57 protein-coding genes (2 of these 57 only partly in view) are annotated in these 54,535 nt (G+C 66.5%); 35 read left to right on the top strand and 22 right to left on the bottom strand.

Features of this window, described 5'->3' with window-relative positions:
- From ahpF to ACTG4X_RS22980, 6 genes are all read left to right on the top strand, one after another.
- Positions 1-943, top strand: partial view of an alkyl hydroperoxide reductase subunit F gene (ahpF, locus tag ACTG4X_RS23005; RefSeq protein WP_440531985.1) — the 3' portion only. Its footprint begins 614 nt before the window's first position; only the last 943 of its 1,557 coding nucleotides appear in the window; its start codon lies beyond the left edge, outside the window; it ends in the stop codon at positions 941-943.
- A 148-nt stretch (positions 944-1,091) separates the two neighbouring features.
- Entirely contained in the window at positions 1,092-3,305 is a 2,214-nt protein-coding gene (locus ACTG4X_RS23000) for a TonB-dependent hemoglobin/transferrin/lactoferrin family receptor (protein WP_440531984.1), read from the top strand.
- A 37-nt stretch (positions 3,306-3,342) separates the two neighbouring features.
- The gene (locus ACTG4X_RS22995) at positions 3,343-4,446 is read left to right on the top strand and encodes a hemin-degrading factor (protein ID WP_440531983.1); all 1,104 of its coding nucleotides are present in this window, start codon (positions 3,343-3,345) and stop codon (positions 4,444-4,446) included.
- 14 nt (positions 4,447-4,460) lie between these two features.
- The gene (locus ACTG4X_RS22990; RefSeq protein ID WP_440531982.1) at positions 4,461-5,345 is read left to right on the top strand and encodes a heme/hemin ABC transporter substrate-binding protein; all 885 of its coding nucleotides are present in this window, start codon (positions 4,461-4,463) and stop codon (positions 5,343-5,345) included.
- Positions 5,342-6,376 (top strand): FecCD family ABC transporter permease, encoded by a 1,035-nt coding sequence (locus ACTG4X_RS22985; protein WP_440531981.1) that lies wholly within the window; start codon positions 5,342-5,344, stop codon positions 6,374-6,376. The genes ACTG4X_RS22990 and ACTG4X_RS22985 overlap by 4 nt, the downstream gene beginning before the upstream one ends.
- Before the next feature lie 5 nt (positions 6,377-6,381).
- Positions 6,382-7,179 carry a heme ABC transporter ATP-binding protein gene (locus tag ACTG4X_RS22980; protein ID WP_440534418.1) on the top strand — a complete coding sequence of 266 codons (798 nt, stop codon included), beginning with the start codon at positions 6,382-6,384 and terminating at the stop codon, positions 7,177-7,179.
- A 46-nt stretch (positions 7,180-7,225) separates the two neighbouring features.
- On the opposite strand, the gene ppsR is transcribed toward ACTG4X_RS22980, so the two are convergent.
- Complete coding sequence (ppsR, locus tag ACTG4X_RS22975) at positions 7,226-8,053, bottom strand: posphoenolpyruvate synthetase regulatory kinase/phosphorylase PpsR (protein ID WP_093051109.1); 828 nt, start codon at positions 8,051-8,053, stop codon at positions 7,226-7,228.
- Between the two features lie 177 nt (positions 8,054-8,230).
- On the opposite strand from ppsR, the gene ppsA reads away from it, so the two are divergent.
- From ppsA to dnaB, 7 genes are all read left to right on the top strand, one after another.
- On the top strand, positions 8,231-10,624 hold the full coding sequence (gene ppsA, locus ACTG4X_RS22970; RefSeq protein WP_093077679.1) for a phosphoenolpyruvate synthase: 2,394 nt from the start codon (positions 8,231-8,233) through the stop codon (positions 10,622-10,624).
- A 123-nt stretch (positions 10,625-10,747) separates the two neighbouring features.
- Positions 10,748-11,245 (top strand): hypothetical protein, encoded by a 498-nt coding sequence (locus ACTG4X_RS22965; RefSeq protein WP_097198747.1) that lies wholly within the window; start codon positions 10,748-10,750, stop codon positions 11,243-11,245.
- Positions 11,246-11,361: 116 nt separating this feature from the next.
- Positions 11,362-11,736, top strand: a complete 375-nt coding sequence (gene rpsF / locus ACTG4X_RS22960; protein WP_093051100.1) for a 30S ribosomal protein S6 — start codon at positions 11,362-11,364, stop codon at positions 11,734-11,736.
- Positions 11,737-11,740: 4 nt separating this feature from the next.
- Complete coding sequence (gene priB / locus ACTG4X_RS22955) at positions 11,741-12,055, top strand: primosomal replication protein N (RefSeq protein WP_093051097.1); 315 nt, start codon at positions 11,741-11,743, stop codon at positions 12,053-12,055.
- Between the two features lie 21 nt (positions 12,056-12,076).
- Positions 12,077-12,358 (top strand): 30S ribosomal protein S18, encoded by a 282-nt coding sequence (gene rpsR / locus ACTG4X_RS22950; RefSeq protein WP_007830781.1) that lies wholly within the window; start codon positions 12,077-12,079, stop codon positions 12,356-12,358.
- 12 nt (positions 12,359-12,370) lie between these two features.
- Entirely contained in the window at positions 12,371-12,823 is a 453-nt protein-coding gene (gene rplI / locus ACTG4X_RS22945) for a 50S ribosomal protein L9 (protein WP_093051094.1), read from the top strand.
- Between the two features lie 169 nt (positions 12,824-12,992).
- The gene (dnaB, locus tag ACTG4X_RS22940) at positions 12,993-14,399 is read left to right on the top strand and encodes a replicative DNA helicase (protein ID WP_093051090.1); all 1,407 of its coding nucleotides are present in this window, start codon (positions 12,993-12,995) and stop codon (positions 14,397-14,399) included.
- A gap of 17 nt (positions 14,400-14,416) precedes the next feature.
- Here dnaB and ACTG4X_RS22935 read toward each other — a convergent pair whose 3' ends face one another.
- The 8 genes from ACTG4X_RS22935 to ACTG4X_RS22900 all read right to left on the bottom strand — a co-directional run bounded on the left by ACTG4X_RS22935 (position 14,417) and on the right by ACTG4X_RS22900 (position 20,084).
- Positions 14,417-15,166: a helix-turn-helix transcriptional regulator gene (locus tag ACTG4X_RS22935; protein ID WP_440531980.1), complete on the bottom strand. Its 750-nt coding sequence runs from the start codon at positions 15,164-15,166 to the stop codon at positions 14,417-14,419.
- Positions 15,166-15,633 (bottom strand): 6-O-methylguanine DNA methyltransferase, encoded by a 468-nt coding sequence (locus ACTG4X_RS22930; protein ID WP_440531979.1) that lies wholly within the window; start codon positions 15,631-15,633, stop codon positions 15,166-15,168. Before ACTG4X_RS22930 ends, ACTG4X_RS22935 begins: the two co-directional genes overlap by 1 nt.
- Complete coding sequence (locus ACTG4X_RS22925; RefSeq protein ID WP_440531978.1) at positions 15,630-16,079, bottom strand: GyrI-like domain-containing protein; 450 nt, start codon at positions 16,077-16,079, stop codon at positions 15,630-15,632. The genes ACTG4X_RS22930 and ACTG4X_RS22925 overlap by 4 nt, the downstream gene beginning before the upstream one ends.
- A 14-nt stretch (positions 16,080-16,093) precedes the next feature.
- Positions 16,094-16,543, bottom strand: coding sequence for an EVE domain-containing protein (locus ACTG4X_RS22920; protein ID WP_440531977.1), 450 nt, complete (start codon positions 16,541-16,543; stop codon positions 16,094-16,096).
- A gap of 7 nt (positions 16,544-16,550) precedes the next feature.
- Entirely contained in the window at positions 16,551-16,928 is a 378-nt protein-coding gene (locus ACTG4X_RS22915) for a VOC family protein (RefSeq protein ID WP_258353967.1), read from the bottom strand.
- 153 nt (positions 16,929-17,081) lie between these two features.
- Complete coding sequence (locus ACTG4X_RS22910) at positions 17,082-18,863, bottom strand: PhoH family protein (RefSeq protein ID WP_440531976.1); 1,782 nt, start codon at positions 18,861-18,863, stop codon at positions 17,082-17,084.
- A gap of 211 nt (positions 18,864-19,074) precedes the next feature.
- Positions 19,075-19,551 carry a peroxiredoxin gene (locus ACTG4X_RS22905; RefSeq protein WP_007830801.1) on the bottom strand — a complete coding sequence of 159 codons (477 nt, stop codon included), beginning with the start codon at positions 19,549-19,551 and terminating at the stop codon, positions 19,075-19,077.
- A gap of 149 nt (positions 19,552-19,700) precedes the next feature.
- On the bottom strand, positions 19,701-20,084 hold the full coding sequence (locus ACTG4X_RS22900) for an Mth938-like domain-containing protein (RefSeq protein WP_093203314.1): 384 nt from the start codon (positions 20,082-20,084) through the stop codon (positions 19,701-19,703).
- A gap of 133 nt (positions 20,085-20,217) precedes the next feature.
- On the opposite strand from ACTG4X_RS22900, the gene ACTG4X_RS22895 reads away from it, so the two are divergent.
- The 7 genes from ACTG4X_RS22895 to moaD are packed head-to-tail and all read left to right on the top strand — an operon-like array spanning position 20,218 to position 27,333.
- Complete coding sequence (locus ACTG4X_RS22895) at positions 20,218-21,450, top strand: pyridoxal phosphate-dependent aminotransferase (protein ID WP_093051067.1); 1,233 nt, start codon at positions 20,218-20,220, stop codon at positions 21,448-21,450.
- Positions 21,447-22,481, top strand: a complete 1,035-nt coding sequence (locus ACTG4X_RS22890; RefSeq protein ID WP_440531975.1) for a DUF1176 domain-containing protein — start codon at positions 21,447-21,449, stop codon at positions 22,479-22,481. Before ACTG4X_RS22895 ends, ACTG4X_RS22890 begins: the two co-directional genes overlap by 4 nt.
- A gap of 14 nt (positions 22,482-22,495) precedes the next feature.
- Positions 22,496-23,818 carry a homoserine dehydrogenase gene (locus tag ACTG4X_RS22885; RefSeq protein ID WP_440531974.1) on the top strand — a complete coding sequence of 441 codons (1,323 nt, stop codon included), beginning with the start codon at positions 22,496-22,498 and terminating at the stop codon, positions 23,816-23,818.
- Positions 23,815-25,230: a threonine synthase gene (gene thrC / locus ACTG4X_RS22880; protein ID WP_440531973.1), complete on the top strand. Its 1,416-nt coding sequence runs from the start codon at positions 23,815-23,817 to the stop codon at positions 25,228-25,230. Before ACTG4X_RS22885 ends, thrC begins: the two co-directional genes overlap by 4 nt.
- 18 nt (positions 25,231-25,248) lie before the next feature.
- On the top strand, positions 25,249-25,794 hold the full coding sequence (gene mobB, locus ACTG4X_RS22875) for a molybdopterin-guanine dinucleotide biosynthesis protein B (protein WP_093177088.1): 546 nt from the start codon (positions 25,249-25,251) through the stop codon (positions 25,792-25,794).
- Positions 25,787-27,073, top strand: a complete 1,287-nt coding sequence (locus ACTG4X_RS22870) for a molybdopterin molybdotransferase MoeA (RefSeq protein WP_097198755.1) — start codon at positions 25,787-25,789, stop codon at positions 27,071-27,073. The genes mobB and ACTG4X_RS22870 overlap by 8 nt, the downstream gene beginning before the upstream one ends.
- A gap of 8 nt (positions 27,074-27,081) precedes the next feature.
- Positions 27,082-27,333 carry a molybdopterin converting factor subunit 1 gene (gene moaD, locus ACTG4X_RS22865; protein ID WP_097198756.1) on the top strand — a complete coding sequence of 84 codons (252 nt, stop codon included), beginning with the start codon at positions 27,082-27,084 and terminating at the stop codon, positions 27,331-27,333.
- Here moaD and dapA read toward each other — a convergent pair.
- Positions 27,320-28,216, bottom strand: a complete 897-nt coding sequence (gene dapA / locus ACTG4X_RS22860; protein WP_440531972.1) for a 4-hydroxy-tetrahydrodipicolinate synthase — start codon at positions 28,214-28,216, stop codon at positions 27,320-27,322. The genes moaD and dapA overlap by 14 nt on opposite strands.
- A 258-nt stretch (positions 28,217-28,474) precedes the next feature.
- Between dapA and ACTG4X_RS22855 the strand changes: the two genes are divergently transcribed.
- A complete protein-coding gene (locus ACTG4X_RS22855; RefSeq protein WP_440531971.1) occupies positions 28,475-28,951 on the top strand; it encodes a molybdenum cofactor biosynthesis protein MoaE in 477 nt (158 codons plus the stop codon).
- Positions 28,952-28,957: 6 nt separating this feature from the next.
- Here ACTG4X_RS22855 and ACTG4X_RS22850 read toward each other — a convergent pair whose 3' ends face one another.
- Positions 28,958-29,953, bottom strand: coding sequence for a Bug family tripartite tricarboxylate transporter substrate binding protein (locus ACTG4X_RS22850; protein ID WP_093077650.1), 996 nt, complete (start codon positions 29,951-29,953; stop codon positions 28,958-28,960).
- Positions 29,954-30,093: 140 nt separating this feature from the next.
- Between ACTG4X_RS22850 and clpB the strand changes: the two genes are divergently transcribed.
- The 4 genes from clpB (at position 30,094) to arfB (ending at position 34,760) form a co-directional block, all read left to right on the top strand.
- A complete protein-coding gene (gene clpB / locus ACTG4X_RS22845) occupies positions 30,094-32,715 on the top strand; it encodes an ATP-dependent chaperone ClpB (protein ID WP_093051037.1) in 2,622 nt (873 codons plus the stop codon).
- 9 nt (positions 32,716-32,724) lie between these two features.
- A complete protein-coding gene (locus ACTG4X_RS22840) occupies positions 32,725-33,054 on the top strand; it encodes a hypothetical protein (protein ID WP_440531970.1) in 330 nt (109 codons plus the stop codon).
- A 108-nt stretch (positions 33,055-33,162) separates the two neighbouring features.
- Positions 33,163-34,347 (top strand): acetyl-CoA C-acyltransferase family protein, encoded by a 1,185-nt coding sequence (locus tag ACTG4X_RS22835; RefSeq protein ID WP_440531969.1) that lies wholly within the window; start codon positions 33,163-33,165, stop codon positions 34,345-34,347.
- Between the two features lie 5 nt (positions 34,348-34,352).
- On the top strand, positions 34,353-34,760 hold the full coding sequence (gene arfB, locus ACTG4X_RS22830) for an alternative ribosome rescue aminoacyl-tRNA hydrolase ArfB (protein ID WP_093177098.1): 408 nt from the start codon (positions 34,353-34,355) through the stop codon (positions 34,758-34,760).
- Here the strand turns inward: arfB and ACTG4X_RS22825 are convergent.
- On the bottom strand, positions 34,729-35,262 hold the full coding sequence (locus ACTG4X_RS22825; RefSeq protein WP_440531968.1) for a hypothetical protein: 534 nt from the start codon (positions 35,260-35,262) through the stop codon (positions 34,729-34,731). The two genes, arfB and ACTG4X_RS22825, sit on opposite strands and share 32 nt — an antisense overlap.
- A gap of 129 nt (positions 35,263-35,391) precedes the next feature.
- Between ACTG4X_RS22825 and ACTG4X_RS22820 the strand changes: the two genes are divergently transcribed.
- Positions 35,392-35,973 carry a DUF3299 domain-containing protein gene (locus tag ACTG4X_RS22820; protein ID WP_179830422.1) on the top strand — a complete coding sequence of 194 codons (582 nt, stop codon included), beginning with the start codon at positions 35,392-35,394 and terminating at the stop codon, positions 35,971-35,973.
- A gap of 26 nt (positions 35,974-35,999) precedes the next feature.
- On the opposite strand, the gene ACTG4X_RS22815 is transcribed toward ACTG4X_RS22820, so the two are convergent.
- The 4 genes from ACTG4X_RS22815 to ACTG4X_RS22800 form a co-directional block, all read right to left on the bottom strand.
- Entirely contained in the window at positions 36,000-36,884 is an 885-nt protein-coding gene (locus ACTG4X_RS22815; protein WP_093051019.1) for a LysR substrate-binding domain-containing protein, read from the bottom strand.
- Between the two features lie 13 nt (positions 36,885-36,897).
- On the bottom strand, positions 36,898-38,619 hold the full coding sequence (locus tag ACTG4X_RS22810) for a SulP family inorganic anion transporter (protein WP_093051015.1): 1,722 nt from the start codon (positions 38,617-38,619) through the stop codon (positions 36,898-36,900).
- A gap of 82 nt (positions 38,620-38,701) precedes the next feature.
- Positions 38,702-39,154 carry a DUF2501 domain-containing protein gene (locus ACTG4X_RS22805; protein WP_256216807.1) on the bottom strand — a complete coding sequence of 151 codons (453 nt, stop codon included), beginning with the start codon at positions 39,152-39,154 and terminating at the stop codon, positions 38,702-38,704.
- Between the two features lie 95 nt (positions 39,155-39,249).
- Positions 39,250-40,605: a M20/M25/M40 family metallo-hydrolase gene (locus ACTG4X_RS22800; RefSeq protein ID WP_097198762.1), complete on the bottom strand. Its 1,356-nt coding sequence runs from the start codon at positions 40,603-40,605 to the stop codon at positions 39,250-39,252.
- A gap of 124 nt (positions 40,606-40,729) precedes the next feature.
- On the opposite strand from ACTG4X_RS22800, the gene ACTG4X_RS22795 reads away from it, so the two are divergent.
- Positions 40,730-41,638 carry a LysR substrate-binding domain-containing protein gene (locus tag ACTG4X_RS22795; protein WP_093051005.1) on the top strand — a complete coding sequence of 303 codons (909 nt, stop codon included), beginning with the start codon at positions 40,730-40,732 and terminating at the stop codon, positions 41,636-41,638.
- Here ACTG4X_RS22795 and ACTG4X_RS22790 read toward each other — a convergent pair.
- From ACTG4X_RS22790 to ACTG4X_RS22775, 4 genes are all read right to left on the bottom strand, one after another.
- Entirely contained in the window at positions 41,635-42,843 is a 1,209-nt protein-coding gene (locus ACTG4X_RS22790; RefSeq protein WP_097198763.1) for a beta-ketoacyl-[acyl-carrier-protein] synthase family protein, read from the bottom strand. The two genes, ACTG4X_RS22795 and ACTG4X_RS22790, sit on opposite strands and share 4 nt — an antisense overlap.
- Positions 42,840-43,082: an acyl carrier protein gene (locus ACTG4X_RS22785; protein WP_093050999.1), complete on the bottom strand. Its 243-nt coding sequence runs from the start codon at positions 43,080-43,082 to the stop codon at positions 42,840-42,842. Before ACTG4X_RS22785 ends, ACTG4X_RS22790 begins: the two co-directional genes overlap by 4 nt.
- A gap of 145 nt (positions 43,083-43,227) precedes the next feature.
- Positions 43,228-43,914 (bottom strand): phosphatase PAP2 family protein, encoded by a 687-nt coding sequence (locus tag ACTG4X_RS22780; protein ID WP_440531967.1) that lies wholly within the window; start codon positions 43,912-43,914, stop codon positions 43,228-43,230.
- A 63-nt stretch (positions 43,915-43,977) separates the two neighbouring features.
- Positions 43,978-44,859 carry an AraC family transcriptional regulator gene (locus ACTG4X_RS22775; RefSeq protein ID WP_307617776.1) on the bottom strand — a complete coding sequence of 294 codons (882 nt, stop codon included), beginning with the start codon at positions 44,857-44,859 and terminating at the stop codon, positions 43,978-43,980.
- 89 nt (positions 44,860-44,948) lie between these two features.
- Between ACTG4X_RS22775 and ACTG4X_RS22770 the strand changes: the two genes are divergently transcribed.
- Both ACTG4X_RS22770 and ACTG4X_RS22765 read left to right on the top strand, forming a co-directional pair.
- A complete protein-coding gene (locus ACTG4X_RS22770) occupies positions 44,949-46,211 on the top strand; it encodes an MFS transporter (protein ID WP_093050988.1) in 1,263 nt (420 codons plus the stop codon).
- Between the two features lie 43 nt (positions 46,212-46,254).
- Positions 46,255-47,004 carry a sulfite exporter TauE/SafE family protein gene (locus tag ACTG4X_RS22765; RefSeq protein WP_093077633.1) on the top strand — a complete coding sequence of 250 codons (750 nt, stop codon included), beginning with the start codon at positions 46,255-46,257 and terminating at the stop codon, positions 47,002-47,004.
- 485 nt (positions 47,005-47,489) lie between these two features.
- Here the strand turns inward: ACTG4X_RS22765 and ACTG4X_RS22760 are convergent, their stop codons facing one another.
- On the bottom strand, positions 47,490-48,407 hold the full coding sequence (locus ACTG4X_RS22760; RefSeq protein WP_440534417.1) for an AEC family transporter: 918 nt from the start codon (positions 48,405-48,407) through the stop codon (positions 47,490-47,492).
- 107 nt (positions 48,408-48,514) lie between these two features.
- Between ACTG4X_RS22760 and ACTG4X_RS22755 the strand changes: the two genes are divergently transcribed.
- From ACTG4X_RS22755 to ACTG4X_RS22730, 6 genes are all read left to right on the top strand, one after another.
- Positions 48,515-49,489 (top strand): tripartite tricarboxylate transporter substrate binding protein BugE, encoded by a 975-nt coding sequence (locus tag ACTG4X_RS22755; RefSeq protein ID WP_093050982.1) that lies wholly within the window; start codon positions 48,515-48,517, stop codon positions 49,487-49,489.
- Between the two features lie 70 nt (positions 49,490-49,559).
- Positions 49,560-50,468, top strand: a complete 909-nt coding sequence (gene xerD / locus ACTG4X_RS22750) for a site-specific tyrosine recombinase XerD (RefSeq protein WP_093050979.1) — start codon at positions 49,560-49,562, stop codon at positions 50,466-50,468.
- A gap of 50 nt (positions 50,469-50,518) precedes the next feature.
- Positions 50,519-51,511, top strand: coding sequence for a Bug family tripartite tricarboxylate transporter substrate binding protein (locus ACTG4X_RS22745; RefSeq protein WP_097198768.1), 993 nt, complete (start codon positions 50,519-50,521; stop codon positions 51,509-51,511).
- Between the two features lie 55 nt (positions 51,512-51,566).
- Complete coding sequence (locus tag ACTG4X_RS22740) at positions 51,567-52,142, top strand: TetR/AcrR family transcriptional regulator (RefSeq protein WP_093050973.1); 576 nt, start codon at positions 51,567-51,569, stop codon at positions 52,140-52,142.
- Positions 52,143-52,236: 94 nt separating this feature from the next.
- A complete protein-coding gene (locus ACTG4X_RS22735; RefSeq protein WP_440531966.1) occupies positions 52,237-53,370 on the top strand; it encodes a thiolase family protein in 1,134 nt (377 codons plus the stop codon).
- Positions 53,371-53,408: 38 nt separating this feature from the next.
- Complete coding sequence (locus tag ACTG4X_RS22730; protein WP_440531965.1) at positions 53,409-53,888, top strand: MaoC family dehydratase; 480 nt, start codon at positions 53,409-53,411, stop codon at positions 53,886-53,888.
- A gap of 2 nt (positions 53,889-53,890) precedes the next feature.
- Here the strand turns inward: ACTG4X_RS22730 and ACTG4X_RS22725 are convergent, their stop codons facing one another.
- Positions 53,891-54,535, bottom strand: partial view of a pentapeptide repeat-containing protein gene (locus ACTG4X_RS22725; RefSeq protein WP_440531964.1) — the 3' portion only. Its footprint extends 42 nt past the window's final position; only the last 645 of its 687 coding nucleotides appear in the window; its start codon lies off the right edge, out of view; the stop codon is at positions 53,891-53,893.

The raw sequence follows: 54,535 nt of genomic DNA, 5'->3' as shown, positions 1-54,535 counted from the left end.
GAAGATCGCCGCCAAAGACCCGTTCGACGTGCTGATCGTCGGCGGCGGCCCTGCCGGCGCGGCAGCTGCGGTGTACGCAGCGCGCAAGGGCATCCGCACCGGCGTTGCCTCCGAGCGTTTCGGCGGCCAGGTGCTCGACACCATGGGCATCGAGAACTTCATCTCGATCAAGGAAACCGAAGGACCGAAGTTCGCGCACGCGCTCGAAGAGCATGTGCGCGACTACGAGGTCGACATCATGAATCTGCAGCGCGCAAAAGCGCTGGTGCCCGGCAGCGACCTCATCGAGGTGAAGCTGGAAAGCGGCGCGTCGCTCAAGAGCAAGTCGGTCATCATTTCGACCGGCGCACGCTGGCGCAACATCAACGTGCCCGGCGAGCACGAGTTCAAGAACAAGGGCGTGGCCTACTGCCCGCACTGCGACGGTCCGCTGTTCAAGGGCAAGCGCGTCGCGGTGATCGGTGGCGGCAACTCGGGCGTCGAAGCGGCGATCGACCTGGCCGGCATCGTGGGCCACGTCACGCTGATCGAATTCGACACGCAATTGCGCGCCGACGCCGTGCTGCAGCGCAAGCTCAGGAGCCTGAAGAACGTCGACGTGTTCACCAACGCACAGACCACCGAGATCACCGGCGACCAGAAGGTCAACGGCCTGGTCTACAAGGACCGCGCCACGGGCGAGCTGAAGAAGGTCAAGCTCGAAGGCGTGTTCATCCAGATCGGCCTCGTGCCCAACACCGACTGGCTCAAGGGCACGGTCGAGCTGTCGAAGCACGGCGAAATCATCGTCGACGCGCGCGGCCAGACCTCTGTGCCCGGTGTGTTCGCAGCGGGCGATGCCACCACGGTGCCGTTCAAGCAGATCATCATCGCGGCCGGCGACGGCGCGAAGGCGGCGCTCGGTGCGTTCGACCATCTGATCCGCACATCGGCCCCTGCTTGAGTAAGCCTTAAGTTGTTTCAATGAGAATTGTTCTCATACAATAGAAGGCTTGGGCGACAGCCCTTCATTGCCAGCCAGGTCGTTCGCGCAGTCTTCTGCGCCTGAAGGTCCAGCAAGCAGTTCTTTAACTGTTTCTGGACCTTTTTTCGTGGCCTCCAAACTCAACCGACGTCCCTCCCATCGCCTTGCCCTCCTGCCTTGCCTGGTCGCCTCCGGGCTCGGTCTGTCGGCACCCTCGTGGGCCCAGCGCGTCGCGGCGCTCAATGAAGTGGTGGTGAGCGGTTCGCGCTCGGAGCAGGCGAGGGACGATCTTCCGGTGAGTACCGAGGTCATCAACCGCGACGACATCGAATCGAAGCAGATCACCGACATCCGCGACGCGGTGCGCGACCTGCCCAACGTGTCCGTCAAGCGCGCCCCCGCGCGCTTCGGCCTCGCGCAGGGCAACACCGGCCGCGACAGCAATGCGGGCTTCAACATCCGTGGCCTCGACGGCAACCGCGTGCTGCTGCTGACGGACGGCATCCGCACGCCGCGCAGCTATGTCTTCAGCGCCAACGCGTTCGGGCGCGACTACTTCGACATCAGCCTTGTCGAGCGCATCGAGATCATCAAGGGGCCGGCCTCCGCGCTCTATGGCTCCGACGGCCTCGCGGGCCTGGTGAACTTCATCACGCGCGATCCGTCGTCCTACCTGCGCGACGGCAAGAGCTTCGGCGGCAGCGCCAGCATCGGCTACAGCGGCGACGACAACGGCACGCATGGTGGCGTCACGCTGGCGGGCAAGGCCAACGACACGCTGCAGTGGCTCATCTCGGCCAACATGGGCCGCTCCAGCGCGCTGGAGAACATGGGCACCAACAACGCCGCCAACGTCGACCGCACCACGCCCAACCCCGAGCGCGATCGCAACAAGGCGCTGCTTGCCAAGGTCATCCTCACGCCCAATGCCGACCAGCGCCACGGCTTCACCTTCGAGCACATCGAGAAGACCAGCCGCTACGACCTGCTCTCGGGCGTCGCCAAGCCGCCCTATGCGTCCACCTCGGTCATCGGCCTCAACGCGAAGAACGACCTGCAGCGCGACCGCTTCACCTATGACGGCCGCCTGCGCCTGAACTCCGTCATGGCCGACAGCCTGCTCGCCGTGGTGAGCTACCAGAAGGCGAAGTCGCGCGAGTTCATCTACGAAGACCGCTTCACCGCAGCCGACCGCACGCGCGACGTCACCTACGACGAAAGCACCTGGCAGTTCGGCCTGCAGGCCGACAAGACCGTGCGCACGGGCGATTGGGCACAGAAGATCACCTACGGCTTCGACTACACGCGCACCAACGTCGAGAACCTGCAGACCGGCCTGGTACCCCCGGCCGGCGAGACCTTCCCGCTCAAGCGCTTTCCCGACACGCGCGAGACCTCGTCCGCGTTCTACGTGCAGGACGAATTCATCCACGACCGCTGGAGCATCACGCCGGGCATCCGCTTCGACCGCTTCTCGCTCGACGCGAAGCAGGCCGGCTTCGGCGCGCAGGCCGTGTCGCTCTCGGGCTCGGCCGTATCGCCCAAGCTCGGCGTGCTGTTCCGCGCAACGCCGCAATGGAGCGTGTACGGCAACTACGCCTCTGGCTTCAAGGCGCCCAACGCGTTCCAGGTCAACAACTTCTTCGAGAACGTGATCTCGGGCTACAGGACGATTCCCAACCCGAACCTCAAGCCCGAGAAGAGCCAGAACATCGAGCTCGGCGTGCGCGGGCGCACCGGCGTGCTGAGCTTCGACGTGGCCGCGTTCACCGGTGACTACAAGGACCTGATCGAGAACGACCGCCAGGTCGGCGGCGTGTTCGGCTCGCGCACCAATCCGGCGACCTTCCAGTCGGTCAACATCGGGCGCGCGCGCATCAGCGGCTTCGAGATCAAGGGCGAACTCGACTTCACCGACAACGGCAACGGCTTCTCCGTGCCCTTCGCCTATGGCCAGACGCGCGGGCGCGACCGCACCAACAACCGGCCGCTCAACTCGATCGACCCGAGCAAGGCCAGCGTCGGCGTCAAGTACCAGGCGCCGGTGTGGAGCGTGCGCCTCGACGCCGTGAACCACGCACGCAAGAAGTGGTCGGACATCGACGGCACCGAGGTCACGACCGGCACCCAGTTCCGGACGCCCGCTGCCACCACCTTCGACCTGAGCGCACAGTGGCGCATCCGCAAGGACTTGCGCCTGAACGCGGCAATCGTCAATCTCACCAACAAGCGCTACTGGATGTGGAGCGACGTGCGCGGCCTGACCTCGACCTCGACGATTCGCGACGCCTACACCCAGCCGGGCCGCAGCTTCAACGTGTCGCTCGTGGCGGACTTCTGATCGCCGCACCCCGCTCTCGCCACAACAAGGAAACCCGATGATCAACGCCCAAGACATCCGAGACCGATTCGCCGCATTGCGCGCCAAGGGCATGCGCCACAAGGACGCCGCTGCGGCCATGGGCCTGTCCGAAGGCGCAGCGGTGGCCGCGCACATGGACACGCACGACAAGGCCCTGCGCGCCACGCGACTGCACGGCCCGTGGGTCGAGCTGCTGCAGGCGCTGGAGCTGTGCGGCCCCGTGCTGGCGCTCACGCGCAACGAGACCACGGTGCACGAGAAGACCGGTGTCTATGAAAAGGTGTCGGGCAGCGACGCGATGGGGCTCGCGCTGGGCGAGGCCATCGACCTGCGGCTGTTCTTCAGCCGCTGGCATGCGGGCTTCGCGGTGAGCGAGGCAGCGGCCAACCCGGGCGTGCTGCCGTCTCTGAGCCTGCAGTTCTTCAATGCGCAGGGCGTGGCCGTGCACAAGATCTTCGTGCGCGACGCCACCGACCGCGATGCCTTCCAGTCGGTCATCGACAGCTTCACCGCGCCGGACGAACCCGTGGTGTTTGCCGCGCCCGAAGACAAGGCAGTGCCGCGCGAAGACAGCGTCATCGACACGGCAGGCCTCGCCGAAGCCTGGCGCGGCATGCAGGACACGCACGAGTTCTTCGGCCTGCTGAACAAGTTCGGCGTGGAGCGCCAACAGAGCTTTCGCCTGACCGAAGGCGAGTTCACTCAGCGCGCCGAACTGAGTGCCATCAGCGGCCTGCTGAACGAAGCCGCGTTCGACGGCACGCCGATCATGGTTTTCGTCGGCAGCCCAGGTTGCATCCAGATCCACTCCGGCCCGGTGGTACGCATCGAACCGATGGAAATGAAGGGCCACGGCGAGAACGCGACGCCGATGCGTTGGCTCAACGTGCTCGACCCCGGCTTCAACCTGCACATGCGTGAAGACCGCATCGCCAGCGTCTGGATCGTCGAGAAGCCGACCAGCGACGGCGTTGTCACTTCGGTCGAAGCCTTCGACCAGCAGGGCGAGCTGATGGCGATGTTCTTCGGCGCGCGCAAGCCCGGCATGCCGGAGCGCGAGGAATGGCGTCGCATCGTGCGCGAGCTGCCGCGTCTTCAACTTGCGACCGAGGCCCCATGACCTCCTTTCACGAAATGAACGATCGTTTTTCGCTGCAGCGCCGCGACGTGCTGCGCCTGCTCGGCGCCTCGTCGCTGGGCGCCACCGCGCTGCCCCTGTTCGCGCAGAACGCGAAGCTGCCCAAGCTCGTGACCGTCAGCGGCGCGATCACTGAAGTTGTCTACCTGCTAGGGGCGGAAGCGCAGCTTGTCGGCACCGACACCACCAGTCTGTATCCCGCTGCCGCGCGTGCCACGCCGAAGGTCGGCTACATGCGCCAGCTGTCGGCCGAGGGCCTGCTGTCGCTGAAGCCCGACGCGATCATCGCCACCAACGAATCGGGTCCGGCCGTGGTGCTCGACCAGGTTCGCAGCGCGGGCGTCAAGGTCGAGATCATCGAGGCCGACCACAGCTGGGGCGAAGTGCAGCGCAAGGTACAGGCCGTCGGCCGCGCCGCTGCGCGCGAGGCGCAGGCGCGTGAGCTGCAGGCGAAGCTCGATGCCGATTGGAGCCAAGTGCAACAGCGCGTGGCCGCAGCGTCGAAGGGGCGCAAGCCGCGCGTGCTGTTTGTGCTGTCGCACAGCGCCAGCCCGCAGGTTTCGGGCGAGAAGACCGCTGCGCACTCGGTGATCGGCTTTGCGGGCGGCGTCAACGCACTCGGCGGTTTCCAGGGCTACAGGCCGATGACCGCCGAAGCCATGGCCAGCGCCGCGCCCGACATCATCCTCACCAGCACGCAGAGCATCGAAGCCCACGGCGGCGTCGACAAGTTCTGGCAGCGGCCCGAGCTTGCGCTCACGCCGGCGTTCAAGAAGCGCAGCCTGATCACGCAGGACGCCTTGCTGCTGCTGGGCTTCGGCCCGCGCATGCCTGCGGCCATCGCCGAACTGCACGAAAAATTCCTGGCTGCCACCGCATGAGCCAGCGCTTCTCGGCACAGGCCGTGCTGGGCGGCAGTGCGTTGCTGCTCGTCGCCGCCTTCGTGGTGGGGGCTGTTTCGGGGGCGTATGCCATCAGCCTGCCGCAACTCTGGGGCGTGCTGACCTCGCTGGGGCAGGGCGCCGACAAATCGCCCGAGCACCTGGTGTTTCTCAACATCCGCCTGCCGCGCCTCGTGCTGGGCGTGGCGGCGGGTGCGGGACTCGGCGTGGCGGGCACGCTGATGCAGGGGCTGTTCCGCAACCCGCTGGCCGACCCGGGGCTTGTTGGCATCAGCAGTGGCGCGGCGCTGGCGGCGGGCGTGACGATCATCCTCGGCGCATGGCTGTGGCCCGTGCTGCCGCGCACGCTGGGCAGTTGGACGCTGGTGCTCATGGCATTCGGCGGCGGGCTGTCGGTGACCTTGCTGATCTACGGTCTGTCGCGCAGCGAAGGTGGCACGCGCATGGCGCTGATGCTGCTGGCGGGCATCGCGGTCAATGCGCTGGCGAGCGCGGGGCTTGGTTTTCTCAGCGTGATGGCGACCGACGAGCAATTGCGCAGCCTGCAGTTCTGGCTGCTGGGCAGCCTGGGCGGTGCGCGCTGGAGCGCCGTGCTGCTGGTCGGCGCGGCGGTGCTGCTGTCGTGCGTGGCGGCGCGGTCTCTGGCGGCGCCGCTGAACGCCATTGCGTTGGGCGAGGCGCAGGCGGCGCTGCTCGGCGTGGACGTCGAACGCATCAAGCGGCGCGCCATCGTCGTCACGGCCGTGGCTGTAGGGGCGGTGACGGCGACGACCGGGATCATCGGCTTCATCGGCCTGATCGCGCCGCACTGGGTGCGCATGGTGGCCGGGCCCGATCACCGCGTGGTGTTGCCGGCGTCAGCTCTGCTTGGGGCGGCGCTGGTGCTGGCAGCCGACACTGTGGCCCGCACGGTGATGGCGCCGGCCGAGCTGCCGCTGGGCGTGCTCACGGCGTTCATCGGCGCGCCGATGTTCCTGTGGATGCTGCGGCACTTCAAGGGGCGCATATGACTGCGATGCCACGCGATCCGATGGCGCTGTGCTGCGCCGGTGTGGAGGTCCGCGTCGGGGCGAAGACGCTGCTCGCCGATGCTTCGGTTCACCTGGCGCCGGGCCGGGTAACGGCCATCCTCGGGCCCAACGGCGCGGGCAAGTCGACGCTGTTGTCGGTGCTGGCCGGCCAGCGCGCGCCGACGCGGGGGAGGGTGATGCTCGACGGCCGTCCGCTCGAGGACCACGGCATGCCGGCACTGGCGCTGCGCCGGGCCCTGATGCCGCAGGAGAGCGCGGTCGCCTTCGACTTCACAGCGCAGGAGATCGTGGCGCTGGGCCGCTACCCGCACCGCCGATCGCCGGGCCGCGACGAGGACGCGATCGTCGAAGAGGCGATGGGGCTGACCGACGTGTCGGCGCTGGCGCCGCGCGTCCTCAACACCCTGTCGGGTGGCGAGAAGGCGCGGGCCCACATGGCTCGGGCGCTGGCCCAACTCTGGCATCCGCGGCCCGACGGCGCGACCCGCTGGCTGCTGCTCGACGAGCCCACTGCGGCGCTCGACCTCGCGCACCAGCATTCGGCGATGCGCCTGCTGCGCGCCTGGGCCGCACGCGGCGTGGGCGTGGTGGCCGTGCTGCACGACCTGAACCTCGCGCGGCGCTACGCCGACGAGGTGGTGGTTCTGGGTGGCGCTTCGGGCGGGCTGATGCAGGGGACGACGGCTGAGGTGCTCCAGCCGGGGCTGATCGAGGCGGTCTGGGGCACGCCGTGCCAGCCGGTGACGAGCGTGGACGGCACGGTCCAGTATCTTTTCGGGTAGCTCTTGTTCTTGTCGCTGATTGCTATCCAAAAGATAGCAATCAACCTCAGTAGACCAGCCGCTCGGGCCGCAGCTCCTGCAGGATCGTGGTCGCGATCTCTTCGATCGACTTGGTGGTCGTCGACAGCCAGCGGATGCCGGCGCGCCGCATCATCGCCTCGGCCTCGCTCACCTCGTGGCGGCAGTTTTCGAGGCTGGCGTAGCGCGAATTCGGCCGGCGCTCGTTGCGGATCTCGCTGAGCCGCTCGGGCTGGATGGTCAGGCCGAAGATCTTCTTGCGATGCGGAATCAGGGCCGGCGGCAGTTGCCGCCGGTCGAAATCCTCCGGAATCAGCGGGTAGTTGGCCGCCTTCAGGCCGTGCTGCATTGCCAAGTAGAGCGAGGTCGGCGTCTTGCCGCTGCGGCTCACGCCCACCAGGATCACGTCGGCGCCTTCCAGGTCACGGTTGCTCTGGCCGTCGTCGTGCTGCAGGCTGAAGTCGATCGCGGCGATGCGGTCGTTGTATTCCTTGCTCTTGCTGACGTCGCTGAAGCGGCCGATCCGGTGGTTCGACTTCACAGCCAGCTCGATTTCGAGCGGCCGCACGAAGGTGCCGAACATGTCCAGCAGCATGCCCTTGCAGCCGGTTTCGATCACTTCCAGCACGTCCATGTTGGCCAGCGTGGTGAAGACGATGGGGCGCACGCCCTCGAGTTCGGCCGTGTGGTTGATCTGCCGCACCGCCTGGTGGGCCTTGTCGACCGTGTCGGTAAAAGGTAGTCGGACATGGCGCGGTTTCATCTCGAACTGGGCCAGAACGGCGTTACCGAAGGTTTCGGCGGTGATGCCGGTGCCGTCGGAAATGAAGAAAACAGTGCGTGAATGCGTGGTCATGCGGCCTTGTCCTGCGGCGCGGGCAACCTTGCCACGCCTACAATCCGGGCCATTATCGGGAATCCGCTTCCCAGCCCCAATTCTTTCCATGCACACCGCGCCCGCACCCAAAGCAACGACAACGATCGTGCCGCGCCGTCTGCATGCGGCACCGGTTTCAACTTCTGGAGCTTCCCCATGTCTGCACTTTTCGACGCGACCGCCCTGGTCGTACCGTTTGAAAACCTGAGAATGACCGACGTCGAGGCGGTTGGCGGCAAGAACGCCAGCCTCGGCGAAATGATCTCGCAGCTGCCGCAGGGCGTGCGGGTGCCCACCGGTTTCGCGACCACGGCGCACGCATTCCGCCAGTTCCTGGCCCACGACGGCCTGGCCGACAAGATCAGCAAGCGGCTCGCCGCGCTGGACACCGAGGATGTGCGCGCGCTGGCCACCGCCGGTGCCGAGATCCGCGCCATGGTCGAAGCCCAGCCGTTCCCGGCCGACCTGCAGAAAGCCATTGGCGAAGCCTTTGCCACGCTGAGTGCCGGCAACCCGGCCGCCTCGTTCGCCGTGCGCTCGTCGGCCACCGCCGAAGATCTGCCCGACGCCTCCTTCGCGGGCCAGCAGGAAACTTTCCTGAACGTGGTCGGCATCGATGACGTGCTGCACAAGATGAAGGAGGTGTTCGCCTCCCTCTACAACGACCGCGCCATCAGCTACCGCGTGCACAAGGGCTTCGAGCACGACGTGGTCGCGTTGTCGGCCGGCGTGCAGCGCATGGTGCGCTCCGACCTCGGCGCCGCCGGTGTGATGTTCACCATCGACACCGAATCGGGCTTCGAAGACGTGGTGTTCATCACCTCCAGCTACGGCCTGGGCGAAACGGTGGTGCAGGGCGCCGTGAACCCTGACGAGTTCTACGTGCACAAGCCGACGCTGCGCGCCGGCAAGAAGGCCGTCATCCGCCGCAACCTCGGCTCCAAGCTGATCCAGATGGAGTTCGCCACACCCGAAGAGAAAAAGGCGACCGGCAAGCTGGTGAAGACCACCGACGTCAAGGCCGAGCAGCGCAACCGCTACTCGCTGAGCGACGCCGACGTCGAGCAGCTCGCCAGGTACGCCCTGGTCATCGAGGAGCACTATGGCCGCCCGATGGACATCGAGTGGGGCAAGGACGGCACCGACGGCCACCTCTACATCCTGCAGGCGCGCCCGGAAACGGTGAAGAGCCAGCAGCAGGGCAAGGCCGAACAGCGCTACAAGCTGCTGGGCAAGGGCGCGGTGCTGGCCGAGGGCCGCGCCATCGGCCAGAAGATCGGCACCGGCCCCGTGCGGCTGGTGCACAACATCAGCGAGATGGACAAGGTCCAGGCCGGCGACGTGCTCGTCACCGACATGACCGACCCCAACTGGGAACCGGTGATGAAGCGCGCTGCCGCCATCGTCACCAACCGCGGCGGGCGCACCTGCCACGCGGCCATCATCGCGCGCGAACTGGGCATTCCGGCCGTGGTCGGCTGCGGCGACGCCACCGATCTGCTGAAGGACGGCACGCTGGTCACGGTGAGCTGCGCTGAGGGTGACACCGGCTTCATCTACGACGGCCTGCTCGAAACCGAAGTGACCGAAGTGCAGCGCGGGGTGATGCCCGAGATCGACATCCAGCTGATGATGAACGTGGGCAACCCCCAGCTCGCCTTCGACTTCGCGCAGCTGCCGAACCACGGCGTGGGCCTCGCACGGCTCGAGTTCATCATCAACAACAACATCGGCGTGCACCCGAAGGCGATCCTCGACTACCCGAACGTCGACAACGACCTGAAGAAGGCCGTCGAGTCGGTGGCCCGCGGCCACGCCTCGCCGCGCGCCTTCTACGTCGACAAGGTTGCCGAAGGCATCGCGACCATCGCGGCGGCCTTCTGGCCCAAGAAGGTCATCGTGCGCCTCTCGGACTTCAAGTCGAACGAGTACCGCAAGCTGATCGGCGGCAGCCGCTACGAGCCGGAAGAAGAAAACCCGATGCTGGGCTTCCGTGGCGCCGCACGCTACCTGAGCGCCGATTTCGGCGAGGCCTTCGCCATGGAGTGCGAAGCGCTGAAGCGCGTGCGCAACGACATGGGCCTGACCAACGTGCAGATCATGGTGCCCTTCGTGCGCACCCTGGGCCAGGCCGAGCGCGTGACCACGCTGCTGGGCGAGCATGGCCTGAAGCGCGGTGAGAACGACCTCAAGCTGATCATGATGTGCGAGGTGCCGAGCAACGCCATCCTGCCCGAGGAGTTCCTGAAATTCTTCGACGGCTTCTCGATCGGCTCGAACGACCTGACCCAGCTCACGCTGGGCCTGGACCGCGACTCGGGCCTCGAGCTGTTGGCAGCCGACTTCGACGAGCGCGACCCGGCCATCAAGGCGCTGCTGAGCCGTGTCATCAAGGCGTGCAAGGCCGAGGGCAAGTATGTTGGCATCTGCGGCCAGGGCCCCAGCGACCACCCGGACTTCGCGCTGTGGCTGGCGGAGGAGGGGATCGAATCGATTTCCCTGAACCCCGACAGCGTGATCGACACCTGGCAGCAACTCGCCAAGCGCTGAAGCCCGGACTGCGGAAATCCCCATGGGGGGATTCCCGCGACGGTGGGGTGTTATTGAAACGAATTGCGTAATTGATGCCAGACTTGTGAGATTCACGGGCGCATCCCGGAAGGGAAGACCACCATGATTCTTGTCAAGACGCAAACGGGCCATCAGGTTCTCAAGGACCGCTCGGTCCCTCTGTCGCCGCGCCAGCGCTCGGCCTTCATCCTTTTCGATGGCAAGCGCTCGGTCGATGAGGTGCTGGCCAACGGCATGGGCATTGCCCGCGAAGACATCGACCAGATGGTGGCGCTGGGCCTGCTCGAGCCAGCGGAGGGCAGCGCAGCATCGCCGGCCGCCGGAGGCGCATCCGCCGAGGCAGTGGCGAAACCGGTCGCGCCGGCCGCACCCGCTGCTCCCGCTGTGGGCTCCTCCGGGCGCAGCAAGCAGCAGCGCTACAAGGACGCCTATCCCATCGCCACGCAACTCACCGGTAGCCTGGGCCTGATGGGGTTCCGGCTCAACCTGCAGGTCGAGGGCACGACGAGCTACGAAGACCTCCTGGCGCTGGCGCCCAAGATCCGCGCCGCGGTGGGCCCAGAGAAGGCCGCTGCCCTGGACAAGGCCCTCAACGACTGAGGTGGCTTGCCGAAGTGCGCGCGACAGGGCTATAATCGCCGGCTTTGCCTTGCCACACTGCGCCCGACGCTGCAGGTGGCTTTTCCTCTTCTTCGGAAGAATCCACAAGGAGTGCCATGCGTCACTACGAAATCATTTTGCTGATCCACCCGGATCAGAGCGAACAAGTTCCGGCCATGCTGGAGCGCTACAAGGGCCTGATCACGGCCGGCGGCGGCAAGATCCACCGCGTTGAAGACTGGGGCCGTCGTCAGCTGGCTTACCAGATCAACAAGCTCAACAAGGCCCACTACCTGTGCGTCAACATCGAAGCTGAGCAAACCGTGATGGGCGAACTCGAACACGCGTTCAAGTTCAACGACGCCGTGCTGCGCCACCTGACCGTTCAGAAGAAGAAGGCCGAAACCGGTCCTTCGTCGATGATGAAGACGGTCGAGCGCGAAGAGGCTCGCAAGGCCCAGCAGGCCGAATACGCCGCCAACAACAACTGATGGCGTGACTGCTGCCGCTGCGGCAACCGGGGTCAACCAGCTTCTGCTGACCGCCTCCGTTGCCGAACTCGGAGCATTGCGATTCACACCAGCCGGCTTGCCCGCCATAGACCTGAAGCTCGAACACGAGTCGACGCTTCAGGAGGCAGGTAAACCCAGGCAGGTGAAGACGGCCCTCAAGGCCGTTGCCTTCGGCGCCATCGCCGAACGGCTCGCAAAGCAGTCGATGGGAAGTCTCTGGCGTTTTCAGGGCTTTCTCGCGACACCGGGCAACGGCAAGCATCCGGTCCTGCACATCCAGGATTTTCAGCAAGATTAATTTTCGACAAGAGGTCCCCAAATGGCCACGTTCAAGAAATTCAACAAAGACAAGCGCCCGAAGCGCAACACCCAGTCGCTGCTGTTCAAGCGCAAGCGCTTCTGCCGCTTCACCGTCGCTGGCGTCGAGGAAATCGACTACAAGGACATCGACACGCTGCGTGACTTCATCAGCGAAAACGGCAAGATCATCCCCGCCCGCCTGACCGGCACGCGCGCGATCTACCAACGCCAGCTGAACACCGCCATCAAGCGCGCGCGCTTCCTGGCCATGGTGCCGTACAGCGACCAGCACCGCGTCTAAGGAGTCGACACCATGCAAATCATTCTTCTGGACAAGGTTGTCAACGTCGGCGGCCTGGGCGACATCGTCAAGGTCAAGGACGGCTACGCACGCAACTTCCTGATCCCGACGGGCCGCGCCCGCCGCGCCACCGCCGCCAACAAGGCCGAATTCGAAGCCAAGCGCGCCGAACTCGAAAAGGCTGCGGCCGCCAAGCTGGCCGAATCGCAAGCTCAAGGCGAAAAGCTCGGTGGCACGACCATCAAGCTGACGCAAAAGGCTGGCGTCGACGGCCGTCTGTTCGGCTCGGTCACCAACGGCGACATCGCCGAAGAACTGGGCAAGCAAGGCTACAAGGTTGCCAAGTCGCAAGTGCGCCTGCCCAACGGCCCGATCAAGGTCGTTGGCGACAGCACCGTGAGCGTGGCCCTGCACACCGACGTGGTGGTCGACATCACCGTGACGGTCTACGGCGAAACCGCCTGATCGTCCACAGCGCCTGTGCGCTGCAGCAAAAGCCGCCTTCGGGCGGCTTTTCTTTTTCTGCGCCTGAGTTTTCCAGTCGATTGCACTGGAAGATCACCGTTTATTCACAACCTTGTCCACACGCGCATCGGCGCGCGCGGCTTAGCATGCAGGGTTGCAAGGGAAGTCCATGTCCGCCGTTTTCTCCTATGCCGACAATGACCCGTCGGCCGATCGCCAGGTTGCCCAACTGCGCATTCCGCCTCATTCCATCGAGGCCGAATCCAGCGTGCTCGGCGGCCTGCTGCTCGACAACGGCGCCTGGGACCGCATGGGTGACCTGCTGGTCGACGGCGACTTCTACCGCCACGAACACAAGCTGATCTATGCCGCCATCGGCGGGCTGATCAACGCCAGCAAGCCGGCCGACGTGATCACCGTCTACGAGCAGCTGCAGAACCTCGGCAAGGCCGACGACATCGGCGGGCTGGTGTACCTGAATTCGCTCGCGCAGTACGTGCCCAGCGCGAGCAACATCCGCCGCTACGCCGAGATCGTGCGCGAGCGCTCGATCCTGCGCAAACTGGTTTCCGCCAGCGACGAGATCGCGACCAACGCCTTCAATCCGCAGGGCAAGGCGGTCGACAAGATCCTCGACGAAGCCGAACAGAAGATCTTCAACATCGGCGAAGAAGGCACGCGGATGAAGCAGGGCTTCCAGAGCATGGATGCCCTGGTGGTCGAACTGCTCGACCGCGTGACGGAAATGGCCGAGAACCCGAACGACATCACGGGCGTGCGCACCGGCTTCAACGACTTCGACAAGATGACCTCGGGCCTGCAGCCGGGCGACATGATCGTGCTGGCTGCTCGTCCCTCGATGGGGAAGACCTCGCTCGCGATCAACATCGCCGAGCACGTGGCGCTTGAAGAAGGTCTGCCGGTGGCGGTGTTCTCAATGGAAATGGGCGCCGCGCAGTTGGCGGTGCGTATCGTGGGCTCCATCGGCCGCATTGACCAGGGTCACCTGCGCACCGGCAAGCTCAGCGACGAAGAGTGGCCGCGCCTGACCGAGGCCATCGAGAAGCTGCGCACCGTGTCGCTGCACATCGACGAAACACCGGGCCTCTCGACCAGCGAACTGCGCGCCAACGCGCGCCGCCTTGCACGCCAGTACGGGCGCCTGGGCCTGATCGTGGTCGACTACCTGCAGCTGATGTCGACCAGCACTTCGGGCGACGAAAACCGCGCCACCGCCGTGGGCGAAATCTCGCGCGGCCTGAAGATGCTGGCCAAGGAGCTGAAGTGCCCGGTGATCGCGCTGTCACAGCTCAGCCGGGGTGTGGAAAGCCGTACCGACAAGCGTCCCATGATGAGCGACTTGCGTGAATCCGGCGCCATCGAGCAGGACGCGGACATCATCATGTTCATCTACCGCGACGACTACTACAACAAGGAGTCGAAGGAGCCGGGCGTGGCCGAGGTGATCATCAGCAAGCACCGGAACGGCCCGACAGGCACCATCAAGCTGGCCTTCCTGAAGCCGATCACCAAGTTCGAGAACCTGGTGGGCTACAGCCACAACGACGAGTACTGAGTCGGCTCGGAAGGTCGTCAGCTGGAGCCGTTGCCGGACCAGGGCGGCGAGTCCGATGGCTTCTGCGGCACCACCTTGCCCTGCGCCGTCTCGGCCTTCATCTGTCGAAGCATGTCTGCCAGCGTCTTGCCCGGCTCGTCGCGAAAGCGCTCGGGCAGCACCTCGATCGCGTCCATGCGATCCAGGCGAAACCCCCGGAAGTCATTGCGCAGCTCGCACCAGGTCGAGAGCGTCCAGACCTTGCCCCAATAGAAGCAGCCGAGCGGCCGCACCGTGCGCTCGCTGGCATCGCCCGATACGTCGTGGTACTGCAGCAGCAGCTTGTTGTGCGACTGCACCGCCTCGCGCAGCGTCTGCAGCCGCGCGCGCAAGGTGTCGTCCAGGCCCATTGCAGGTGCGTAGAGCGCCAGTGCCTCGGCCGAGACCCGCGCCGCCGGTGGCAGCACCGACAGGATCTTGCCCAGCCCGGTCTCGATGTCGCGTGCCAGTGCCGGATCGACCCAGCTCTGCGCAAGCCGCGCCGCGGCCACCAGGGCCGAGGCCTCGTCCTGCGTGAACATCAGCGGCGGCAGCTCGAAGCCGGCGCCCAGCCGGTAGCCCACGCCTGCCTCGCCCTCGATGGGCACGCCCTGATGCTGCAGATCGGCCACGTCGCGGTACACGGTGCGCTCCGACACTTCGAGGCGCTGCGCCAGGAACGCGGCCGTGGTCAGCCGGCGCCCGCGGATGAGCTGCACGAGTTGGAACAGGCGGTCTGCGCGGCGCATCAGCGTGTTCCGGTGAGCTTCTTCGCGAAGTCTTCGACGAAGTAGCGCTTGCCGCGCTGCACGACCGTGTGGCCTTCGGCTTCGAGCTTCGACATCTGCGCCTCGATGCCGCCGGGATACTTGGGGTTGAGCTCGCCACCGATCTTGAGGGTGCGCCAGTAGGGCGTTCGTTCTTCCGTCCTCTCTGCCTCCTCGGCCGCATGCGCGACCATGTGCGCAAAGATCGCCGTGGTCACGGTGCAGCCGATGGTCGCCTGGTGGCGCAGTGCGATGTCCTCGCCGATGCCCATCACCGTTGCGAGCCGGCCTTCCGGAATGCTGCGCATCGCAGCTTCGACCTCCCGCGGCGACGGCGTGGCGATGGTCCCTTCGCCGCGCCGGGAGCGCATGGCGGCGGGAATCTCCTTGACGTTCGGCAGGTGAGGGTAGCTGGCCAGCCGGTCGCGCCAGCTCTTCTTGGGGCTCATGAAACTCCGATGTGGATCGCCACCTTGTCCGGCCCTTCGTAGGCTTCGAAATCGCTGCGGTAGCGGCGCGCGACTTCCGGGTGCGCCTCGAAATACTGCCAGATGCGCTGCCATGTGGCGATGACCATCTGCGGCATCTCTCCGTGGCCGGTGAACACGAGATAGTCGCCTGCCTCGACGGCGCGGCTGCCCTCGCTGCCCGAGACGGCGACACCCGCCGTCACGTCGAAGGCGCCGTGGGCGTCGGATTCGTAGGCCGAGTAGACGCTGAAGATGCGAGCGTCGCCGGTGCGGTCCGGCGTCGATGCGTAAGTCTCTTCGCCGAAGAAGCGGCCCCACAGCTTGCCGATGCGGGCGGTTGCGGGCTCGTTCTCCTCGCGGTTGGTGGTGCGGATGGTGAGGCCCGCGACGTGAAAGGCGCCCTGATGTTGGCGGGTAGGTTCCATGGGGGGGCTTCTCCTCAAAGCGACAGTGTTTTCAGATCGGCCTTCATGGCCTGGGCGATCTGTTTCATGTCGGCGTCGGTGACGTCGAACATGCCAAAGCGAAACTTGTAGCCCCATTGCTTGGGGTTCTCGATGAAGGCCAGGCGCTCGATCAGTGGTGCGATTGGCGCCTCGTGCCCGGCTGCATAGCTCACGTCGCGCCGCCACGGCACGAAGCCGTTGCCCATGTCGAACTCATACGGCTCGCCGGGTTGCACGACGCCGATCGACACGAAGCTCTGCAGCCTGTCCGTGCCACCGAACACCGTGGACGGTGAATAGTAGGCGACGCGGTCGCCCGCTGCGAGCCGCTTGAGCGGCGAATGCTTGCCGTGGCCGACCTGCATGAAGCCGAGCGGCCGGTGGTCGCGGCCGAGCCGCGCGTGCTCGGCGCTGGCCACGGCAATCCAGTTGCGTTGCGTCATGACGGGATCAATCCAGCGCGTGCAGGCCGACTTCGTTGCCTTCGGTGTCGCGCATGTGGGCGATGAAGCCCATGCCGGGAGGCAGCGCAGACTTTGGCGCCACGATCTGCCCGCCGGCGGCTTCGACCCGCGCAAGCACGGCGTCGATGCCGGGGTTGCAGTCGAGGTAGATGCGGATGCCCGTGCCGGCGCGCGCGCTGGCGTTGGCACCGGCCTGCAGGGCACCGCCCGTGGCGGGATCGTCGTAGGGGAACACGGCCAGCGTCTCGCCGCCGAAGTTCTCGCGGCGCAGCTTGCGGGCCAGCACGGTTTCGTAGAAGGCCTGGGCGCGGTCCATGTCGGCGACCGGGATCTCGAACCAGCTGATGGCGTTCTGTTTTTGCATTCTGGGGCTCTCTTTCGTGTCGGTTGAAGGAGCCCTGATGGTGCGAGCCGCCTACTGACAACGTCTTGTCAGTAGCCTGTCATGGCGGGCGAAAAAAAGCCCGCGATGCTCCGGGGAGCATGCGCGGGCTTGTGTCGGCTGGTGCCGCTGGTTCTAGAGCACGTCGCTTGCGAAATCCGCCAGCCGTGAGCGTTCGCCGCGCGCCAGCGTGATGTGCCCGCCGTGCGGCCAGCCCTTGAACTTGTCGACCGCGAAAGTCAGGCCCGAGGAGCCTTCCGTCAGGTACGGCGTGTCGATCTGCGCGAGGTTGCCCATGCAGATGATCTTCGTGCCGGGGCCGGCACGGGTGATCAGCGTCTTCATCTGCTTGGGCGTGAGGTTCTGCGCCTCGTCGATGATCACGTACTTGTTGAGGAAGGTGCGTCCGCGCATGAAGTTCATGCTCTTGACCTTGATGCGGCTGCGGATCAGCTCGTTGGTGGCCGCGCGGCCCCACTCGCCGGCACCGCCGCCGTCGCCCTTGGCCAGGAACTCGAGGTTGTCGTCAAGCGCGCCCATCCAGGGGCCCATCTTTTCCTCTTCCGTGCCGGGCAGGAAGCCGATGTCTTCACCGACGCTCACGGTGGCGCGGGTCATGATGATCTCGGTGTAGCGGCGGTCGTCGAGCACCTGCGTGAGGCCGGAAGCCAGTGCCATCAGGGTCTTGCCGGTGCCGGCGGTGCCGGTCAGCGTGACGAAGTCGATCTCCGGGTCCATCAGCAGGTTCATCGCGAAGTTCTGCTCGCGGTTGCGCGTGTTGACGCCCCAGACCGCGTTCTTGCCCGAGCTGTAGTCCTTGAGCGTCTTGAGCACCGCGGTCTTGTCGCGGATTTCGGTGACGCGGGCGTACATGCTCGGCTCGCCGGGTGCCTCGAAGTACACGAACTGGTTGATGTACAGGTTGGGCACCAACGGACCGCTGATCCGGTAGAAGGTGTTGCTACCGCTCTGCCAGCTTTCGACCGTCTTGCTCTGGCGGGTCCAGAAGTCGGGCGGCAGTGCGAGCGAACCGGCGTAGAGCAGGTCGCCGTCTTCCAGCGTCTTGTCGTTCTGGTAGTCGTCGGCGGCCAGGCCCAGCGCGCGCGCCTTGACGCGCATGTTGATGTCTTTCGACACCAGCACCACTTCCTGCTTCGGCTTGCCCGGGCGGTCCTTGGCGTACTCGTCGCGCAGCGCGTGCACCACGCCGAGGATCTGGTTGTCGGCCTTGCCCTGGGGCAGGCTGATCGGCAGCGAGTAGTCGAGTGGGGCGGTCTGGAAGAACAGCCGGCCGCCGGCTTCGCGATGGCCAGTGGTGTCGAGCTTCAGGCCCTTGTCGATGTCGGCGTCCTGGGCGCCGGCCAGCGCATCGAGCGTGCGGCTGGTCTGGCGGCCGTTGCGCGCGACTTCGGTGGTGCCTTTCTTGTGGCCGTCGAGTTCTTCCAGCACGATCATCGGCAGGAAGATGTCGTGCTCCTCGAAGCGGAACAGGCACATGGGGTCGTGCAGCAGCACGTTCGTGTCGAGCACGAACAGCTTGGCCGGACCGGTGGACTTGTTGCGTTTGGGGCGTGTCGGCGCTTGCGGCGCAGGGGCGGGAGCTGGGGTGACTTCGATGACCGGCGCCTTCCTCGTCTCGACCTGCACCATGGCCTCCGGTTGCGGTGCGCTCACGGGCGCCGGTGCCGGCGCAGGTTTGGATCTGGCCCGGCGCGTCGGGCGCGTGGTGGCGCCGCCAGCGCCTTCAGTGCCGAGGCTGTCGAACAATTCCAGCGGCTGCGGGCTGTGCACCGTGGCTTCGTCAGCGCGCGAATCGCCGGAACGGCGCGAGCCCCTGTGCGAGGACCGGGCAGGCGCATCGAGTGCGTCCGGCGAGAGCAATGCAGCGCGTTTCGTGGGGGCGGGGGGCAGTGGCATGTGTCAGATCGCTCGCAGAAAGTGGGAACCAGAAAACGAAAAAGCCGCCTGAAGACCAAGGCGGCTTTGTTCGGGGGATGCGGTCGTGGAGCTCAACGGCATGAAACCATTATGCACACCGCAGATGACGAGTCGGAGGCTCTTTACGCGTTGCGTTGGGCATTCCCCACGCCAGAGCGGAAAAGTGCACGGCCGGCTCGCCGGGCAGCAGTCAGGCTGCCTTCTTGAGCGCCTTGACGGCCTTGAGCACGTCGTCGACATGGCCGGGAACCTTGAGCCCGCGCCATTCGGCCTTCAGGATGCCGTCGGCGCCGATCAGGAAGGTGCTGCGTTCGATGCCCTTGACCTTCTTGCCGTACATGATCTTGTTCTTGACCACGCCGAACATGTGGCACATCTTTTCTTCCGTGTCGGCGATGAGCTCGAAGGGCAGTTCGAGCTTGGCCTTGAATTCGTCGTGCGACTTCATGTTGTCGCGGGACACGCCGAACACCGTGGCACCAGCCTTTTCAAAGTCCTTGTAGCGGTCGCGAAACTGCATGGCTTCGGTGGTGCAACCCGGAGTGTTATCTTTCGGGTAAAAATACATGACCAGCACGTGGCCGAGATGCGAGGTATTCGAGACCTTGAGGCCGCCCGTGGCGTTGGCGTCGAATTCAGGAATGGGTTTGTTGACAACGATCGCCATGAAACTTGTTTTCTCCGTTAGATTCCGTTCCCGAGCCCTCTCGTCCCGTTTCGGACGGGACTCGCTCAAGGAATGGAGGATTGGTCGTTGCTAACTTTGGGGTAGCGGGCCTGTTCGCAACCCGGTATTTTACCCCGAAAATACCTCTCTCAGCCACCCGCCGGGCTCTCGACCAGCAGGGCGGCAATCACGTGCCGGCCTTCTCCGGCCAGGATGTTGTAGGTTCTGCAGGCCGCCGCGGTGTCCATGGTCTCGACGCCGGTGCGCTGCGCCATCAGGGGCTTCAGCCATGCGGGCTGGGGGAAGCGGATACGGTTTCCGCTGCCGAAAATGATCAATTCCGCACCCAGGGCCGCCAATTGCGCGAAATGTTCGGCGCCGAGCTGATCGAAGCTTGAACAATTCCATTCGAAGCGCTCGCCGCGCGAGCCAACCACTACGCTGCCTTCGACTTTTTCGTTGTTGATTGCCACCCAGCCGGGGCCGTGTGCGGTGAGGGACTGAGCGTCGGATTTGTCGGGCTGGAGCTTCATCTGGGCACTGGGAACTGTGGTCAAATTATAGGTTTTCCCTAGTGCCACGGGGCTCGCAAGGGCCTTTGACTCCGCGGTGACCCCGCATCAAGCGCATCCAAGCAACTCCGTAACCCGCGCCCGGGAGGGCCTTTTGAAGCAGCTCAAGAAATCGGCCAAGCTGGCCAACGTTCTTTATGACATCCGCGGTCCCATCATGGACGCCGCCAAGCAGATGGAAGAGGACGGCCAGAAGATCATCAAGCTCAACATCGGCAATCTGGCCGTGTTCGGCTTCGATGCCCCCGAGGAAATCCAGCAGGACATGATCCGCAACCTGCCCACCTCGGCCGGTTACTCTGACAGCAAGGGCGTCTTCGCCGCGCGCAAGGCGGTGATGCACGAGACGCAGAAGCAGGGCATTGCGGGCGTCACCCTCGACGACATCTACCTCGGCAACGGCGCCAGCGAGCTGATCGCCATGTCCACCAACGCGCTTCTCAACGACGGCGACGAACTGCTGCTGCCGGCCCCTGATTACCCGCTGTGGACTGCCTCCACGAGCCTGTCGGGCGGCACGCCGGTGCACTACCTGTGCGACGAAGCCAACGGCTGGATGCCCAACCTCGACGACATCCGCGCCAAGATCACGCCGCGCACCAAGGGCATCGTGGTCATCAACCCGAACAACCCGACCGGCGCGCTGTACTCGAACGATCTGCTCAAGAGCATCGTGGCCATCGCGCGCGAGCACGGCCTCGTGATCTTCGCCGACGAGGTCTACGACAAGGTGCTGTACGACGGCGTCAAGCACACGGCCATTGCCAGCCTGTCGACCGACGTGCTCACGCTCACCTTCAATTCGCTGTCCAAGAGCTACCGTTCGTGCGGCTACCGCGCCGGCTGGCTCGTGGTGTCGGGCGACAAGCGCAGCGCGCAGGACTACATCGAGGGCTTGAACATGCTCTCGAACATGCGCCTGTGCGCCAACGTGCCGGGCCAGTGGGCCATCCAGACCGCGCTCGGCGGCTATCAGAGCATCAACGACCTCGTGTGCGAGGGCGGTCGCCTGCGCCGCCAGCGCGACCTGGCCTACGAGCTGATCACCGCCATCCCGGGCGTGAGCTGCGTCAAGCCGAGCGCCGCGCTCTACATGTTTCCCAAGCTCGACCCCGAGGTCTATCCGATCGAGGACGACCGCCAGTTCTTCCTCGAGCTGCTGAAGGAAACCCGCGTGATGCTGGTGCAGGGCACCGGCTTCAACTGGGCCACGCCGGACCACTTCCGCATCGTGTTCCTGCCCCACGAAGACGACCTGCGCGAGGCCATCAACCGCATCGCGAAGTTCCTGGAGCAGTACCGTTTGCGCCGCAAGTCGCGCTCATGAAATCTGCCTGCATCGCTGCTGCGGCGCTGTCGCTCGCCGCGTTGTCCGCCGGAGCCGCCGACAAGGAGCTTGTCTCGTTCTCGCACAACGACTGGGAGCTGGCCTGCGACAACACGCGCACCTGCCGCGCCGCCGGCTACCAGCCGGAAAGCGGGGCGAGCGAGCCGGTGTCGATGCTCATCACCCGCAAGGCCGGGCCCGGCACGGCAATAGACATCCAGCTGCAGATCGGCGATGACGACGGCGTCAAGGGCCCGCTGCGCTTCAAGGTCGGCAAGGCCACCGTCTCGGGCCTGGCTGCGGGCACCGCCAGCTTCGACGACAGCCAGGTCCGCACCGTCCTGCCCGAGCTGCTCAAGGGCGACGACGCCACGGTGACCGCCAACGGCGGCAGGAAGTGGACCCTTTCGCTCGTCGGCCTCAACGCCGTGCTGCTGAAGATGGACGAGGCCCAGGGCCGCGTCGGCACGCCGGGTGCGCTGGTGCGCCGCGGCAGCAAGCCCGAGTCTTCGGTGCTGCCGCCGGTGACGGCCCCCGTCGTGAACGTGGTCGTGCCGCCGAAGGCGCACCCCGGCGACGACGCGCTCGCCGCGCGCATCTTCCCGTTCCTGAAGCTGGACAGCGCCAAGGAAGACTGCAACAACCGCGAAGACATCAACGCCAAGTCGCTGACCGTCTCGCGCCTGACCGACCGGAAGGTGCTGCTGTCGCTGGGCTGCGGCATGGGCGCCTACAACTATTCCAGCCTGCTCTGGATCGCCAACGACAAACCGCCCTATGCGCCGGTGTCCATCGAGGCGAATGGCGACTTCGACGAGAAGGAAGGCAGCGTCACTTCTGCCATGAAAGGCCGAGGCATCGGCGACTGCTGGTCGAGCGAGACCTGGCATTTCAACGGCAAGGACTTCGTGCGCACCGGCTCCACAGGTGACGGCATGTGCCGCGGCTTTGCCGGCGGCGCCTGGACCTTGCCCCGCTACGTCAGCCGCGTCGTGACTTCCACGCCGTCAGCCACCCCATCCAAACCATGAACGCGACTCTCCCAATGAAACCCATCCAAGTAGGCCTGCTCGGCGCAGGCACGGTCGGCAGCGGCACCTTCAAGGTGCTCCAGCGCAACCAGGAAGAAATCAAGCGCCGCGCCGGCCGTGGCATCGAGATCACCATGGTGGCCGACCTCGACACCGCCCGCGCCCGCGAAGTGGTCGGCGAAGGCGTCAAGGTGGTCAGCGACGCGCGCGAAGTCATCGCCAACCCCGACATCGACATCGTCATCGAGCTCATCGGCGGCTATGGCATTGCCAAGCAGCTGGTGCTCGAGGCCATCGCGGCCGGCAAGCACGTGGTTACGGCCAACAAGGCGCTGCTCGCGGTGCACGGCACCGAGATCTTCGCGGCCGCGCACGCCAAGGGCGTGATGGTGGCCTTCGAGGCTGCGGTGGCCGGCGGCATCCCGATCATCAAGGCGCTGCGCGAAGGCCTCACTGCCAACAGCATCCAGTGGCTGGCCGGCATCATCAACGGCACCACCAACTTCATCCTGTCCGAGATGCGCGACAAGGGCCTGGACTTCGCGACCGTGCTCAAGGAGGCGCAACGCCTGGGCTACGCCGAAGCCGACCCGACCTTCGACATCGAAGGCGTGGACGCCGGCCACAAGGTCACGCTGATGAGCGCCATTGCCTTCGGCATTCCGGTGCAGTTCGACAAGGCCCACATCGAAGGCATCACCAAGCTCGCCGCGCAGGACATCAAGTACGCCGAACAGCTGGGCTACCGCATCAAGCTGCTGGGCGTTACCAAGCGCACCGCCAAGGGCATCGAGCTGCGCGTGCATCCGTCGCTCGTGCCGTCGAAGCGCCTGCTGGCCAACGTCGAAGGCGCGATGAACGCGGTGGTGGTGCACGGCGACGCAGTCGGCACCACGCTCTACTACGGCAAGGGCGCCGGCAGCGAGCCCACGGCCAGCGCCGTGATCGCCGACCTGGTCGACATCACCCGCCTGCACACCGCCGACACCGCGCACCGCGTGCCGCACCTGGCCTTCCACCCCGACGCGATGAGCGACCTGAAGGTGCTGCCGATGTCGGAAGTCGTCACCAGCTACTACCTGCGCCTGCGCGTGGCCGACCAGGCCGGCGTGCTCGCCAAGGTGACGGGCCTGCTGGCCACCGCCGGTATCAGCATCGACGCCGTGCTGCAGCGCGAAGCCGACGAAGTGGGCGGCGAGGGCTCCACGCAGACCGACCTCATCATCCTCACGCACGACGCGCGCGAAGGCACCGTCAATGACGTCATTGCCGAGCTGCAGGCGCTGCCGACCGTGCTCGAACCCATCGTGCGCATCCGCAAGGAAGAGCTGAAGTGAACTACCTGAGCACCCGCGGCCACCCCGACCGCAAGCGCTTCTGCGAAATCCTTCTTGAAGGCCTCGCGCCCGACGGCGGCCTCTATCTGCCCGAAACGTATCCGCAGGTCGACACCGCCACGCTCGCCAAGTGGCGCGCGCTGCCGTACGCCGAGCTGGCCTTCGAGATCCTCTCGCTCTACATCGACGACATTCCGCAGGCCGACCTGAAGGCGATCTGCGCGAAGACCTACACAGCCGAAGTGTTCGGCACCGACGAGATCGTGCCGCTGCGCGAGCTCGAAGACGGCGTGTACCTCGAAGCCCTGTCCAATGGCCCCACGCTGGCCTTCAAGGACATGGCAATGCAGCTGCTGGGCAACCTGTTCGAGTACGAACTGGCCCGCCGCGGCTCCGAGCTCAACATCCTCGGCGCCACCAGCGGCGACACCGGCAGCGCGGCCGAATACGCCATGCGCGGCAAGAAGGGCGTACGCGTCTTCATGACCTCGCCCGACGGCCGCATGAGCCCGTTCCAGCAGGCGCAGATGTTCAGCCTGCAGGACGCCAACATCCATAACATCGCCATCACCGGCGTGTTCGACGACTGCCAGGACATCGTCAAGGCGGTGTCGAACGACCTGGGCTTCAAGCGCAAGTACCGCATCGGCACGGTCAACTCGATCAACTGGGCGCGCCTTCTGGCGCAGGTCGTCTATTACTTCGCGGGCTATTTCCAGGCCACTGCGAGCAACGACAAGCCGGTGAGCTTCACCGTGCCCTCGGGCAACTTCGGCAACGTCTGCGCGGGCCACGTGGCGCGCATGATGGGCCTGCCGATCCAGACGCTGGTGGTCGCCACCAACGAGAACGACGTGCTCGACGAGTTCTTCCGCACCGGCGTGTACCGCGTGCGCGCGGCCGTCGACACGCACGAGACCTCCAGCCCGTCGATGGACATCAGCAAGGCCAGCAACTTCGAGCGCTTCGTGTTCGACCTGGTCGGGCGCGACTCCGCCAGGCTGCGCCAGCTGTTCGTGGACGACCTGGGCCTGCAGGGCAGCTTCGACCTGAGCGCCGACCCGGCGTTCAAGCAGGCCGCGGGGCGCTTCGGCTTCCGCAGCGGCCGCAGCACGCACGCCGATCGCCTGGCCACCATCCGCGACACCGAGAAGCGCTTTGCCACGTTGATCGATCCGCATACGGCCGACGGCCTCAAGGCCGCGCGCGAGCAGATCTCGCCCGGCGTGCCGATGGTGGTGCTCGAAACCGCGCTGCCGATCAAGTTCGCCGCGACGCTGGTCGAGGCGTTGGGCGAAGAGCCCGCGCGGCCGAAGAAGTTCGAAGGCATCGAGGCGCTGCCCAAGCGCGTCGTCAAGCTGCCGGCCGACGCGGAGGCCGTCAAGGCCTACATCGCAGAGAACTGTGACTGATCACGGCCGAGCTCCCGCATGAAGGTCGTCGGTTTCGCCGGCTATTCGGGCGCGGGCAAGACCACGCTGCTCGAGCGCCTGATTCCGGCGCTCAAGCGGCTCGGCCAGCGCGTGTCGGTGGTCAAGCATGCACACCACAAGTTCGACATCGACCATCCGGGCAAGGACACCTACCGCCATCGCGAGGCCGGCGCCTTCGAGGTGGTCGTGGCGTCAGACAAGCGGCTGGCCGTGATGCGCGAATTCGAAGTTTCCGTTGAACTCAGCGTGCACCAGTTGCTGGCCGAGGTGCACCCGGCGGCCGACTGGGTGCTGGTCGAAGGCTTCCGGCACAGCGACGTGCTCAAGATCGAGGTCTGGCGCGAGCCGGAAGCGGGCGAGCCTTCGCGGCCCGTGCTGTACACCAACGATCCCTTCGTCACCGCCGTGGCCACCGACGCGCCGGCCAGCCTGCCGTCGCCGACCGAACGGCCGCTGTTCGACCTCAACGACGCCGAGGCCATTGCGAAGTGGTTGATCGACAGCGGCGACCGCTTCGAATACAACCCCGATCACCATGGCTGATTCACCCGTTCCTTTTTCCGCTTCTTCTTCGCGCCCGCCGCTGATGCCTTTGGACGAGGCCATCGCGGTCCTGCTCGCGAAGGCGCAGCCGAAGCTGCCCACCGAAAGCGTCGGCACCTTCGACGCCGACGGCCGCGTGCTGGCGCAAGACCTCGTCTCCGGCCTCACGGTGCCGCCACGTGACAACAGCGCGATGGACGGCTACGCGGTGCGCGTGGCCGACTGCGCTGTGCCGGGCGCAGAGCTGACAGTGGCGCAGCGCATTCCCGCAGGCACTGTCGGCACGCCGCTCGCGGCCGGCACTGCGGCGCGCATCTTCACGGGTGCACAGATCCCGGAGGGGGCCGACGCGGTCGTGATGCAGGAAGACACCACGGCCACGCCGCAGGAAGGCAGCCTGGGCTCGGTGCGCATCGCCATCGTTCCGGCGGCCGGGCAGTGGATTCGCCGTGCCGGCGAAGACGTGGCCTCCGGTGACGTCGTACTGAAGCAGGGCGAACGCCTCACGCCAGCCGCACTCGGCCTCGCGGCCAGCGTCGGCTTTCACAAGCTGCAGGTGGCCCGCAAGCCGCGCGTGGCCATGCTCTCCACCGGCGACGAGCTGGTGATGCCCGGCGAGGTTGCGCCCGACGCGATGAAGCCCGGCGCCATCTACAACTCGAACCGTTTCTTCATGCGGGCCCTGCTGCACCGCCTGGGCTGCGAGGTGAACGACCTGGGCATCGTGCCCGACGACCGCGAAGCCACCATCGCCGCGTTGCGCAACGCGGCTGAGGCCAGCGATCTGATCATCACGACCGGCGGTGTCTCCGTCGGCGAAGAAGACCATATCCGTGCGGCGCTGCAGTCGCTTGGCGAGCTGCAACTCTGGTCGCTGTCGATGAAGCCCGGCAAGCCTTTTGCCTATGGCTCCATTGCGCGCAGCAACGGGCAGGGCGCATGCCATGTGACGGGGCTGCCAGGCAATCCGGTGTCGAGCTTCCTCACCTTCCTGATGCTGGTGCGGCCCTTCCTGCTGACGCTGCAGGGTGCCACGCGCGTCGCGCCGGAGGCGGTGAAGATGCGCGCCGATTTCGACTGGCTGCGTGCCGACAAGCGCCGCGAGTTCCTGCGCGCGCGGCGCAATGCGGCCGGCGGCCTCGACCTGTTCGGCAACCAGAGTTCGGGCGTGCTCACGTCGATGGTCTGGGGCGACGGCGTGGTCGACAACCCGTCGGGCCAGACGATCAAGTCGGGCGACACCGTCAACTTCATTCCGTTCGCATCGCTGCTGGGCTGAATCCCGTCATGAAGATCCGGGTCCGTTATTTCGCCTCGGTGCGCGAGGCACTTTCCAGCAGCGGTGAAACCGTCGACACGCAAGCCGAAACGCTGTCGGCCCTGCGCGACGAACTCATCGCCAGGGGCGGCGCCTACGCCACCGCGCTTGCGCGCGGCAAGGCGGTGCGCATGGCGCTCGATCAGGCCATGAGCGACGAGGCCGCCACCCTGAGCGAAGGCTGCGAAGTCGCTTTCTTCCCGCCTGTCACGGGCGGTTGAGCCGGGCATCCAGCGCCACGAGGCGCTCGCGCAGGCCGTCGGACGCGCGGGTCATCGGCGAGCGCAACTCGTCGCGTACTTCACCCATGTGCGCCAGCAATGCCTTCAGCGGGCCCGGGTTCGGCTCGGCAAACAGCATCTCCACCAGCGGTTGCAGCGCCTGCCATTCGGCGCGCGCCTCGGGCAGCCGGTTTTCCGCAAGCAGGCGCACCAGCCGGACGAAGCGGCGCGTCTGCACGTTTCCGCTGGCCGCGATGGCGCCCACGCCGCCTTCGGCCATGGTGCCGAAGATCTGGTGGTCTTCGCCTGTCAGCACCTGCAGCCGCCCGTCGGCGATTACCGCGCGCGTCTTGGCCATGTCGCCGCCGCAGTCCTTGATGCCGCGAATGCGCGGATGCTCGGCCAGCGTCAGCAGCGTGTCGCGGGCGATGGTGATGCCCGTGCGGTAGGGAATGTCGTAGACCAGCACCGGCACCGTGCTCGCATCGGCGATGGCGCGGAACCATTCGAGCAGGCCGGCCTGCGACGGGCGGATGTAGTTCGGCGCGGACACCAGAAGGCCCGCCAGCGGGCGTTCCGAGAGCTTGCGCGCCCAGGCCGTGGCCTTGCCCAGGTGGTAGCCGGAAATGCCCGTGACGACCGGCAGGCCGCAGGCCGCTTCCAGCACGGTGTCGAGCACGGCCAGTTGCTCGGTTTCGTCGAGCGCGGCGGCCTCGCCAGTGGAGCCGCAGGGCACGAAGCCCGTCACGCCGTCGTCGGCGAGCCGCCGGGTCAGCGCGGCGAGGGCGGCATGGTCTACCGCGCCGTCGCGGAACGGTGTGACGAGGGCCACCCAGAAGCCGGAGAAGTCAGGGGTGGTGGAGCTTGGTTGTTGATGAGGCACGCGGGTTTCCTTTCAGGAATCGACCGATGGAAAGAACCACCGTCCGATGCGCGCGAAACCCATGGGGGGGCCAAAAAAACCTTGGCAGGTTCCGTCGCTCATCCGACGACGGAACCTCGGCTCCGGTCAGACGAGCTTTGGTTTTTTGGCTTTGTTGCTGCCTTGGCGCGCGCGGCGGCCTTCGGGGTGCGAAGGCACCGGGAAGAGCGTGGCGAGACAAGGCATTGCGGCAGTCTATCGCGATGCCACAATTCGGACATGAGCGTTGCGCGTGTTTCGATCCAGACGGCCGATTTCGACCTTTCGCAGGAGGTTGCCGCGTTGCGCGACGGCGACAAACGCGTGGGCGCCGTCTGCAGCTTCGTGGGCACCGTGCGCGACCGCAACGACGGCAGCACCGTCGCCTCGATGGAGCTGGAGCACTACCCCGGCATGACCGAAAAGGCCATCGAAGCCATGATCGACGAGGCGCACAGGCGCTTCGACATCCTCGGCGCGCGCGTGATCCATCGCGTGGGGCTGCTGCAGCCGCTGGACCAGATCATGATGGTGGCGGTGGTGTCGGCGCACCGCGGCCAGAGCTTCGAGGCCTGCGAGTTCCTGATGGACTATCTCAAGACCCAGGCGCCGTTCTGGAAGAAAGAGCAGACGCCCGAAGGCGCCCACTGGGTCGATGCGCGCGCGGCCGACGACGCGGCGCTGGCGCGCTGGGGCATCAGGGCCCCGAATGCCTGAAGACGCTCAGAGGGGCTTGAAGCCGCTCGCCTGGATGATCCGCTCCCAGGTCTGCGTGTACGTGCGCACGCGGCCCGCGAACTGGCCCTGCGGCTCGTAGCCGACCGTCAGCCCCATCGTCGTGAGCTTCTGCTTCACGTCAGGCATCGCCAGCACCTTCTGCAGCGCATCGCCGTACTTGTCGATGATCGGCTGCGGCGTGCCCACCGGCGCGAAGATGCCGTAGTAGGGCAGGTCTTCCAGGTTCGAGAAGCCCAGCTCGGTGAAGGTCGGCACGTTCGGAATCACGGCCTGGCGCTTGGCGCCGATGGAGGCCACGATGCGCACCTTGCCCGCCTTGTGGTTCTCGATGAAGTCAGGCACCGAGGCGATGCCTGCGGTGATCTGGTTGCCCAGCATGTCGGCCGTCATCGGCGCGCTGCCGCGGTAGGGCGCGGGCTGCACGTCGATCTTGTACTTGTCCGAGATCATCTTCACCAGGAACTCGGGGATCGAGGCCGGCGCCGGGATGCCGATGGTTTCCTTGCCGCCCTTCTGCGTGCGGACCCACTTCACGTACTCGTCGATGCTCTTGGCCGGCGTGCCGCCCGACACCGCCAGCACGTTGGCGAAGGTGGCGAAGCCGGCCACGGGCACGAAGTCGGTGGCGGGGTTGAAGCCCGGGTTCTTCACCACCTGCGGCAGGATCGAGATGGTGTGGTCGTGCGACAGGAACAGCGTGTGGCCATCGGCCGGGGAGGACTTCAGCACCGTTGCAGCAATCTGCCCACCCGCACCGGCGCGGTTCTCGACCACCACGGGCACGCCCAGCACGTCCTTGAGTTTTTCGCCCAGCGTGCGTGCAATGGCGTCGGTGCCGGCGCCGGCGGGGAAGCCCACGAGCAGGCGGATGGGGGTGCCGCTTTGCGCTTGCGCAAGGCCGGACAGGCCCATGGCGGCTAGAAAGAGGCCCACGCTGATCGCCCGGCGCACCGGTTGAACGCGCTGCATTGAAAAAACCATGATCGACTCCATTCGAGAGAGGGAAATGCCTACGGGCAGGGGAAACGGATCTTGTGCAATAGCCGTGCCCACGGCGCCGGCGTAGCCGGCAGCCTTGAATCGTGCCCGAACAGCCCTATTTTGGATGCAGGAATACCACCATGCGACAAGACAAACTCACCACCAAATTTCAGGAAGCGCTGGGCGATGCCCAGACGCTCGCGCTGGGCAGCGACAACGCCTACATCGAACCGGCCCACCTGCTGGTCGCGATGCTGCGCCAGGACGACGGCCCACGCGCCCTGCTGGAGCGTGCTGGCGTCAACGTACCTGGCCTGACGCAGGCGGCCGAGGCCGCCATCAAGAAGCTGCCGCAGGTGCAGGGCCACGACATCGTCCAGGTCGGCCCCGAACTGGGCAAGCTGCTGCAGGCCACCGAAAAGGAAGCCCTCAAGCGCAATGACCAGTTCATTGCCGGCGAACTCTTCCTGCTCGCGCTGGCCGACAGCAAGGCCGACATCGGCAAGACCGCCCGCGAAAACGGCCTGAGCCGCAAGTCGCTCGAAGCCGCCATCGACGCCGTGCGCGGCGGGCAGGGCGTGAACAGCGCCGATGCCGAAGGCCAGCGCGAAGCGCTCAAGAAATACACCATGGACCTGACCGAGCGCGCCCGCCTGGGCAAGCTCGACCCGGTCATCGGCCGCGACGAGGAAATCCGCCGCGCCATCCAGGTGCTGCAACGCCGCACCAAGAACAACCCCGTGCTCATCGGCGAACCCGGCGTGGGCAAGACCGCCATCGTCGAAGGCCTCGCACAGCGCATCGTTGCGGGCGAAGTGCCCGATTCGCTCAAGGGCAAGCGGGTGCTGTCGCTCGACATGGCTGCGCTGCTGGCGGGTGCCAAGTTCCGCGGCGAATTCGAAGAGCGCCTGAAGACCGTGCTCAACGAACTCGCGAAGGACGAAGGCCAGACCATCGTCTTCATCGACGAGCTGCACACCATGGTCGGCGCCGGCAAGGCCGAAGGCGCGATGGATGCGGGCAACATGCTCAAGCCCGCACTCGCTCGCGGCGAGCTGCACTGCGTGGGCGCCACCACGCTCGACGAATACCGCAAGTACATCGAGAAAGATGCCGCGCTGGAGCGCCGCTTCCAGAAGATCATCGTGGGCGAGCCCAGCGTCGAGGCCACCATCGCCATCCTGCGCGGCCTGCAGGAAAAATACGAAGTGCACCACGGCGTGCAGATCACCGACCCGGCCATCGTGGCCGCAGCCGAGCTGTCTGACCGCTACATCACAGACCGCTTCCTGCCCGACAAGGCCATCGACCTGATCGACGAGGCCGCGGCCAAGATCAAGATCGAGATGGACTCCAAGCCCGAGGTCATGGACCGCCTCGATCGCCGCCTCATCCAGCTGCAGATCGAGCGCGAAGCCGTGCGCCGCGAAAAGGACGAGGCCTCGCAGAAGCGCTTTGGCCTGATCGAGGACGAGATCGAAAAGCTGCAGAAGGAAATTGCCGACTACGACGAGATCTGGCAGGCCGAGAAGGCCCAGGCCCAGGGCAGCGCACAAGTGCGCGAAGACGTGGACAAGATCAAGTTCCAGATCGAAGAGTGGAAGCGCAAGGGCGACTTCAACAAGGTCGCCGAGCTCCAGTACGGCCAGCTGCCCGCGCTCGAAAAGCGCTTGAAGGAGGCCGAGGCCAGCGAGGCGAACAAGGGCAAGTCCAGCGCGCCCACGCTGCTGCGCACCCAGGTCGGCGCGGAAGAAATCGCCGAGGTCGTGGCGCGTGCCACCGGCATCCCGGTCGCCAAGCTGATGCAGGGCGAGCGCGACAAGCTGCTCGTGATGGAAGACAAGCTGCACGAGCGCGTGGTCGGCCAGGACGAGGCCATCGGTGCGGTCGCCAACGCGATCCGCCGCTCGCGCTCGGGCCTGTCGGACCCGAACCGTCCGACCGGCTCGTTCCTGTTCCTCGGCCCCACGGGCGTGGGCAAGACCGAGCTGTGCAAGGCGCTTGCGGGCTTCCTGTTCGACAGCGAAGACCACCTGATCCGCATCGACATGAGCGAGTTCATGGAGAAGCATTCGGTCGCCCGCCTCATCGGCGCGCCGCCGGGCTACGTGGGCTACGAGGAGGGCGGCTACCTCACGGAAGCCGTGCGCCGCAAGCCTTACAGCGTGGTGCTGCTCGACGAAGTCGAAAAGGCCCACCCCGACGTGTTCAACGTGCTGCTGCAGGTGCTCGACGATGGCCGCCTTACCGACGGCCAGGGCCGCACCGTGGACTTCAAGAACACCGTGATCGTGATGACGAGCAACATCGGCTCGCCCATCATCCAGGCCATGGTGGGCAAGCCTTCGGAAGAGATCAAGGAAGCGGTGTGGGACGAGCTGAAGAACTACTTCCGCCCCGAGTTCCTGAACCGCATCGACGAGACGGTCGTGTTCCATGCGCTCGACGCGAAGAACATCGAATCGATCGCGGCGATCCAGCTCAAGGTGCTGAAGGCGCGGCTCGCGAAGATGGATCTGGGCCTGGAGGTGTCGCCGGCGGCGCTGGCAGAAATTGCCAAGGTCGGCTTCGACCCGGTGTTCGGCGCGCGTCCGCTGAAGCGTGCCATTCAGCAGCGCATCGAGAACCCGCTCTCGAAGCTGCTGCTCGACGGCAGCTTCGGGCCGAAGGACACGATCGAGGTCACGACCGATCCGATCCAGTCGCCGGGCAAGTTCTCGTTCGCCAAGGCCGGGGAACCAACGGCGGCGGCTTCGGCCTAAAGTTGGATGATGAACTTCATTTTTCGCGTCATTCTTCTGTTCCTGGGGCTGGTTTTCGCGGCCAGCCTGGCCGTGGCGGTCATGCTGCTGGCGGCTGTGTGGGGTGTGCGCTACGCCTGGGGGCGTCTCACGGGCAAGCCCGTGACGCCTTGGGTCATGCGTTTCAACCCGCGCTCGGGCTTCGATAAATTTCGTAATGCGGCACAGCCGGCCGAACCGACCGCCGCTGACGTGGCCAATGCGCGGGCACGCGGCGAATCGGTGGAGCGCCCGGTGCGCATTCGCGGCAGCGCCAGCGACGTGACCGACGTGTCGCCGAAATCGGTCTCGCGCGGCTGAGCCACCGCTATTTCAGGCGCGACAACCCGTTGCGCCTTTCGCCGTCAGAATCGTCCTCCTGCAGCCGCCGCTGAGTGCGGCTTTCGCTTTCATCAGGAGAGACATTCCATGACATCGCGCGACATCTTCGTGGTCGGCACCGCCCGCACCGCCATCGGCACCTTCGGCGGCGCGCTGAAGGACGTGCCCAATACCCAACTGGCCACCACCGCCGTCAAGGCCGCCATCGAGCGCAGCGGCGTGGCCGCCGATGCCATTGGCCACGTGGTCATGGGCAACGTGATTCCCACCGACGTGAAGGATGCGTACCTCAGCCGCGTGGCCGCCATCGACGCCGGCTGCCCCATCGAGACGCCGGCCTTCAACGTCAACCGCCTCTGCGGCTCGGGCCTGCAGGCCATCGTGTCGGCTGCGCAGGCCATCGCGCTGGGCGACTGCGACATCGCTATCGGCGGCGGCTCGGAATCGATGAGCCGGGGCCCGTACTTCGACACCTCGGCCCGCTACGGCGCACGCATGGGCGATGCGGTGTTGGTCGACTACATGCTGGGCATCCTGCACGACCCGTGGGAGAAGATCCACATGGGCATCACTGCAGAGAACGTGGCTGCCCGCTACGGCATCACGCGCGGGCAGATGGACGAACTGGCCGTAAGCAGCCAGCAGCGCGCGGCAGCCGCCATTGCGGCGGGCCATTTCAAGGAGCAGATCGTTCCGGTCGAAGTGAAGACGCGCAAGGGCATCGTCTTGTTCGACACCGACGAGCATGTGCGCGCCGACACCACCGTCGACGCGCTCTCGAAGATGAAGCCCGCTTTCAAGAAGGACGGCCTCGTCACCGCCGGCAACGCCTCGGGCATCAACGACGGCGCCGCCGCCGTGGTGCTGGCAAGCGGCGAGAGCGTCAAGGCGCGGGGCCTGAAGCCGCTGGCGCGCCTGGTCGGCTACGCACACGCCGGTGTCGAGCCCGCATACATGGGCATCGGCCCGGTGCCGGCCACGCGCAAGGTGCTGGAGCGCACCGGCCTGAAGGTGAGCGACTTCGACGTGATCGAGTCGAACGAAGCCTTCGCGGCGCAGGCCTGCGCGGTCATCAAGGAGCTGGACTTCGATCCGGCCAAGGTGAACCCGAACGGCTCGGGCATTTCATTGGGCCACCCGGTGGGCGCGACCGGCGCGATCATCACGACGAAGGCGATTGCCGAACTGCATCGCACGGGCGGCCGCTATGCACTGGTCACGATGTGCATCGGCGGCGGGCAAGGTATTGCCGCCGTCTTCGAAAGAGTCTGACCCACATGCTCCGTCCGCCCATCCTGATCGACCCCGACGAGGTCGACTTCAGCGCCATCCGGGCGCAGGGTGCGGGCGGGCAGAACGTCAACAAGGTGTCGAGCGCGGTGCACCTGCGCTACGACATCCACGCCAGTTCGCTGCCGGCCGACGTGAAGGAAAGGCTGCTCGCGCTGCGCGACAGCCGTATCACGCAGGAAGGCGTGTTCGTGTTGAAGGCGCAGCAGCACCGCACGCAGGAGATGAACCGCGCCGACGCGCTCGCGCGCCTGCAGGCGGTGATTGACAGCGTGGCTACGCCACCGCGCGTGCGGCGCGCCACCAAGCCGACCTACGGTTCGAAGCAGCGCCGGCTCGAAGGAAAGAGCCAGCGCGCGCAGATCAAGAACCTGCGCGGGCCGGTGCGGGACTGAGTGCGCCAGCGCCGCCGCGCAGCCGGCGGATCTGCAGGCCGACGCCGATCAGGTACAGCACGAGCAGCACGCCGGTGATCGCCTTGAACTCCGGCGCGTCGGCGTTCGGCAGCAGCGGGGCGCCGAGCGGCAGGCGCGTCAGCGTTTCGGTGAAGGCCGGAATCCAGTGGAACAGGAAGCTGGCCGAGAACGCGATGGCCTCGACATAGCGCGCCGACTTGCCGAAGAGCACGCCCCGGCCCGCGAGCGTGCCCACGGCCAGCGCCAGCAGCGTAATGATGCCCAGCGCATGCGGCTTGCCGAAGCCGCCGTGCTGGAAGATGCCGAAGCCCGTGAGGCAGGTGAGCACGGTGGTCCATACGAAGACCTGGCCGAGCCCGGTGCGCATCGTGATCTCTTTGTAGCGGAACAGGGCCAGCAGCCCTGCGGCGACGGCGATCAGGCTGATCGCGGTGTGAACTGTGCCCAGGGACGTGAGTCCCAGCCATCCTGTCGGTGCCATGCGGATCCCCTCGTTGTTCGTGGTGCGGCATTCTGGCGCGTTACATCAAATTTGTGGAATCTGGGATGAAATGAGTGCAAAAGGCCCTGCTTTACGGGCCTGAAACATCTCCCAAGCAGAATCGTGGTCATGAGAAGGTTTCTTTCGCGCGCCGTGCTGGCTGCGCTCCTGCTTGTGCCGGCCGCGGCGCTCCTGACCGGCTGCGGTCCGGGAGTGGCGGCGCAGCAGACCGCGAGCGCCGCGCCGGCCCCCGAGCTCAAGTGGGAAGAGCTGATTCCCAAGAGTTGGGACCCGACCAAGCGCTACCGCAACATCAGCCTCGAGGCGCTGCGCGACAACGACCCGCGCGCGATCCAGATGCTCGACGAGATGCGCGCCGTCTGGGACAACGCACCGGTCAACGTGGCGCTGGACGACAAGCCGGCCAAGCTGGCGGGCTTCGTCGTGCCACTCGACAGCACGCAGGACGGCATCCGCGAATTCCTGCTGGTGCCGTATTTCGGCGCCTGCATCCACACACCGCCGCCGCCCGCCAACCAGATCGTGCACGTGATCGCGGCCACCACCGTGAAGGACCTGCACGCGATGGACACGGTGTACGTCAGCGGCACGCTGAAGGCGGCGCGCTATTCGTCGGTGGACATGGGCGTGAGCGGCTACGAGATCAAGTCGGCCGCGGTCGAGCGCTTCGTGGCCAAGCAGCCGCAGTAAGCCGCGGTAATTGCCGGCCGCGCAGCTCAGGCCATGCGCTGCGACAGAAAGTCCAGGAACGATGTGATGCGCGCCGTCAACTGCGTGTTGCGGTAGTACACCGCGTTGACCGGCTGGCGCACGTCCGCCGTTTCTTTTGCCAGCACCTGCACCAGCGCGCCGCTCGCGCGGTCGGCACCCGTCATGAAATCCGACAGGCAGACGATGCCTACGCCGGCCAGCGCCAGTTGGCGCAGCGTTTCGCCGCTCGACGCCATCAGCGTCGGCGCGATGTTCCATTCGTCGCCATGCACGCCGCGCAGGGGCCAGCGGTTCAGCGACTCGGGCTGGGTGAAGCCCAGCAGCGCGTGCTCGGCCAGGTCGGCCACCTTGCGCGGCTTGCCGTGCGCTTCGAGGTATGCTGGGCTCGCGAGCACGCGCAGCCGGTGCGTGCCCAGTGGCCGCGCATGCAGCGTGGAATCGCGCAGCGGCCCGATGCGGATCGCGATGTCGGTGCGGCGCTCCAGCAGGTCGATGGGCAGGTCGTCGGTGTCGAGCTCGAGGCTGATCTGCGGGTAGAGCCTTCGAAACTCCGGCACCAGAGGCACGATGGCATGCAGCATGAAGGGCGAGGCCGCGTTCACGCGTAGCCGGCCGGCCGGCTGCTGGCGGCGCGCGGCCATTTGCTCTTCGGCGTCGTCGATGGCATCGAGGATGGCGCGCGTGCGCTGCAGGAAGGCCGCGCCTTCTTCCGTGAGCTCTAGCCGCCGCGTGGTCCGGCGTAACAGCGTGGTGTCGAGCTTCTGTTCGAGCCGGCTCAGCGCGCGGCTGATGCCCGAGACCGTTTGCGCCAGCTGCTCGGACGCAGCCGTGATCGAGCCCGTGTCCACCACCGTACGGAACGCGACCAGTTCTTCGATGGTGGTCTTCATGGGCGCTGGCGGGTCAGGCTTCTGCTTCCTGCACCGCGGGTATGCCGTCGATGCGCGGCATCAGCGCCGCGAGCGCTTCGCCGTCGGTGCGGTAGCTGAACAGCATCGGCCCGGGCGCCAGCAGGCCGGCGCGCTCCAGCACCTGCATCGCGGGCAGCTTCAGGCCGCTCAGGTGCAGGCGGATGCCCTTGGATTCCATCATCCGGCGGATCGAGCCGAACACCTCCGCGCCGGTGATGTCGATGCGGTTGATGGGCTGCGCGAACAGGCACACGTCGGTGAGCTCGGGCCGCTCGGCCAGCGCCACGGTGAGTGCGCGTTCGAGCGTGGAGGCCGAGGCGAAGTCGAGCTCCGCGTCCATGCGCAGCGCATAGAGCTGCGGCGCCAGCGGCGGCAATTTCCAGAGGTTGCGGTCGCGCAGGCTGCCGTCGGGGTGCAGGCCCACTTCGATGATGCGCGGGTGCAGGTGCCGGTACATGTAGTGCGCCAGGGCGGCCAGCAGCCCGCCGAGCACGCCCCAGTAGATGCTGGGCGCGGTCGCGATGGTCAGCACGAAGGTACCGAAGGCAATGCCCGCCTCGATGCGCGAGATGCGCCACAGCGCGGTGAAGCTCGCCGGCTTCACCAGCCCGAGGATGGCCGTGACCACCACCGCCGCCAGCACCGCCTGCGGCACGTGATACAGCAGCGGCATCAGCCACAGCAGCGCACCGGCCACCACGACCACGCTGAACAGCGTGGCCCAGCCGGTCTGCGCGCCCGCATAGAGCGTGATGGCCGAGCGCGAGAAAGACGAGCTGGTGGGAAACGCACCCGTGAAGCCCGAGGCCAGTTTGGCCAGGCCCTGGCCGATCAGGTCCTGGTTTTCGTTCCACAGCGTGCCGGCACGCGCGTTGTCGACCTTGGCGCTCGATGCGGTTTCAAGAAAGCTCACCAGCGTGATCATCAGCGCCGGCAGCACCAGCGCGCTGAAGGTGCTCACCGGCAGCAGGCCGGGCCAGTAGAACGAGGGCAGGCCCGAAGGCAGGCTGCCCACCACCGCGCCGCCGCGCAGCGCGTAGTCGATGACCCAACTGATGGCGGCAGCGCCGGCCACCAGCGCCATCGTGGTCGGAAAGCGCGGCAGCATGCGCTTGCCCAGCCACAGCACCGCGATGCTGCCGAGCCCGAAGGCAATGGCCACGAGGTCGGGCAGCGGGCCGCCCTGCAGTACCTGCGGAATGGTGCGCCCCGTGAAGCCGAGCAGCGCGGGCAATTGCGAGATGGCGATCAGCACCGCCGCGCCCTGCGTGAAGCCGATGAGCACCGGCGAATTGACCAGCCGCAGCAGCCAGCCGAAGCGCCCCGCGCCGAGCACGATCTGGATCGTGCCCGACATCAGCGTGAGCCACACCGCCATTGCCACCCACTCGGCACTGCCCGCCACCGCCAGCGGCGCGAGCGAGGCGCCGACCAGCAGGCTGGTGAGCGCCGTGGGCCCGACCGACAGCCGCTGCGACGAGCTGAACATCACCGCGATCAGCGCCGGGAACAGCGCCGCGTACACGCCCGTGACCAGCGGCATGCCCGCCAGTGCCGCATACGCCACGCCTTGCGGAATGACCATCAGCGCCACGGTGATGCCAGCCATCGCCTCGTTGCGCAGCAGCGCGGCGGAAGGGCGCGGCCAGGCGAGACAGGGAACCCAGCGCGCGAGGCGCTGGCGCAGGGAGGGAGAGGGGGCAGCCGGGGTCATGGAGATTTGCGGGCGCACTGGGGAAAACTGCAAACGCATGCGCGGTGCGCCGCGCGGGAGCGATGTGGAATGCGGGTCGGGATCAGATCAGCGAACTCGCGTTCTTGAGAACGTAGTCGCAAGCCTTTTCCTTCACCTTCGACGACAGGCCCTTGAAGTTCAGCGACTTGCCGTCGCCGCCCTGCAGCAGGCCCTTGGCGCCGCTGGCGAAGCCGGTTTCCTGCTTCTTCTGCCCGGTGATCCTGGCGAGCAGCTTGTCTTTCACCGAGGCCGCGTCGCCGCCCAGGTAGTTGTTCTTCACGCAGTACTGCAGCACGCCGGCCGCGTTGCCCATGGTGCTGGAGCCGATGGCGGGCATCTTGAAGCCCAGGTTGCTGCCGAGACTGCCGAGCGCAGATCCGCCTGCGCTGCCTTGCGAGTTGGAGGTAGCCGCTTCGCCGGCCTTTTCCTTCAATTGGTCGAGCAGGTCGTTGGCTTGTGCCGAGGCGCCTGCCGCAAGCAGAGCCAGGGCGATGAGGGTGGAACGGGCGTGCATGGTGTCCTCCTGTCGGTAAGCGTGATGGAAAGCGGCCACCAGCATACCGGAGACTTCCATGGGCGCACCCCCTCGGTGCACGCCCGCTTGCCTGCTTACTTCGTGCGGGGCAGGCGCTTCTCGAGCAAGGGCGCGCTGGTGCCTTGCACGCCGACCAGGCCGAGCACCGTCACCAGCGAGTTCTGCGCACCCTTCCAGCCGTCGGTCACGTCGATCCACTCAGACAGCGCATGGAAGCCGCCGGTCTTGCCGCCGCCGCCGATGATGATCGCCGGGATGCCCAGCGACATCGGCACATTGGCGTCGGTGCTCGCGCCTGTCAGCAGCGTCTTGTGGCCGAAGGCGCTGTTCGCGCGCGTGGCGGCTTCGACGATCACAGTGTCTGATTGTGTGCGGCCACCCGGACGGTCGCCGATGAGCTTGGTGCTCACGCTCAGCGTGCTCACGTTCCAGCGCTTGTTTTCTTCGACCACTGCTTCGTCGATGGCGGCCAGGATCTTCTTTTCGGTTTCGAGCAGCGGCGCCATTTCGTCGGAGCGGATGTCGACCGCCATGCGCGCATCCGGCGCGATGGTGTTGACCGAAGTGCCACCGCCCACGGTGCCGACGGTGAAGGTGGTCTTCGGGAAGCTCGGCGTGCGGATATCGGCGATCTTGGCGATGGCGCGGCCCATGCCGTGGATGGCGCTGGGCACCTGGCCGAAGGCGCCGTAGCTATGACCGCCCGGGCCCTTGAAAGTCACTTCGTAGCGGTGGCTGCCCGTGCCCAGCATCAGCACCGAGCCGTCTGGTGCGGGCTCCAGGCCGACCATGCCGTCGATGTCGAGGTTGTCGCGGAAGATGGCCTTGATGCCGCGCAAGTTGCCGAGTTCCTCTTCGCCCACGTTGCCCACGAACAGCAGATCGCCCACCGTCTGGATCTTGTTGTCGTTCAGCACCTTGAGCCACGACAGCAGCACCGACAGGCCGCGCGTGTCGTCGGAGATGCCGGGGGCGTAGAGCTTGCCGTCGCGCTCCTTCACCTTCACGTCGGTGCCGGCGGGGAACACAGTGTCGAGGTGAGCCGAGATCAGCAGCTTGGGGCCGTTGCCCGTGCCCTTGCGCAGGCCGACCACGTTGCCTTCGGCGTCGATCCTTGCGTCCGTCAGGCCCAGGGCCTTCATGCGGGCGAGAAAGGCTTCGGCGCGCTTCTGTTCCTTGAAGGGGGGCGCCTCGATCTCGGTCAGCATCTTCAGGTCTTCGACCGAGCGATCGTGGTCGGCCTTGACCGCGTCGAGCAGCTTCTGGATGGCGGGTGAGGCCATCAGCTGTGTGTAGGCCTTATCCACATCGGGCCGCACCTGCGTGGGCGTGGCCGCGACGCTGCCGCTCTGGGCGTGCGTGAGGCCGGCGGCCGCGGAGGCTAGGGCGAGGACGATTGGGGCGAGACGAAGCGACACGAGGCGGGGCATGGTGCGGGGATGTCCTTGTAGGCGAGCAACGCCGACGCGGCGTCTTCAGCGATTCTTACGGCTGTGTTAGCCGTGCGCTCTGGTTTAATCTTCGGCGTCGTCAGTTTTTCTAACAATGCCCGCCATGCGCCGCCACATCCCCAGCACCCGCGCGCTGCTGATCTTCGACGCAGTGGCCCGCCACCATGGCGTGGGCAAAGCCGCGGAGGAGCTGTGCCTCACCCACAGCGCGGTGAGCCAGCAGCTGCGGCTGCTGGAGACGCAGATCGGCGTGCGACTGGTGCAGCGCACGGCGCGCGGCACCGAGCTCACCGAGGCCGGGCGCCGCTACCACGGGCAGATTTCAGGCGACCTGCTGCGGCTGCAGAACCACACACTCGAAGCCATGGCACAGCGCACCGACGGCCTGCGCCTGCTGGTGGGTGCGGTGCCGGTGCTGGCCGAGGGCTGGCTGACGCCGCGGTTGCCGGAATTCATCGCGCGGCACCCGGGCTGCAGCCTGCATCTACAGGTGTTCCCGACGCACCTCTACATGGAAGACATGTCCTTCGACGTGGGCGTGCAGTACGACGATGCGGTGTGGCCCGGCGCGAATGCGCTGCCGTTGATGGGTGAGTCCTGCGTGGTGGTGTGCTCGCCACAGGCAAAGGGGCGAGCGGCCATGGCGCGGGGCGATTTCCGCGCAGCGTCGCTGCTGCAACTGCGCACGCGTGTGGGTGCCTGGGAAGAGTGGTTTGAGCAGACGGCACATGCGCAGCGGCCCGAAAACCTGGTGACAGGGCACCGCTTCGACCTGTTCTCGTCGCTGGTTGCAGCGGTGCGTGCCGACCTGGGCGTGGGGCTGGTGCCCGAGTACTTCGTCGAGCGCGAGTTGCGTTCGGGCGAACTGGTGCTGGCCTGCCCGCATCGGGCGCCGTCGAGCCGGGGCTACAGCGTGTTCGTGGCGCCGAGCCGTACGGACGATCCGTTGGTCAGCGCTTTCGTGGCATGGCTGTGCGCGGCGGCCGCACTGCCAGAAACTTTGCCTGCCTAGGCGCGGCGGAAGAGAAGCACCGAGTTCGTGCCGCCGAAGGCGAACGAGTTGCTGATGGCAGCTTCGAGCGACGGCGCCGCCGAGTCGTCCTGCGTCACCAGGTTCAGCCTGCAGTCCGCATCGATCTCGCGGCAGTTGGCGTTGGGCGGCAGTTGCCGCTGGTGCAGCGCCAGCACGGTGATGAGCGCTTCGAGCGCGCCCGCCGCGCCCAGCAGGTGACCATGCAGTGCCTTGGTCGAACTCACGCGCAGCGTGTCGAGCTCGTCGCCCCACACCTCAGCCAGCGCATTGCGCTCGACCACGTCGCCGATGCGCGTGGCCGTGCCGTGGGCGTTGCAATAGCCCACGTCCCGCGGCTGCAGGCCGGCTTGGCGCAGGGCGGTGCGCAGCGCGCGGGCCTGGCCCGGTGCATCGGGCTTGGTGAGGTGGGTGGCGTCGCTGCTCAGGCCCCAGCCGGCCAGCGTGGCGTAGCTGCGGGCGCCGCGTGCGCGTGCCCGCTCGGCGGATTCGAGGATCAGGAAGGCCGCGCCTTCGCCGAGCGCAAAGCCGCTGCGGTCGGTTGCGAAGGGCCGCACCGCGCCGGCCGCTTCGCCGGGCTGGAAGGTAGCCAGCGTCTGCATGGCCTGCCAGGCCACGATCACGCCAGGCACGATCAGCGCTTCGCTGCCGCCGGCAATGGCGATGTCGACCTCGCCGCGCTGCACGGCCTTGGCCGCTTCGGCAATCGCGGCCGAAGAAGAAGCGCAGGCGACCGAGTAGGTGAGCACCGGGCCCTGAACACCCTGGCGCATTGCCACATGGGCGGCCGGCGCGTTGGGCATGAAGGCGGGAATGGTGAGCGGCGACACGCGGCCGTTGCCGCGGTAGGCCGCTTCGAGCGCCGCCGCGCCACCCATGCCGCAGCCGGCAAAGACGCCCACGCGCTCCGGGTCGGCGTCGGCAACGGCCAGGCCCGCGTCGCGCATCGCCATGTCGGCGGCGGCCACGGCCAGCTGGCTCACGCGGTCGACACCCGCCAGCTGCAGCTTGGTGAACCAGCGGGTTTCATCGAAGGCCACGGTGGCCGCGGCGGCCGGCTTGGGCAGATCCGCAAAGATGGGCTGGATGGCCGATCGGCCCTGCAGCAGGGCCTGGAACAGCGCGTCGGGCTCGCCGCCGTGCGGCGCCATGACGCCCAGTCCGGTGACTGCGACCTCGTGGTTCACGCGACTTTCGCGGCTCGTACCTTGTCGACCAGCAGCGCGAGTTCGGCCAGGGTGTCGATGCTCGCGTCCTCGTCGGGCATGGTGATGCCGAAGTGGTCTTCGATGGCGAACAGAAACTCGGCGAGGGCCAGCGAATCGAGTCCGCCGGTTTCCCGCATCGAGGCGTGGGGGTCGAGCTTCGACGGTTCGATGCCGTACTTCTCGTGGATCAGGTCCTGCAATTCCTTCAGCGAACTCATCGTGCAATGCCTGTCGTCATGTGCCGTTGATCGATTGCCACCGTGTGGTGGTTGCCATTGAATCGATCCCTTCCTCGTCGGCCAGTGGTGAGTGTGGTCAGTGATTGCAGATGATATCCGCTCCGACCCGGGGGGCATCCCCTCGCTAACGCGCCCCCGGGCGCCAGCGCAACGAGGGTAGTGCGAAGGCCATACCCAGCAGCGCGCCGGCCACCACGTCCAGCACCACGTGCTGCTTGACCGCCAGCGTCGAATAGGCGATGGCGACGAACCAGGCCCAGTTCAGCACGCGCCACAGGGCCGGCGTGCGCGCCTCGCGCAGCACGTGTTCGACGCGGATGGCGGTGAAGATGGCCACGGCCACGTGCATCGAGGGGCAGGCGTTGCCCGCCGCGTCCACGCCCTGCAGCATCGCGAAACCGGGGTAGCCGGTGCCGTCGATGGCCATAGGGGGTATCTGGGTCGGCCAGAAGTAGAAGAGGCTCAGGCCGGTGATGCACAGCGCGCCGATCCACAGCCCGTAGACCACCAGCTCGCGGAACGTGAGCTGCAGCCCCGGCGCGATGCCCACGTACACCCAGAGCGAGAGGTACGCGCCCAGCGTGTAGGGCTGGAACGGAATCAGGTGGTCCAGCGGCGTCAGCGGCATCACCGCCACCGGAAAGGCCGGGTTGCGCAGCAGGTGGAAGTAGCCGATGAAGAACAGCCAAGTGAAGACGGTGGTGCCGACCGCCTTCAGCAGGAAGTGGCGGCGCACGCGCAACCAGATCTCGGCGGTCCACGTGGGGGGCCGGGCGTCGGGCGCCATGTGCAGGGGGATCGGTGAGTGCATGGTGTTGTCGGTCGCCGATCTTGCCAGAGCACCATGAAGCATCCCCCGCGATGCCCCGCTGAATCAGGGGGTGGCGGGCCGTTTGCGGTGCTGGAACGAAGTGGGCGAGCGGCCCGTGGCGGCCTTGAACATCGCGCAGAACGCGCTGTCTGTGGCATAGCCGCTGGCGGCCGCCACCTGGCTCACGGCCATGCCGCGCGCCAGCAGCGGCAGCGCATGTGCCATCACGGCTTGCTGGCGCCACTGCTGCCAGCTCATGCCGAGCTGGTCGCGGAACAGGCGCGCCACAGTGCGCTCGCTGGCACCGATGGTGGCGGCGCGCTCGGCCAGCGTGGCGCGGTCGGCCGGGTTTCGCAGCAGCGCCTCGCACAGCTGGCGCAGGCGCTTGTCGGTGGGCAGTGGTACGTCGATGCGGATCTGCGTGGCGCGCTCGACTTCGTCGACCAGCAGCGGCGCGATCATGCGTTCGCGCTGCGGCGCGTGCGGATCGGTCGGCGGCAGGCCATCGGGCGTGGTGTCGAGCGCGAGCATCAGCGCGCGCAGCAGCGGGCTGATTTCCAGCACTTCGCACTTTTCCCAGGTGGGCGCGATCCAGGCGTGCAGGTAGACGGTACGCAGTTCGGCGTCTTCGATCAGCGTGATGCTGTGCGGCATGTTGGCCGGCACCCAGAGCGCGCGCGAGGGCGGCACGATGTAGCTGCCATCCTGTGTGCTCAGGCGGATCACGCCGCGTGTGGAAAAAGTGAGCTGCGGCCACGGGTGCTCGTGCAGTTCGACCAGCGTGTCCGCGCTCAGGAAGTGCTCCTTGGCGCGCAGCGGACGCACCGCGTCGGGGGCGTAGAGGTGCGGCGTGAGAGAGGCAACGCTGGTGATCGGGGCGGGGAGCGCGCCGCGCGGCCTGGCGGGCGCGGCGCTCCTGGAGGTGGGTGAGGCGGCGCTTGGCATGGTTTCGACAAATGTTGTCGCTGTATCGCCATTCTGCCGCGTCCCCGGCGCATAGCATCGATGCCTGCCCCGTTTTTTTGTAGCAATCCATGTCTTCCACTTCGTCCGCGAGCGCTGGTTCTCCTCCTCACAACAACACCTTGCGCACCGACGCCAAGCTGATCGGGCTGGTCGGCCTGGCCCATGCGGTCAGCCATTTCAGCCAGCTCATCCTGGCGCCGCTGTTCCCGTGGCTGAAGGACGCGTTCAACGTGAGCTATGTGGAGCTGGGCGCGGTGCTCACGGTGTTCTTCGTGGTCTCGTGCATCGTACAGGCGGCCTCGGGCTTCATCGTCGACAAGCTGGGCCCGCGGCCGGTGCTGTTCGTCGGGCTCGGGGCACTGGGGCTGGCGGCTTTCGGCTACGCCGCGGCGCAGAGCTACTGGATGCTGCTGTTGTGCGCGGTGGTCGGCGGCATCGGCAACGGCGTGTTCCATCCGGTGGACTACACGCTGTTCAACCGCAAGGTCGCGCCGACGCGGCTGGGCCATGCCTACAGCGTGCACGGCATCACCGGCAGCCTGGGCTGGGCGCTGGCGCCAGCCTTCGTGGTGCCGATTGCCATCGCTTTCTCGTGGCGCGTGGCGCTGGCTTCGGCGGGCGTGGTGGCTCTCGTGGTGCTGCTGGTGCTGTGGGCGTATCGCAGCGTGCTGTCGCTCGACGCGGCGGCCGTGCACAAGGCCACGGGGCAGGGCGAGCCCGCACCCGTCGGCGGCGAGTTCGACTTCCTGCGCATTCCGGCCGTATGGATGTGCTTCGGTTTCTTCTTCTTCTATGCCGCGGTGATCAGCGTGGTGCAGACCTTCGCCCCGGTGGCCGCGGGACACCTGCATGCGGTGCCGGTGGCGCTGGTGGCGGTGTGCCTCACGGTCTACATGGTGGCGAGCGCCGCGGGGATGGTGGTGGGTGGCTTCCTGGCCTCCGATCCGACGCGCTGCGAGCGCATCGTGGGCGCGGGCTTCGGCATCGCGGCCGCGCTGGCGCTGGTGCTGGCGTTCGCGAGCTTTCCGCCGGTCGTGGTGCCGGTGCTGTTCGGGGCCATGGGTTTTGTCTCGGGTGTCGCCGGGCCGTCGCGCGACCTGCTGGTGAAGAAGTCGACGCCGCCCAATGCGACCGGGCGCGTCTACGGTGTGGTGTATGCCGGGCTCGACATCGGACAGGCCCTGGCGCCGCTGGTGTTCGGGCGGCTGATGGACCATGGGCAGTACACGAGCGTGATCGTGGGGCTGGCGCTGGTGCAGGGTGTGCTGATCGCCAGTGCGTTCAACGTGCGCCGCGTGCGGCGCACGGCGCTGGTGCCTGCCTCGGCCTGAGTCCCTTCTTTTTGATCGAAGTGCGGTCGATATCATCAGCCGCATGCAAGCCTTGTATGTCTATGTGATCGCCGGTGCTGTACTGGCGGGTTTCGTGCAGGGCCTGTCAGGCTTTGCGTTCGGGCTGGTGGCCATGTCAGTCTGGGCGTGGACACTGGAGCCGCAACTCGCGGCGGTGCTTGCTCTCTTTGGCGCGTTGACGGGGCAGGTGATCGCGGCGGTCACGGTGCGGCGGTCTTTCGACAAGAGTGTTCTCTGGCCCTTTGTGCTCGGTGGGCTGGTCGGGGTGCCGTTCGGTGTCTGGCTGCTGCCGCACCTCGATCTTGTCGTCTTCAAGCTGTGTCTTGGCGTGCTGCTGGTGCTGTGGTGCCCGGCGATGCTGATGTCGCAGCATCTGCCGAAGGTTTCGTTCGGTGGGCGTTGGGCTGATGGCGTGGTGGGTGCCATGGGTGGTGCGATGGCGGGCATCGGCGGGTTCTCGGGGACTCTTCCTACGCTCTGGTGCACCTTGCGCGGTTTTCAGCGTGATACGCAGCGGGCTGTGATCCAGAACTTCAATCTTTCGATGCTGATGGTGGCGTTTGCCATTCATGTTTTCAGCGGGAGCATCGGGCGTTCTGTGGTGCCTCTGCTGGGGCTTGTTGCTCTGGCTGTTGCTGTGCCTGTGTTGCTGGGGGCTCGGCTTTATATCGGGATCAGTGAGGTGGCGTTTCGGAAGCTGGTGTTGGGGTTGTTGACTGCTTCTGGGGTGGCTTTGTTGGCATCGGCTTTGCCTGCTTTGTTGCGGCGCTGAGGGGTTGTTTCCCGGGGCCGGGACTCGCCCCGGCGGGCGACCTACTTTTCTTTGCTTCGCCAAAGAAAAGTAGGCAAAAGAAAGGCGACCCCACTGTCTGCGACCCCTTCGCGTAGCGAAGGGGCAACCTGCGGTGCTCGCGTTTCGCGGGGTCTCGCCCAAACTCGCTTCGCTCAGACAAGGGCGAGCCCTGATCCGCGAAACGCTGCGCTCCTCGGCGCAGCCAGAGGGGAGGGGAGACGGAACGGGCCTTTGCTTCGCTCGGCTTGGTATTGGCTGTTCAGAGGCCGAGCGCAGCGAAGGCCTGTTGGGCTCCCCAATCCCTTCTGGCTGCGTCGAGCACCGCAGGTTGCCCGTAGCGAAGCGAAGGGACGCAGACAGCAGGGTCGCCTTTTCTTTGCTTACTTTCTTTTGGCGAAGCAAAAGAAAGTGAGTCGGCCGCCGGGCCGAGACCCGGCCCCGGAACGCACTAAACCAGCAAGGCTTCACCGAGGCAGCGCCAAGGCAAACGGCAAACTGAAAACCCCCAGCAAGGTAGACAACGTCACCAACCCCGCCACATAAGGCCCGTTGTACCCCATCCGAGCAGCCAGCACATAAGCACTGGAAGCCGTAGGCACAGCAGAAAAAGCCATCAACACGGCCGCATGCGTCGCATCCAGCCGCAACCAAAGCGCCAACCCCCATGCGACCAGCGGCAAGAACAGATGCCGTATCGCCAGTACCGAAACAGCCAGCACCTTCCCCGCCCCCAGCGTGGAGAACTTCATCCCAGCCCCCGCAGCCAGCAACCCCAACGCCAGCGACGCAGCCCCGATACGCGTCAACGTAGGCGTCGCCCAGGCAGGCACAGCCAAGCCCAGCACATTCGCCAGCAGCCCTGCCACCGTCGCGACGATCAGCGGGTTGCGCACCAGCTGCCGCACGAACCCGGTCTGCGCATGCCGCGTCATCGGCCACACGGCCGCGATATTGAAGATGGGCACGCACACACCGATCAGCACCGCGATCAGCAGCAGGCCCTCGGCCGCGGCCAGCCGCTCCGCCAACGCCAGGCAGATGAACGAGTTGAAGCGGAACGCGACCTGCGCACTGGCCGCGTGGTCGCGCCGGTCGATGTGCGTGCGCAGGCCCGGAACGAAGGGCAGGGCATAGGCCATCGCGATGCCGCAGGCACCGACGCCGACGCCCGCCGTGAGCAGGCTCGATGTCGCACCGAAGTCGAGCGGGCTGCGCACGATCGAATGGAACAGCAGTACGGGAAAAAGAAAGTAGTAAACGAGGCTCTCGACCTGATCCCACACGCGGCGGTCGAGCGCGGTGTAGCGGCACAGGAGCCAGCCGATGGCGATGAGGGAGAAGTCGGGGAAAAGCAGCTGAGCGTAATTCACCGCTTCGAGGATAAACCCGCTTGACCATGGGTAATCCACAGCATGGAAAGCGCTCCTGAACCGCTAGCATCCGGGCTTTGTTTTTCGACATCATTCATTCAAATACCAAGGAGTTTTCGATGCAACGTCGTCAATGGAGCGCGCTGGTGGGAGGCGCCGCACTGGTCGCCATCGCGGGTCAGAGCTTTGCGCAGGGTTACCCCAACAAGCCCGTCGAGTTGAGCGTGCCCTTTGCACCGGGCGGCACGACGGACATCGTGGCGCGCGTGATCTCCGATCCGCTGGGCAAGGTGCTGGGCCAGCCCGTGGTGGTGATCAACCGCGCCGGTGGCGGCGGCATCGTGGGCGCGGCCGAAACGGCACGCGCCACGCCCGACGGCTACAAGCTCGGCATTGCCACCGTGTCGAGCACGGCGGCCAACCCGGCCATCAACCCGAAGACGCCGTACGACCCGATCAACGACTTCACGCCGATCATCAACATCGCGGCCACGCCGAACATCATTGCGGTCAACCCGAGCTTCCCGGCCAAGAACTACGCCGAGTTCGTGGCCGAGCTGAAGAAGAACCCCGGCAAGTATTCGTACGCCTCGTCGGGCACGGGCGGCATCGGCCACCTGCTGATGGAGCTCTACAAGAGCCTGACCAACACCTTCGTCACGCACATCCCCTACCGCGGCGCGGGCCCGGCGCTGAACGACGTGGTGGCCGGCCAGGTGCCGATCATGTTCGACAACATTCCCTCGGCCATGCCCTTCATCACCAGCGGCCGGCTGATCCCCATCGTGGTGTCGGCGCCGCAGCGCCTGGCCGCGCTGCCCAATGTGCCGACCTTCAAGGAAGTGGGCCTGGAGCCGGTGAACCGCATGGCCTACTACGGCATCCTCGGCCCCAAGGGCCTGCCGAAGGAAGTGGTCGAAAAGATCAGCGCTGGCGTGAAGAAGGCCGTGGAAGAACCGGCGGTGCGCAAGCGCATCGAGGACACGGGCTCGCTGATCGTGGCCAACTCGCCCGAGCAGTTCGCCGCGCAGATCAAGGCCGAGTACGAGGTCTACAAGCAGGTCGTGAAGAAGCAGAACCTGAAGCTCGACTGATAACTCTTCTTCGCACGAAAGAAAGCCGCCCGCATGCCGGGCGGCTTTTTCTTTTGTTATCTTGCAAGGCATGACCGAGGCAGCCACGCAGACACCCGACATCGACGACTTCATCGACGCCCTCTGGCTCGAAGACGGGCTGTCGAAGAACACACTGGCCGCCTACCGCCGCGACCTCGCGCTGTTCGCGCAGTGGCTGCACGCGCAGCGCAGCGGCGCCGGGCTCGATGCCGCGAAGGAGTCCGACCTGCAGGCCTACATGGGCGCGCGCCTGTCCACCAAGGGCAAGGCCACTTCGGCCAACCGCCGCCTCACCGTGTTCAAGCGCTACTACCGCTGGGCGCTGCGCGAGCGCCGTGTCGTGGCCGACCCGAGCATCCGGCTCGCGCCCGCGCGGCAGATGCCGCGCGCCATCAAGACGCTGTCGGAAAAGCAGGTCGACGACTTGCTGGCCGCGCCCGACGTCGAGTCGCCGCTCGGCCTGCGCGACCGCGCGATGCTGGAGCTGATGTATGCGAGCGGCCTGCGCGTGAGCGAGCTGGTGGCGCTCAAGGCCATCGACATGAGCCTGAACGACGGTGTGCTGCGCGTGCTGGGCAAGGGCAACAAGGAGCGGCTCGTGCCCTTCGGCGGCGAAGCGCGGCGCTGGATCGAGCGCTACCTGGAGGAGTCGCGCCCCGCCATCCTCGATGGGCAGCAGACGCCCGACCTGTTCGTGACCGCGCGCGGTGCGGGCATGACGCGCGTGATGTTCTGGATCATCGTGAAGAAGCACGCCACCGCGGCCGGCATCCACGTGCCGCTGTCGCCGCACACGCTGCGCCATGCCTTCGCCACGCACCTGCTGAACCACGGGGTCGATCTGCGCGCGGTGCAGCTGCTGCTGGGGCATGCCGACATCTCGACGACGACGATCTACACGCACGTGGCGCGCGAGCGCCTGAAGCAGCTGCATGCGCAGCACCATCCGCGTGGATGAAGGCGGACAATGAGAAGCGACGCAACCCTCGCAGACGAACGACAGACACCATGAATTTCCTTGCTTCCTCGAAGCCCTCGCACCGCATGGCGACCCGCCTTCTTGCTGCCGCCGCGCTGTGCGCCGCTTCCGGCGCGCACGCGCAGGCCGTGCCCAAGACGGTTCGGCTCATCGTTGCCTACCCGGCGGGCGGCGTCAGCGACGTGGTCGCGCGTGCACTGGGCGACCGGCTCGCTGCGCAGATGGGCATCACGGTGATCGTGGACAACCGCGCCGGCGCGAGCGGTGCCATCGGCATGGACGCCGTCGCCAAGGCCGCGCCCGACGGCGCAACGCTGGGCTTCTCGGCCATCAGCCCGCTGGTGCTGAGCCCGCACCTGGGCAAGCTGCCCTTCGACCCGCTGAAAGACGTGGCACCGGTGGCCAGCGTAATGTATTCGCCGGTGCTGCTGATTGCCACGCCGGCCAGCAAGGCGAAGGATTTCCGCGCGTTGATCGACGACGCCAAGGCGCATCCGGGTGCGGTGCGCTGGGCCACGTCGGGGCCGGCTTCGCTCGGGCACATCGTGCTGGAGCAACTGCGCGCGGCGGCGGGTGTCGACATCACGCACGTGCCCTACAAGGGCGGCGGCCAGCAGCTCAACGATGCGATCGGCGGGCAGTTCGAGATCCTGTCGACCAACGCGAGCCCGACGCTGTCATCGCACATCCAGTCGGGCAAGCTGCGTCCGCTGGCGGTGGGCGCGCCCGCGCGTCTCGAGAGCCTGCCGCAGGTGCCCACGCTGGGCGAGCTGGGCTACAAGGCGGCCAACATCAATTCACTGTTCGGCGTGTTCGCGCCCGCAGCCACGCCGAGCGCTCTGGTTGCGAAGTACAACGCCGAGATCAACAAGGCGCTGGCCAGCCCCGAGCTGCGCGCCAAGCTCACGGCCACCGACAACGTGCCGACCGGCGGCACCGCGGCCGCGTTTGCGAAAGAGATCGCCAGCGAGTTCGAAAGCAACGGCCGCATCGTGAAGGCCGCGGGCATCAAGGCCGACTGACGCCTGAATGACACCTCGGCTTGTGGTTTGATTTTCCCTACCTTATAGTAGGTAGATGACCAGCGCCACAGCCCTTGCCACCGGCAGCACCCGCGAGCAGATCCTCGCGGTGGCGCGCGGGTTCATCGAAACGCGTTCCTACCTGGGCTTCAGCTTCCAGGACGTGGCCGACGCGGTCGGCGTGCGCAAAGCCAGCCTGTACCACCACTTCCCGACCAAGGAGGCGCTGGGCGTCGCGGTGATCCGCGCGGCCACGCAGGGCTTCAAGGACTGGGACGCCGCCCGGGCGCGCGAGCCGAAGGACGCGCTCGAATCGTATTTCCGCATGTACCGCAACACGCTGAGGGCTGGCTCGGGTATGTGTCCCGCCGGGGCGCTGGCGCCCGGCTGGGGCGTCATCAACGACGAATTGCGCCAGGCCGTGCAGGAGTTGCGCAATACGCAGGTGACCTGGCTCACCGGTGTGCTCGGCGCGCTGATGCCGGCGCGGAAGAAGGGCACTTCAGTCGCTTCGCTGGCCGCCTATGTGTTTTCGGTCTGCCAAGGCGCGCTGCTGTCGGCGCGCATGACAGGGCGCGTGGACGACTTCGACGAAGCCGTCGCGCAACTCAGGAGTTCTCTGCCCGGCTGACCGCCAGGCCTGATGCAGGTACGTTTCGGCGTGCCTATTTTTTGACCTCGTAGCCTACCGATTGGATGGTAGACAAACCTGTTGGAGCACACCCATGAAAGCCGTCATTTCCGCCTACGCCCGTACCTCCTTCCACTTCTCGAAGAAAGGCGCGCTTGCCGAAGTGCGGCCCGACACGCTCGCCGCCGGCGTGGTGCGCGGCCTGCTGCAGCGCACCGACCTCGACCCTGCACTGCTCGAAGACGTCATCCTCGGCTGCGCGTACCCCGAAGCCTCGCAGGGCAACAACCTCGCGCGCATCGTCGGGTTGCTGGCCGGCCTGCCGCACGAGGTGGGCGGCATGACGGTGAACCGCTTCTGCGGCTCGTCGATGCAGGCCGTGCACATCGCCGCCGCGCAGATCGAGGCGGGCATGGGCGACGCCTTCCTGTGCGTCGGCGTGGAGTCGATGACGATGGTGCCGCAGGGCGGCTTCAACTTCTCGCCGAACCCCGAGCTGAAGGAGAACACCGACGCCTACATCTCGATGGGCGAAACGGCCGAGAACGTGGCGCAGCGCTGGAACGTGAGCCGCGCCGACCAGGAGGCCTTTGCGGTCGAGTCGCACCGCAAGGCGGCCGAGGCGCGCACGCAGGGGCGCCTGGCAGGCGAGATCGTGCCCGTGCGCCTGGCATCGGGCGACATCGTCGATGCCGACGGCTGCATCCGGCCCACGACTTCGGCCGAGGCACTGGCGAACCTCAAGCCCGCATTTCGCCCCGATGGTGTCGTGACGGCCGGCACCTCGTCGCCGCTGACCGACGGCGCGGCCGTGGTGCTCGTTACCAGCGATGCCTTCGCTGCCAAGCACGGCCTGCAGGCGCTGGCGCGCATCAGGTCGTTCGCCACCGTGGGCGTCGACCCGGCCATCATGGGCATCGGCCCGATTCCCGCGACCCGCAAGGCGCTGGCGCGCGCCGGCCTGAGCGCGGCCGACCTTGATGTGATCGAGATCAACGAGGCCTTCTCCTCGCAAGCGCTGGCTTGCATCCGCGACCTCGGGCTCGACCCGGCGAAGATCAACCTCGATGGCGGCGGGCTTTCGATCGGCCATCCGCTGGGCGCGACGGGTGCGCGTATCACCGGCAAGGCTGCATCGCTGTTGGCGCGCGAGAAGGGCCGCTATGCGCTGGCCACGCAATGCATCGGGGGCGGGCAGGGCATTGCGACGATTCTCGAGCGGGTCTGAGCGTCCGAGAATGCGGGCAGAAACCACTAGGAGACCCGATGACGGCAAGCACTGAAGCCGGCGCGAAGCGCAAGCTGTACCTGGAAGACCTGGCGGTAGGCGACCGCTTCCAGAGCGGCGAGCACGTGCTGGACGTGGCGCAGATCAAGGCCTTCGCGCAGCAGTTCGACCCGCAGCCTTTCCACACCGACGAAGAGGCCGCCAAAGCGACCTTCTTTGGCGGCCTCGCCGCGAGCGGCTGGCACACGGCCGCCCTCACGATGACGCTGCTGGTCGATAGCGGCATCCCCCTGGCCGACGGCATCATCGGTTCGGGCGGCGAGCTCCAATGGCCCAGGCCGACGCGCCCCGGCGACGTGCTGCACGTGGTGAGCGAGGTGGTCGAGATCATGCCCTCGCGCTCCAAGCCCGGCCGCGCGATGGTGACGATGCACTGCCAGACGCTCAACCAGCGCGGCGAAGTGCTTCAATCCTTCACGCCGAAGCTGGTGGTGCACAGCAGGCCAGCATCGGCCTGAGTTCAGACCACGCGCAGGCCCAGTTCCTCGACCAGCGAGGCGGCCTGCCGGTGTGAGATGGTGGCGCCCTTGAACTGGGCCGCGTTCGCGAGCCGCAGGCCGCCGAGATCTACCTCGCGCAAGTCCGCGCCTTCGAAGCGCGCAAGCTTCAGGTGCGCGTTGCGCAGGCTGCCACCTTCGAACACTGTCTCTCGGAAATCGCAGCCCGACAGGTCGGCCTCGGAGAAGTCGAGTTGTTCGAGCTTCTGCTTGCGGAACGACATGCCCCGCAGGTGCGCGTCCACAAGCAGCGAATCCTTGAAGCCGATGCCCAGCGCCGAGACTTCACCGAAGTGCGCGCCCGTGAGCTTCACGCCGGTGAAGAACGCCGATGCCAGCTTGGTGCGCGTCCATTGCGTGTTGTTCAGGTCGCAGTCCTGGAAGCGCGCGTTCGTCAGGTCCGCGAGGCCGAAGTCGGCCTGGCGTGCCCTGCATCCGGCCCAGCGGGTTTCCGACAGCAGCGCGCGGTCGAACGAGGTTTCGGCGAAGTTGCAGAGCGTGAACTGCGCACCGCGCAAGTCGAGTCGCGACAGGTCGGCTTCATCGAAATTGCAGCGCTCGAAATGCAGCGGCTCGGCGCCCTTGCGGTCTTGCAGGCAGGCCAGCAG

The organism is Variovorax sp. YR566, from assembly GCF_051992195.1.
GTDB lineage: Bacteria > Pseudomonadota > Gammaproteobacteria > Burkholderiales > Burkholderiaceae_C > Variovorax.
This window is presented reverse-complemented; position numbering and strand designations above follow the sequence as displayed.

Excerpts from the sequence above, each read along its gene's own strand:
- ACTG4X_RS22815 (WP_093051019.1), bottom strand. The coding sequence starts at position 36,884 with ATGAAGACCACCATCGAAGAACTGGTCGCGTTCCGTACGGTGGTGGAC.
- arfB (WP_093177098.1), top strand. The coding sequence starts at position 34,353 with ATGCTCCGTCCGCCCATCCTGATCGACCCCGACGAGGTCGACTTCAGC.
- ACTG4X_RS22795 (WP_093051005.1), top strand. The coding sequence starts at position 40,730 with ATGCGCCGCCACATCCCCAGCACCCGCGCGCTGCTGATCTTCGACGCA.
- ACTG4X_RS22935 (WP_440531980.1), bottom strand. The coding sequence starts at position 15,166 with ATGCGCCGCGCAGACCGCCTGTTCCAACTCGTGCAGCTCATCCGCGGG.
- ACTG4X_RS22800 (WP_097198762.1), bottom strand. The coding sequence starts at position 40,605 with ATGCCCCGCCTCGTGTCGCTTCGTCTCGCCCCAATCGTCCTCGCCCTA.
- xerD (WP_093050979.1), top strand. The coding sequence starts at position 49,560 with ATGACCGAGGCAGCCACGCAGACACCCGACATCGACGACTTCATCGAC.
- mobB (WP_093177088.1), top strand. The coding sequence starts at position 25,249 with ATGAAGGTCGTCGGTTTCGCCGGCTATTCGGGCGCGGGCAAGACCACG.
- ACTG4X_RS22740 (WP_093050973.1), top strand. The coding sequence starts at position 51,567 with ATGACCAGCGCCACAGCCCTTGCCACCGGCAGCACCCGCGAGCAGATC.
- dnaB (WP_093051090.1), top strand. The coding sequence starts at position 12,993 with ATGTCCGCCGTTTTCTCCTATGCCGACAATGACCCGTCGGCCGATCGC.
- ACTG4X_RS22785 (WP_093050999.1), bottom strand. The coding sequence starts at position 43,082 with ATGAGTTCGCTGAAGGAATTGCAGGACCTGATCCACGAGAAGTACGGC.
- ACTG4X_RS22755 (WP_093050982.1), top strand. The coding sequence starts at position 48,515 with ATGCAACGTCGTCAATGGAGCGCGCTGGTGGGAGGCGCCGCACTGGTC.
- rpsR (WP_007830781.1), top strand. The coding sequence starts at position 12,077 with ATGGCCACGTTCAAGAAATTCAACAAAGACAAGCGCCCGAAGCGCAAC.
- clpB (WP_093051037.1), top strand. The coding sequence starts at position 30,094 with ATGCGACAAGACAAACTCACCACCAAATTTCAGGAAGCGCTGGGCGAT.
- ACTG4X_RS22885 (WP_440531974.1), top strand. The coding sequence starts at position 22,496 with ATGAAACCCATCCAAGTAGGCCTGCTCGGCGCAGGCACGGTCGGCAGC.
- ACTG4X_RS22770 (WP_093050988.1), top strand. The coding sequence starts at position 44,949 with ATGTCTTCCACTTCGTCCGCGAGCGCTGGTTCTCCTCCTCACAACAAC.
- rplI (WP_093051094.1), top strand. The coding sequence starts at position 12,371 with ATGCAAATCATTCTTCTGGACAAGGTTGTCAACGTCGGCGGCCTGGGC.
- ACTG4X_RS22835 (WP_440531969.1), top strand. The coding sequence starts at position 33,163 with ATGACATCGCGCGACATCTTCGTGGTCGGCACCGCCCGCACCGCCATC.
- ACTG4X_RS22780 (WP_440531967.1), bottom strand. The coding sequence starts at position 43,914 with ATGCACTCACCGATCCCCCTGCACATGGCGCCCGACGCCCGGCCCCCC.
- ACTG4X_RS22735 (WP_440531966.1), top strand. The coding sequence starts at position 52,237 with ATGAAAGCCGTCATTTCCGCCTACGCCCGTACCTCCTTCCACTTCTCG.
- ACTG4X_RS22850 (WP_093077650.1), bottom strand. The coding sequence starts at position 29,953 with ATGGTTTTTTCAATGCAGCGCGTTCAACCGGTGCGCCGGGCGATCAGC.
- ACTG4X_RS22930 (WP_440531979.1), bottom strand. The coding sequence starts at position 15,633 with ATGAGCCCCAAGAAGAGCTGGCGCGACCGGCTGGCCAGCTACCCTCAC.
- ACTG4X_RS22905 (WP_007830801.1), bottom strand. The coding sequence starts at position 19,551 with ATGGCGATCGTTGTCAACAAACCCATTCCTGAATTCGACGCCAACGCC.
- ACTG4X_RS22775 (WP_307617776.1), bottom strand. The coding sequence starts at position 44,859 with ATGCCAAGCGCCGCCTCACCCACCTCCAGGAGCGCCGCGCCCGCCAGG.
- ACTG4X_RS22980 (WP_440534418.1), top strand. The coding sequence starts at position 6,382 with ATGCCACGCGATCCGATGGCGCTGTGCTGCGCCGGTGTGGAGGTCCGC.
- ACTG4X_RS22910 (WP_440531976.1), bottom strand. The coding sequence starts at position 18,863 with ATGCCACTGCCCCCCGCCCCCACGAAACGCGCTGCATTGCTCTCGCCG.
- rpsF (WP_093051100.1), top strand. The coding sequence starts at position 11,362 with ATGCGTCACTACGAAATCATTTTGCTGATCCACCCGGATCAGAGCGAA.
- ACTG4X_RS22825 (WP_440531968.1), bottom strand. The coding sequence starts at position 35,262 with ATGGCACCGACAGGATGGCTGGGACTCACGTCCCTGGGCACAGTTCAC.
- ACTG4X_RS22855 (WP_440531971.1), top strand. The coding sequence starts at position 28,475 with ATGAGCGTTGCGCGTGTTTCGATCCAGACGGCCGATTTCGACCTTTCG.
- ACTG4X_RS22965 (WP_097198747.1), top strand. The coding sequence starts at position 10,748 with ATGATTCTTGTCAAGACGCAAACGGGCCATCAGGTTCTCAAGGACCGC.
- ACTG4X_RS22870 (WP_097198755.1), top strand. The coding sequence starts at position 25,787 with ATGGCTGATTCACCCGTTCCTTTTTCCGCTTCTTCTTCGCGCCCGCCG.
- ACTG4X_RS22765 (WP_093077633.1), top strand. The coding sequence starts at position 46,255 with ATGCAAGCCTTGTATGTCTATGTGATCGCCGGTGCTGTACTGGCGGGT.
- moaD (WP_097198756.1), top strand. The coding sequence starts at position 27,082 with ATGAAGATCCGGGTCCGTTATTTCGCCTCGGTGCGCGAGGCACTTTCC.
- ACTG4X_RS22925 (WP_440531978.1), bottom strand. The coding sequence starts at position 16,079 with ATGGAACCTACCCGCCAACATCAGGGCGCCTTTCACGTCGCGGGCCTC.
- ACTG4X_RS22990 (WP_440531982.1), top strand. The coding sequence starts at position 4,461 with ATGAACGATCGTTTTTCGCTGCAGCGCCGCGACGTGCTGCGCCTGCTC.
- ACTG4X_RS22840 (WP_440531970.1), top strand. The coding sequence starts at position 32,725 with ATGAACTTCATTTTTCGCGTCATTCTTCTGTTCCTGGGGCTGGTTTTC.
- ACTG4X_RS22890 (WP_440531975.1), top strand. The coding sequence starts at position 21,447 with ATGAAATCTGCCTGCATCGCTGCTGCGGCGCTGTCGCTCGCCGCGTTG.
- ACTG4X_RS22920 (WP_440531977.1), bottom strand. The coding sequence starts at position 16,543 with ATGACGCAACGCAACTGGATTGCCGTGGCCAGCGCCGAGCACGCGCGG.
- ppsR (WP_093051109.1), bottom strand. The coding sequence starts at position 8,053 with ATGACCACGCATTCACGCACTGTTTTCTTCATTTCCGACGGCACCGGC.
- ACTG4X_RS22810 (WP_093051015.1), bottom strand. The coding sequence starts at position 38,619 with ATGACCCCGGCTGCCCCCTCTCCCTCCCTGCGCCAGCGCCTCGCGCGC.
- ACTG4X_RS22820 (WP_179830422.1), top strand. The coding sequence starts at position 35,392 with ATGAGAAGGTTTCTTTCGCGCGCCGTGCTGGCTGCGCTCCTGCTTGTG.
- ppsA (WP_093077679.1), top strand. The coding sequence starts at position 8,231 with ATGTCTGCACTTTTCGACGCGACCGCCCTGGTCGTACCGTTTGAAAAC.
- ACTG4X_RS22985 (WP_440531981.1), top strand. The coding sequence starts at position 5,342 with ATGAGCCAGCGCTTCTCGGCACAGGCCGTGCTGGGCGGCAGTGCGTTG.
- ACTG4X_RS22915 (WP_258353967.1), bottom strand. The coding sequence starts at position 16,928 with ATGCAAAAACAGAACGCCATCAGCTGGTTCGAGATCCCGGTCGCCGAC.
- ACTG4X_RS22730 (WP_440531965.1), top strand. The coding sequence starts at position 53,409 with ATGACGGCAAGCACTGAAGCCGGCGCGAAGCGCAAGCTGTACCTGGAA.
- ACTG4X_RS22900 (WP_093203314.1), bottom strand. The coding sequence starts at position 20,084 with ATGAAGCTCCAGCCCGACAAATCCGACGCTCAGTCCCTCACCGCACAC.
- ACTG4X_RS22805 (WP_256216807.1), bottom strand. The coding sequence starts at position 39,154 with ATGCACGCCCGTTCCACCCTCATCGCCCTGGCTCTGCTTGCGGCAGGC.
- ACTG4X_RS22745 (WP_097198768.1), top strand. The coding sequence starts at position 50,519 with ATGAATTTCCTTGCTTCCTCGAAGCCCTCGCACCGCATGGCGACCCGC.
- ACTG4X_RS22995 (WP_440531983.1), top strand. The coding sequence starts at position 3,343 with ATGATCAACGCCCAAGACATCCGAGACCGATTCGCCGCATTGCGCGCC.